General features: G+C 71.5%; 41 protein-coding genes, 1 tRNA gene and 1 other RNA gene (2 of these 43 cut by a window edge). 19 read left to right on the top strand and 24 right to left on the bottom strand.

Annotated features, from left to right (window positions below):
* Positions 1-557, bottom strand: the 5' portion of a protein-coding gene (locus KFLA_RS12930) for a DUF418 domain-containing protein (protein ID WP_237706790.1). Its footprint begins 628 nt before the window's first position; the window shows 557 of its 1,185 coding nt (coding positions 1-557); its start codon is at positions 555-557; the stop codon falls past the left edge of the window.
* A gap of 137 nt (positions 558-694) precedes the next feature.
* Here KFLA_RS12930 and KFLA_RS12925 point away from each other — a divergent pair, with 137 nt between their 5' ends.
* Entirely contained in the window at positions 695-2,467 is a 1,773-nt protein-coding gene (locus KFLA_RS12925; protein ID WP_012920238.1) for an NAD+ synthase, read from the top strand.
* Positions 2,468-2,622: 155 nt separating this feature from the next.
* Positions 2,623-5,010 carry a 3-methyl-2-oxobutanoate hydroxymethyltransferase gene (panB, locus tag KFLA_RS39650; RefSeq protein ID WP_012920237.1) on the top strand — a complete coding sequence of 796 codons (2,388 nt, stop codon included), beginning with the start codon at positions 2,623-2,625 and terminating at the stop codon, positions 5,008-5,010.
* 7 nt (positions 5,011-5,017) lie between these two features.
* Here panB and KFLA_RS12915 read toward each other — a convergent pair whose 3' ends face one another.
* The gene (locus KFLA_RS12915; RefSeq protein WP_012920236.1) at positions 5,018-5,926 is read right to left on the bottom strand and encodes an aldo/keto reductase; all 909 of its coding nucleotides are present in this window, start codon (positions 5,924-5,926) and stop codon (positions 5,018-5,020) included.
* A 118-nt stretch (positions 5,927-6,044) separates the two neighbouring features.
* On the opposite strand from KFLA_RS12915, the gene KFLA_RS12910 reads away from it, so the two are divergent.
* The gene (locus KFLA_RS12910; RefSeq protein WP_012920235.1) at positions 6,045-6,542 is read left to right on the top strand and encodes an NUDIX hydrolase; all 498 of its coding nucleotides are present in this window, start codon (positions 6,045-6,047) and stop codon (positions 6,540-6,542) included.
* Between the two features lie 39 nt (positions 6,543-6,581).
* Here KFLA_RS12910 and KFLA_RS37925 read toward each other — a convergent pair whose 3' ends face one another.
* A complete protein-coding gene (locus KFLA_RS37925; protein ID WP_158307277.1) occupies positions 6,582-6,758 on the bottom strand; it encodes a hypothetical protein in 177 nt (58 codons plus the stop codon).
* A gap of 63 nt (positions 6,759-6,821) precedes the next feature.
* On the bottom strand, positions 6,822-7,850 hold the full coding sequence (locus KFLA_RS12905) for a helical backbone metal receptor (RefSeq protein ID WP_337466627.1): 1,029 nt from the start codon (positions 7,848-7,850) through the stop codon (positions 6,822-6,824).
* A gap of 12 nt (positions 7,851-7,862) precedes the next feature.
* On the opposite strand from KFLA_RS12905, the gene KFLA_RS36620 reads away from it, so the two are divergent.
* Entirely contained in the window at positions 7,863-8,501 is a 639-nt protein-coding gene (locus KFLA_RS36620) for a hypothetical protein (protein WP_012920232.1), read from the top strand.
* Positions 8,502-8,591: 90 nt separating this feature from the next.
* Here KFLA_RS36620 and KFLA_RS12895 read toward each other — a convergent pair whose 3' ends face one another.
* Positions 8,592-8,780, bottom strand: a complete 189-nt coding sequence (locus tag KFLA_RS12895) for a hypothetical protein (protein ID WP_012920231.1) — start codon at positions 8,778-8,780, stop codon at positions 8,592-8,594.
* Positions 8,781-8,834: 54 nt separating this feature from the next.
* Between KFLA_RS12895 and map the strand changes: the two genes are divergently transcribed.
* Both map and KFLA_RS35530 read left to right on the top strand, forming a co-directional pair.
* Complete coding sequence (map, locus tag KFLA_RS12890; protein WP_012920230.1) at positions 8,835-9,683, top strand: type I methionyl aminopeptidase; 849 nt, start codon at positions 8,835-8,837, stop codon at positions 9,681-9,683.
* Between the two features lie 61 nt (positions 9,684-9,744).
* On the top strand, positions 9,745-10,128 hold the full coding sequence (locus KFLA_RS35530) for a GNAT family N-acetyltransferase (RefSeq protein WP_012920229.1): 384 nt from the start codon (positions 9,745-9,747) through the stop codon (positions 10,126-10,128).
* 178 nt (positions 10,129-10,306) lie between these two features.
* Here KFLA_RS35530 and KFLA_RS12880 read toward each other — a convergent pair whose 3' ends face one another.
* Positions 10,307-11,794 carry a S10 family peptidase gene (locus KFLA_RS12880; RefSeq protein WP_012920228.1) on the bottom strand — a complete coding sequence of 496 codons (1,488 nt, stop codon included), beginning with the start codon at positions 11,792-11,794 and terminating at the stop codon, positions 10,307-10,309.
* Between the two features lie 21 nt (positions 11,795-11,815).
* Positions 11,816-13,396, bottom strand: coding sequence for an alkaline phosphatase D family protein (locus KFLA_RS12875; RefSeq protein ID WP_012920227.1), 1,581 nt, complete (start codon positions 13,394-13,396; stop codon positions 11,816-11,818).
* A 106-nt stretch (positions 13,397-13,502) separates the two neighbouring features.
* Here KFLA_RS12875 and KFLA_RS12870 point away from each other — a divergent pair, with 106 nt between their 5' ends.
* Both KFLA_RS12870 and rnpB read left to right on the top strand, forming a co-directional pair.
* Entirely contained in the window at positions 13,503-13,871 is a 369-nt protein-coding gene (locus KFLA_RS12870; protein WP_012920226.1) for a DUF952 domain-containing protein, read from the top strand.
* Positions 13,872-13,880: 9 nt separating this feature from the next.
* Positions 13,881-14,278: RNase P RNA component class A (gene rnpB / locus KFLA_RS36145), an RNA gene on the top strand.
* 20 nt (positions 14,279-14,298) lie between these two features.
* Here the strand turns inward: rnpB and KFLA_RS12865 are convergent.
* Positions 14,299-15,084: a DUF899 domain-containing protein gene (locus KFLA_RS12865; RefSeq protein ID WP_012920225.1), complete on the bottom strand. Its 786-nt coding sequence runs from the start codon at positions 15,082-15,084 to the stop codon at positions 14,299-14,301.
* Positions 15,085-15,150: 66 nt separating this feature from the next.
* The gene (locus KFLA_RS12860; protein ID WP_012920224.1) at positions 15,151-16,272 is read right to left on the bottom strand and encodes an MFS transporter; all 1,122 of its coding nucleotides are present in this window, start codon (positions 16,270-16,272) and stop codon (positions 15,151-15,153) included.
* Between the two features lie 55 nt (positions 16,273-16,327).
* Here KFLA_RS12860 and KFLA_RS12855 point away from each other — a divergent pair, with 55 nt between their 5' ends.
* Positions 16,328-17,080, top strand: a complete 753-nt coding sequence (locus tag KFLA_RS12855; protein WP_012920223.1) for an AraC family transcriptional regulator — start codon at positions 16,328-16,330, stop codon at positions 17,078-17,080.
* Here the strand turns inward: KFLA_RS12855 and KFLA_RS12850 are convergent.
* Entirely contained in the window at positions 17,059-17,571 is a 513-nt protein-coding gene (locus KFLA_RS12850) for a GNAT family N-acetyltransferase (RefSeq protein WP_041289303.1), read from the bottom strand. The genes KFLA_RS12855 and KFLA_RS12850 overlap by 22 nt on opposite strands.
* Positions 17,572-17,623: 52 nt before the next feature.
* On the opposite strand from KFLA_RS12850, the gene KFLA_RS12845 reads away from it, so the two are divergent.
* Positions 17,624-18,187 carry a TetR/AcrR family transcriptional regulator gene (locus KFLA_RS12845; RefSeq protein WP_012920221.1) on the top strand — a complete coding sequence of 188 codons (564 nt, stop codon included), beginning with the start codon at positions 17,624-17,626 and terminating at the stop codon, positions 18,185-18,187.
* Between the two features lies 1 nt (position 18,188).
* On the opposite strand, the gene KFLA_RS12840 is transcribed toward KFLA_RS12845, so the two are convergent.
* The 5 genes from KFLA_RS12840 to KFLA_RS12820 all read right to left on the bottom strand — a co-directional run bounded on the left by KFLA_RS12840 (position 18,189) and on the right by KFLA_RS12820 (position 24,544).
* Complete coding sequence (locus KFLA_RS12840) at positions 18,189-19,625, bottom strand: RNB domain-containing ribonuclease (protein WP_012920220.1); 1,437 nt, start codon at positions 19,623-19,625, stop codon at positions 18,189-18,191.
* Positions 19,626-19,676: 51 nt separating this feature from the next.
* On the bottom strand, positions 19,677-20,801 hold the full coding sequence (locus KFLA_RS12835; protein ID WP_012920219.1) for a bifunctional RNase H/acid phosphatase: 1,125 nt from the start codon (positions 20,799-20,801) through the stop codon (positions 19,677-19,679).
* Positions 20,798-21,556: a zinc ribbon domain-containing protein gene (locus KFLA_RS12830; protein WP_012920218.1), complete on the bottom strand. Its 759-nt coding sequence runs from the start codon at positions 21,554-21,556 to the stop codon at positions 20,798-20,800. Before KFLA_RS12830 ends, KFLA_RS12835 begins: the two co-directional genes overlap by 4 nt.
* Positions 21,557-21,611: 55 nt before the next feature.
* Entirely contained in the window at positions 21,612-22,745 is a 1,134-nt protein-coding gene (locus KFLA_RS12825) for a Nif3-like dinuclear metal center hexameric protein (RefSeq protein WP_012920217.1), read from the bottom strand.
* 149 nt (positions 22,746-22,894) lie between these two features.
* On the bottom strand, positions 22,895-24,544 hold the full coding sequence (locus KFLA_RS12820) for a glycoside hydrolase family 13 protein (RefSeq protein ID WP_012920216.1): 1,650 nt from the start codon (positions 24,542-24,544) through the stop codon (positions 22,895-22,897).
* A 151-nt stretch (positions 24,545-24,695) separates the two neighbouring features.
* Between KFLA_RS12820 and KFLA_RS38810 the strand changes: the two genes are divergently transcribed.
* Positions 24,696-26,168, top strand: a complete 1,473-nt coding sequence (locus KFLA_RS38810) for an ROK family protein (RefSeq protein WP_012920215.1) — start codon at positions 24,696-24,698, stop codon at positions 26,166-26,168.
* 147 nt (positions 26,169-26,315) lie between these two features.
* Here KFLA_RS38810 and KFLA_RS12805 read toward each other — a convergent pair whose 3' ends face one another.
* Together KFLA_RS12805 and nagZ are read right to left on the bottom strand one after the other, a co-directional pair.
* Complete coding sequence (locus KFLA_RS12805) at positions 26,316-27,590, bottom strand: alpha-L-fucosidase (RefSeq protein WP_012920214.1); 1,275 nt, start codon at positions 27,588-27,590, stop codon at positions 26,316-26,318.
* A gap of 46 nt (positions 27,591-27,636) precedes the next feature.
* Entirely contained in the window at positions 27,637-29,094 is a 1,458-nt protein-coding gene (nagZ, locus tag KFLA_RS12800) for a beta-N-acetylhexosaminidase (RefSeq protein ID WP_041289302.1), read from the bottom strand.
* Positions 29,095-29,267: 173 nt separating this feature from the next.
* On the opposite strand from nagZ, the gene KFLA_RS12795 reads away from it, so the two are divergent.
* The 5 genes from KFLA_RS12795 to KFLA_RS12775 all read left to right on the top strand — a co-directional run bounded on the left by KFLA_RS12795 (position 29,268) and on the right by KFLA_RS12775 (position 37,854).
* Positions 29,268-30,839, top strand: a complete 1,572-nt coding sequence (locus tag KFLA_RS12795) for an alkaline phosphatase D family protein (RefSeq protein WP_012920212.1) — start codon at positions 29,268-29,270, stop codon at positions 30,837-30,839.
* Between the two features lie 272 nt (positions 30,840-31,111).
* Positions 31,112-35,377 (top strand): glycoside hydrolase family 38 N-terminal domain-containing protein, encoded by a 4,266-nt coding sequence (locus KFLA_RS12790; protein ID WP_012920211.1) that lies wholly within the window; start codon positions 31,112-31,114, stop codon positions 35,375-35,377.
* Positions 35,374-36,015 carry a DUF7158 domain-containing protein gene (locus KFLA_RS12785; RefSeq protein WP_049797324.1) on the top strand — a complete coding sequence of 214 codons (642 nt, stop codon included), beginning with the start codon at positions 35,374-35,376 and terminating at the stop codon, positions 36,013-36,015. Before KFLA_RS12790 ends, KFLA_RS12785 begins: the two co-directional genes overlap by 4 nt.
* A 10-nt stretch (positions 36,016-36,025) precedes the next feature.
* Positions 36,026-36,943 (top strand): ROK family protein, encoded by a 918-nt coding sequence (locus tag KFLA_RS12780; protein ID WP_012920209.1) that lies wholly within the window; start codon positions 36,026-36,028, stop codon positions 36,941-36,943.
* A 368-nt stretch (positions 36,944-37,311) separates the two neighbouring features.
* A complete protein-coding gene (locus KFLA_RS12775; protein ID WP_012920208.1) occupies positions 37,312-37,854 on the top strand; it encodes a hypothetical protein in 543 nt (180 codons plus the stop codon).
* Positions 37,855-38,066: 212 nt separating this feature from the next.
* On the opposite strand, the gene KFLA_RS35525 is transcribed toward KFLA_RS12775, so the two are convergent.
* Positions 38,067-44,276: a hybrid non-ribosomal peptide synthetase/type I polyketide synthase gene (locus KFLA_RS35525; protein ID WP_237706789.1), complete on the bottom strand. Its 6,210-nt coding sequence runs from the start codon at positions 44,274-44,276 to the stop codon at positions 38,067-38,069.
* A gap of 9 nt (positions 44,277-44,285) precedes the next feature.
* Here KFLA_RS35525 and KFLA_RS37920 point away from each other — a divergent pair, with 9 nt between their 5' ends.
* Positions 44,286-45,014 carry a hypothetical protein gene (locus KFLA_RS37920; RefSeq protein ID WP_158307275.1) on the top strand — a complete coding sequence of 243 codons (729 nt, stop codon included), beginning with the start codon at positions 44,286-44,288 and terminating at the stop codon, positions 45,012-45,014.
* Positions 45,015-46,278: 1,264 nt separating this feature from the next.
* Here KFLA_RS37920 and KFLA_RS12765 read toward each other — a convergent pair.
* From KFLA_RS12765 to KFLA_RS12750, 4 genes are all read right to left on the bottom strand, one after another.
* Positions 46,279-49,986: an AMP-binding protein gene (locus KFLA_RS12765; RefSeq protein WP_148256625.1), complete on the bottom strand. Its 3,708-nt coding sequence runs from the start codon at positions 49,984-49,986 to the stop codon at positions 46,279-46,281.
* A gap of 568 nt (positions 49,987-50,554) precedes the next feature.
* Positions 50,555-50,626 (bottom strand) — tRNA-Val (locus KFLA_RS12760).
* 14 nt (positions 50,627-50,640) lie between these two features.
* Complete coding sequence (locus tag KFLA_RS12755; RefSeq protein WP_012920203.1) at positions 50,641-51,120, bottom strand: peroxiredoxin; 480 nt, start codon at positions 51,118-51,120, stop codon at positions 50,641-50,643.
* The gene (locus KFLA_RS12750) at positions 51,117-51,563 is read right to left on the bottom strand and encodes a DUF3052 domain-containing protein (protein WP_012920202.1); all 447 of its coding nucleotides are present in this window, start codon (positions 51,561-51,563) and stop codon (positions 51,117-51,119) included. Before KFLA_RS12750 ends, KFLA_RS12755 begins: the two co-directional genes overlap by 4 nt.
* Before the next feature lie 296 nt (positions 51,564-51,859).
* On the opposite strand from KFLA_RS12750, the gene aceE reads away from it, so the two are divergent.
* A complete protein-coding gene (aceE, locus tag KFLA_RS12745) occupies positions 51,860-54,592 on the top strand; it encodes a pyruvate dehydrogenase (acetyl-transferring), homodimeric type (RefSeq protein ID WP_237706857.1) in 2,733 nt (910 codons plus the stop codon).
* A gap of 146 nt (positions 54,593-54,738) precedes the next feature.
* Entirely contained in the window at positions 54,739-56,235 is a 1,497-nt protein-coding gene (locus KFLA_RS12740) for a peptide MFS transporter (RefSeq protein WP_012920200.1), read from the top strand.
* On the opposite strand, the gene KFLA_RS12735 is transcribed toward KFLA_RS12740, so the two are convergent.
* Entirely contained in the window at positions 56,222-56,650 is a 429-nt protein-coding gene (locus KFLA_RS12735; protein WP_012920199.1) for a hypothetical protein, read from the bottom strand. The genes KFLA_RS12740 and KFLA_RS12735 overlap by 14 nt on opposite strands.
* A 68-nt stretch (positions 56,651-56,718) precedes the next feature.
* On the bottom strand, positions 56,719-57,671 hold the 3' portion of the coding sequence (locus KFLA_RS12730; RefSeq protein WP_012920198.1) for an alpha/beta hydrolase-fold protein. Its footprint extends 73 nt past the window's final position; only the last 953 of its 1,026 coding nucleotides appear in the window; its start codon lies off the right edge, out of view; its stop codon occupies positions 56,719-56,721.

The following is a 57,671-nucleotide window of genomic DNA, read 5'->3' as shown; positions in this document are numbered from 1 at the left end:
CGCTCGGCGAGCTGAGTCCCGAAGTCCGGCGGCAGCATCGACCGGTCCGGCGGATCCGCGCTGATCGACAGCGACGAGTCGCCCGGCAACGCCGTCAGCGCGAGCACGACCAGGGCGACAGCCAGCAACCACCGGTCCTTCCACCGGATCGCCCACACCCCGATGAACAGCAGTACGCCGTACGCGCCGAGGATGTCGCCCACGTACAGCAGCATCGCGTGCAGGAAACCGAGCACGACCAGCACCAGGCTGCGCCGCCACAGCAGGAATCTGATCGCCCAGGCGGTCCCGCTCTGCCGCCGGACGAGCTGCGCGACGCCGTACCCGAACAGGAGCCCGAACATCGGGAACGCCCGTCCGTCGACGAAGGTCGCGATCACCCAGGTGACGACCCGGTCGATGCCCGAGCCGTCCTGGGGGAAGCCGCCGAGCACCGACGGTCCGCGCAGGAAGTAGTGCGAGTTCGCCAGCGCGATGAACAGCAGCATCAAGCCGCGGGCCAGGTCCGGCCCGACCGCGCGCTCGGCCACCGCGGTCGGCCCTTGAGAAGTCGTCACCGGACCAGTCAAAAGCTGACCGGTGCGCAGCGCGTCCACGCAAAGTATTGCCGCCGGAAACCTTGGTCTTGTTAAGTCCCGGCCTGGATCGGCGGAGTCGCTGTGGGCGCCGCGGCATTACCAGTAGGGTGCTCCCCGTGCCTCAGCTTCGGCTTGCCCTCGCCCAGCTCAACGTGACGGTCGGCGACCTCGACGGGAATGCGGACAAGATCGTCTCCTGGACCCGGAACGCCGTCGAGCGCGGTGCGCACGTGATCGCCTTTCCCGAGCTGGCACTGACCGGCTACCCGGTCGAGGACCTGGCCCTGCGCGGCTCGTTCGTCGACGCCTCGCAGTCCAAGGTGCAGACGCTGGCGCGCCGGCTGGCCGACGAGGGTCTCGGCGACATCGTCGTGGTCTGCGGTTACCTCGACCGCGCGACCGGTACGGCGATGGGCGTCGACCGGCTCGGCCGCCCGAAGGGTTCGCCGACCAACTCGGCCGCGGTGATCCATCAGGGCAAGGTGGTCACCAGCGCGGTCAAGCACCACCTGCCGAACTACGGCGTCTTCGACGAGTTCCGGCACTTCGTTCCCGGCGACACCCTGCAGGTCGTCCGGATCCACGGCGTCGACGTGGCGCTGGTGATCTGCGAGGACCTCTGGCAGGACGGCGGTCCGGTCGCCGTCACCCGCGCGGCCGGCGCCGGGCTGCTGCTGGTGGTCAACAGTTCGCCGTACGAGGCGAACAAGGACGACGTGCGCGGCGAGCTGGTCAGCCGGCGCGCCCGCGAGGCCGGCTGCCCGCTGGCCTACGTGAACCTGGTCGGCGGCCAGGACGAGCTGGTCTTCGACGGCGACTCGCTGATCGCCGATGCCGAGGGCAAGGTGTTCGCCCGGGCGCCGCAGTTCGAGCACGGCAGCATGATCGTCGACCTGGACCTGCCGGCCGCGACCGGCATCCCGGTCGACGCCCACGAGGGCATCCGGATCGTGCACACGGTGCTGCACGAGGAACCGCTGCCGGCGTACGAGCCGATCGCGGTCGCGCAGGCGCCGCGGCTGTCCGACGAGGCCGAGCTGTACGCCGCGATCGTCACCGGGCTGCGCGACTACGTGCACAAGAACGGGTTCACGTCGGTGCTGCTGGGCCTGTCCGGCGGCATCGACTCGTCACTGGTGGCCGCGATCGCGTGCGACGCGATCGGCGCCGAGCACGTGGTCGGCGTTTCCAACCCGAGCGTGTACTCCAGCGACCACAGCAAGGACGACGCCGCCGAGCTCGCGGCCCGGACCGGGCTGAACTACCGGGTGGTGCCGATCCAGCCGATGGTGCAGCCGTTCCTGGACACCCTCGGCCTGACCGGGCTGGCCGAGGAGAACCTGCAGGCCCGGGTCCGCGCGGTGATCTGGATGGGCCTGTCGAACGCGGACGGCCACCTGGTCCTTGCCTGCGGCAACAAGTCGGAGCTGTCCGTGGGCTACTCGACCATCTACGGCGACGCGGTCGGCGGGTACGCCCCGCTCAAGGACCTGCCGAAGACCCTGGTCCGGCGGCTGGCGAAGTGGCGCAACGCCGACGCCGTCGCGAAGGGACTGCAGCCCCCGATCCCGGAGAACGCGATCGCCAAGCCGCCGTCGGCCGAGCTGCGGCCCGGCCAGGTCGACACCGACTCCTTGCCGCCGTACGACCTGCTCGACGACATGCTCGACGACTACGTCGAGCAGGACCGCGGCAGTGCCGAGCTGGTCGCCGCCGGGTTCGACCCGGAGCTGGTCAGCAAGGTGATCCAGCTGGTGGACAAGGCGGAGTACAAGCGCCGGCAGTTTCCGCCGGGCCCGAAGCTCAGCCACAAGGCGTTCGGGCGTGACCGGCGGCTGCCGATCACGAACGCGTGGCGTGAGGACGCCAGGAAGGCGGCCGAGCACTGACCGGATCCTGGCGGAACCGCCCGTCCTCCGACACCGGCTGGGACTCCTTGTTCGCCGAGGGTTCCGGTCGTTCCGGCCTGCCCGCCGATGCTGTGAGCGATCACTCACCCACGACCGGTGGCGCTCACCCTCCGCAACGGTGGGACGATGAGGCCATGGTTGACAACTTCTCGTCGGCCGGTACCAACGGCGACGCCGAGGACGAGCTGCCGGCGCCGTACGGGACCGGACCGAAGAACCGGACAACCGAGGAGCAGCACCGCTCGGAGTACGGCTACGCCGGGGACGACGCCGGCGACGGCTGGCGGGACCGCGCGACCTCGCTCGACGGGCTCGACCCGGCGCCGTCGCTGCCGAACGCGCCGCGCAGCTACGAACGCGGCCCGGTGCCGCAGCAGCCGTACGTGCCGAAGCCGCCGTTCCTGCCCGGGCCGCCGCCCGCCGAGGACCGCGGCTACCCCGGCCAGTACGCCGAACCGCAGCGCGCGCCGCAGTACGACGAGCCGACGCGGCCGAACCAGTACGACGAGTCCGCGCGGCCCGGCTACTACGACGCGGGCCGCGAGGCCGGTCGCGACGCTGGGCGCGAGGCCGCACGGGAGTCCGGGCGCGATGCCGGTCGCGACCGGTACGACGAGTCGCCGTTCGCGCCGTCGGCGTACCAGGAGCAGAGCCCGTTCCGGCCGCAACCCGGACAACCGCAAACGCCACCGCCCGCGCCGCAGCAGGGGCGGCCGAGTCCGTTCGCTGCCACCGGTCCCGGCGAGCCGCAGCGGCGAGGTCCGGAAGGCGGCAACGGCGTTCCGGCGCACCGCCCGGGACCACCGCAGCCGCAGAGTGGTCCGCCGCCCGCGCCTCGCCCGGCCGGCCCGCCGCCGGGTGGCAACGGCGCCAACGGCCTGACCCAGCACGGTTCCAACGGCACCAGCGGCAACGGCTGGAACAGCGCCGCCCCGACGCCGCCTCCCCCGCCGCCACCGCCGTCGAACGGCCTTCCGTCCAGCAACGGCCTCAGCTCCAGCAGCCCGAGCAGCAACGGGCTGAGCAGCAACGGCCTGGGCGGCAACGGCTTGGCAGGCAACGGCCTCGGCAGCGGCAGCGGCAGCGGGCTGAGTGGCAGCAACGGTCTGGCCAGTGGCAGCGGTCTGAGTGGCAGCAACGGCTTGAGCAGCTCCCGACCAGGGTCTCAGCCCCGTGGTTCGCAGCCCGGAGGTTCGCCCTCTGGTAGCTCGCCGACCGGCGGCACAGCAGCGGGCGGTTCGCCGGTCGCCGGCGGACCGAGCAGCGCCCAGCAGTCGACCGGCACCCAGCCGGCCGTCCCCGCCTCGTCCGCCCCGACGGCACCGCCCGGCCGGCAGCGCCCACCGGCCGACCGCCCGGCGCCGCCGCAGCCCCCGTCGAACCAGTCGAACGCGGCGGTCAACGGCTACCCCACCGACCCGAGCGCGGAGTACGAGAGCAACGTGCCCGAGAGCCGTCCGATCGGCGCCCGTCGCCGCGCCGACGTCCAGCAGGACGCGCCCAGCCAGGTCAGGGCCGAGGCTCCGATCGCCCATCGAGCCCGCCGGGCGCAACCCGGGGTGAGCGACGCCGGCACGCCGGCGACCGCCGCTCCTTCGGCGACGGAGCGGACTTCCGCGACAGAGCGGACCGCCACCGCCCCCACCAACTCGTTGCCCTCCGCACCAGGCTCGAGCACCTCCGGAGCGGCCGGCGCGAGCTCGGCGCCGGGCGATCCCGGCAAGCGGCCGCGCAAGTACCGGATTCACCACCTGCGGGACCTGAAGAACCGCGGCGAGAAGTGGGCCATGCTCACGGCGTACGACCAGTACACCGCCGAGATCTTCGACGAGGCGGGCATTCCCGTGCTGCTGGTCGGCGACTCCGCGGCGAACAACGTCTACGGCTACGAGAGCACGCTGCGGGTCACGGTCGACGAGCTGATCCCGCTCGCCCGCGCCGTCGCGACCGCCGCCCAGCGCGCGCTCGTCGTCGCGGACCTGCCGTTCGGTTCGTACCAGGCGTCGCCCGAGCAGGCCTTCCACACCGCCGTCCGGTTCATGAAGGAAGCGGGCGTGCAGGCGGTCAAGCTGGAGGGCGGCCGTACCGTCGTCCCGGCGGTGGAGAAGCTGACCCGGTCCGGCATCCCGGTGATGGCGCACATCGGCTTCACCCCGCAGAGCGAGCACAGCATCGGCGGGTACCGCGTGCAGGGCCGCGGCGACCAGGCAGCCGGCCTGATCGACGACGCGGTCGCGCTCGCCGAGGCCGGCGCCTTCTCGGTGGTCCTGGAGATGGTTCCCGGCGACGTCGCCGCGGAGATCAGCAAGCGGATCCCGGTCCCCACGATCGGCATCGGCGCCGGCCGCGACACCGACGCCCAGGTGCTGGTCTGGCAGGACATGGCCGGCCTGCGCTCCGGCCCGATGCCGCGCTTCGTCAAGCAGTACGCCGACCTGCGCGGCATCCTCACCCAGGCCGCCACCACCTACGCCGCCGAGGTCGCCACCGGCACCTTCCCCGCCGACGAACACACCTTCTGACCCCGGATCAGGTCCAGGGCAGGGCTGCGCGTTCGGTCCAGTACTCCGTGGGCGACCGGGCGAACTCCGTCGGAGCTTCGACGGCGGTGGCGGTGAGGTTGCTGGCGAGTTGTCCGGTGGTGGTGGCACCGGACAGGACGACGTCGACCCAGGGATGGGCGAGGGCGGCACCGATCGCCACGGCGTCGGGGGCGGCGTGGTGCTGGGCCGCGAAGGCGGCGAACGCGGTGTCGCCGGCTCGGGTGGTCAGGCGGCCGTTGGCCACGGCTTCCTTGACGGCGACGAACCAGCCGGCGTCGTGCGCCTCGGCCAGGGCCGGACCGACGGACGGTTCGAGCACGTTCCACGTCGACTGAACGGCGGTGAACGGGCCGCCGAGCCTCAGCGCCGCACGCAGGGTTTCGGCCTGGCGCGGCCCGCTGGTCGACAGACCGACACGGACGCCGGTGTCCGCGAGCTCGGCCAGACGGTCGAGCAGCTTCGTGTCACCCAGCGCAGGACTGTCGGACGTGAGGCTGTGCACGAGGTAGAAGTCCGGCGGTCCGCCGAGGGCCTCCAGCGTCTCCGGCCACTGCCGCTCGAAGGTCGCGGTCGAGTGGTCCTTCACCTCGTGCTGCTCGGCATCGGGCCGCCAGTCCGCGACATAGGTGTAGCCCCATTTGGAACCGATCGTGAGCTGCTCGCGCCGGCCTGGGTGCGCGGCCAGCCACTCCCCCAGGAAGGCCTCCGCCAAACCGTACGAACGGGCCGCGTCGACGTACCGGATCCCGGCCTGCCACGCCTGGTCGAGCAGCTCGTGCGTCCGGTGCCGCAGGGCGTCGACCGTGCGGCCCGGCGGCAGGTCCTCGTCGTGCCCGAGGTTGAGGTAGCCGGGACGGCCGAGGGCAGCCAGCCCGAGCCCGATGCGCGCAGTCATACCGCGATCGTCTCACCGCGCCCCAGCCGTTCGGCCGCCGCTGGGCCGGAACCGGCCGCGGCGAGACGCGCCGTACGAGCAGTCACGGACGGGGACACTCCGTCTACCGTTTTGACCTGTGACAGATTCGCGCCTGCCCCCATCCGGCACCGTCGTCCGCCGTACGACGGCTCGCGTCCTGCCCGTCCGTCCGGACGGCAAGGTGCTGCTGCTGCACGGGTGGGACCCACTGAAGCCGGAAACGCCGTACTGGTTCACGATCGGTGGCGGCGTCGAGGCGGGCGAGACGGTGATCCAGGCCGGTCTGCGGGAACTGCGTGAGGAAGTCGGCATCCTGTTGCCGCCGGAGGCGCTCGGGGAGCCGGTGGCAACCAACACGATCCAGTTCGAGTGGGGCGGCTGCCGGATCATCCAGCACCAGACGTTCTTCGCGGTCGGCGTGGACGCCGTCGAGGTGACCTTCGCCAACCAGGAGGCGCTCGAGCTGCAGACGATCAGCGCGCACGGCTGGTGGCACCCCGACGCACTGGAGGCGACCGGTCAGGCCGCGCACGTCACCATTCCGGGGCTGCTGCGGCTGGCCGTCGCCGCGATCAACCTCCGCGAGGCGTCCTGACCGGCAGCTGCCGGCGCGCAGCCGGGTTCCCCCGAACGCTCAGCGCTCGCGGGCTTTTTTGAGCACCTTCTTCTTGATCTTCTTGTCCACGTCGTAGTGCCGCAGGTCGATCCGCTCGGCGCAGCCGGCGTCGGCGAGCCGCTTGAGGACCACCGGGCACTTCTTGCACCTCGGCTTGTCCTTGCAGCACTTCTTCTTCGCGGTCATCGACGGCACGCTTGGAGGATAGGTGAGGCTGACCTAACCGTCCAGTGACGGGCGCACTCTTCGTGGTGCAGCTCACGCCAGCTGTCCGCTGAGCACCGCCCGGGCCTCGACCAGCGACGGTCCGTACCAGGTGAGGTGCCGGCCGGAAACGCACAGAGCCGGCGCCGCGAAGGCCTCCGGCCCGTCGTCGGCGGAAAACGCGTACGGCTCGTCCGGCAGCACCACCAGGTCGTACGGCGGTAAAGCGTCGAGCTCGATCCGCGGATAACGCTCGGCGGAATCCGCGAGCACATTGTCGATGCCGAGCCGGGCCAGCAGATCGCCGGCGAAGGTGTCCCGGCCCAGCGCCATCCACGGCCGCCGCCAGATCGGAATCACCGCCCGCCGGCGCGGACCGGCGTACGGCGTGCGCCAGGTCTCCCGCGCGGCGCCGAGCCAGGACGGGCTGGAACCGGTGATGGCCGACAGCATTCGGTCCAGCGAATCCAGTGCTTCGCCGACGGTAGCCGGTGCTGTCACCCACACCGCGATTCCGGCCGCGCGCAGTGCGTCGAGATCGACCGCGCGGTTCTCCTCGGCATTCGCGAGAACGACGTCCGGCGCGAGCCCGGCGATGCGTTCCAGATCGGGATTCTTCGGACCGCGCACCCGGGTGACCTCGAGGTCCGCGGGATGCGTGCACCAGTCCGTCGCACCGACCAGCAAACGCGCGTCGGTGGCCGCGACGGACTCGGTCAACGACGGCACGATGCTCACCACGCGGGTCGGCGTGGCCGGCAGCAGGACAGGGTTTTGCTGGTCGTCGAGCAGTGTGCGCACCGCGGTGGATCCGATCGTTCGCAGAGACGTTGCCATGGACAACGTGGCAGAAAACGCGCCGAAGTGGGCTGCTGGTGCGCGTGTCGCCAACATTTCTTCGGCGCCGTCGGGGATGCTCGGCGGGCACCGGAAACCCTTCTGCGCAAGGATTTTCGGCAATACCGCCCGAATTCGCCGCCCGGACGCCTTGACGTACTGGGTTAACAGGTGCTTTACGTGGCTCCCAAGTGTTGTCATCATCGGTGACGACGAGGAATCCACCGTGGTTTTCCTCAGCCGCACCAAGGAGGCAGAGTGCCAGCCAAGAAGGCAGCCGCAGGGAAGGCGACAGCCAAAAAGGCTTCTCCCGCCAAGAAGACTGTCGCGACGAAGGCCACGGCCGCGAAGACGACCGCCGCGCGCAAGGTCACCGCAGCGAAGAAGGCAGTGACGAAGAAGGTGAGTGCGGCCAAGAAGGCGGTCTCCAAGGCGCCCGCCAAAAAGGCGCCCGCCACGAAATCCACCGCGGTGAAGACGACGGCGGCCAAGAAGGCGCCGGCGAAGAAGACCACCGCCACGAAGACCGCGGCGACAAAGACGGCGACGACGAAGGCCGCCGCCAAGAAGGCGACGACGGCCAAGAAGGCCCCGGCCACCAGGACCACCACGAAGAAGACCACCGCGAAGAAGGTCCCGGCCACGAAGACGACCGCGAAGAAGGCCCCGGCGACGGTCGCGGCGAAGAAGGCGCCGGCCGCGAAGAAGGTCGCCACGAAGAAGGTCGCGGCCAAGAAGGCGCCGGCGACGAAGGCCGCCGCGAAGAAGGCCCCGGCCCGCAAGGTCGCGGCGAAGAAGGCCCCGGCCACCCGCGCGACGGTGGCCCGGACCACCACCGCACGCAAGACCACCGCCCGCAAAGCCCCCGCCCGCAAGGCGCCGGCCACGAAGGCCTGATCGGCTCGAGCACCGAGCGAGGGGCACCACCGGATCCCGGTGGTGCCCCTCGGCACGGTCGGCGCCGCCGTTCTCAGCGGCCGCGGGTGGTCAGTCGTCGTTCCAGTTCGGGTCGTTGTCCCAGGCCTCGTTGCGCTCCTGCACCTTGTCGAGCGCCCGGGCCGCCTCCTCCGGCGAGCTGTACGGCCCGAGCCGCTCGGAGGCCTTGTCACCTTCGTAGGGCTCGACCTTGTGGTGCTTGAGGCAGTAGTACCACTCGTTGCTGTGATCGTCGGCCATCTCGGCTGACCACCTCCCGGTGAAGTTGTCGCACCTATCTAGAATGAAACCACCATGTCGATTCTGAGTCCCGGCATCATCTCGCCGCGCCGCCCGGTTCCCGCCTCCATCGCCCGCCCGGAGTACGTGGACCGGCCCGCGCCGACGCCGTACGACGGTTCGTACGTCACGTCCCCCGAAGTGGTCGAGAAGATGCGCGTCGCGAGCCGGCTCGCCGCCCGGGCGTTGCAGGCCGTCGGCGCCGCCGCCAAGCCCGGGGTGACCACCGACGAGCTGGACGCGATCGGTCACGAGTACCTGGTCGAGCGCGGTGCGTACCCGTCGACGCTGGGCTATCGGGGCTATCCCAAGTCGCTGTGCACGTCGGTGAACGAGGTGATCTGCCACGGCATCCCCGACGACCGCCCGCTGGACAACGGCGACATCGTCAACGTCGACATCACCGCGTTTCTCGACGGGGTGCACGGCGACACCAACGCGACCTTCCTGGTCGGCGACGTCGACGAGGAGAGCCGGCTGCTGGTCGAGCGCACCGAGGAGGCGCTGAACCGGGCCATCAAGGCGGTCCGGCCGGGCCGGCAGGTCAGCATCATCGGCCGGGTGATCGAGTCCTACGCCAAGCGCTTCGGGTACGGCGTGGTCCGCGACTTCACCGGGCACGGCATCTCCACCGCGTTCCACTCCGGGCTGATCATTCCGCACTACGACGACGAGCGGTTCGACGACGTGATCGAGCCCGGCATGACGTTCACCATCGAGCCGATGCTGACGCTGGGCGGCTACGACTACGACCTGTGGGACGACGGCTGGACCGCGACCACCAAGGACAAGTCGCGCACCGCGCAGTTCGAGCACACCCTGCTCGTCACCGATACCGGCGCCGAAGTCCTCACGCTGCCGTGATCCTCGCCGGGCGAGGCAGCGAGCCGGGAGACCGGTCCCGCCGCGGGAGCGAGGCGCGACGATGAACGTCACGCGGTACGAGCGTTCGCACTTGCCCGGGGTGCAGGCGATCTGCGCCGCCGAGGACTGGCCGAGCCTGTCCGAGAACACCGAGCGGGCGCACGCCGTGCTCACCGCGCCCGGGGTGACGACCGTCGTCGCGGTCGAGCACGACGAGGTCGTCGGCTTCGCCTACCTGCAGAGCGACGGGCACATCCAGGCGCACCTGTCGATGCTGGCCGTTCGCGCCGACCACCGTCGCCGCGGCATCGGCCGCGCCCTGCTCGAGTACGCCGCCCCACTCACCGGCGCCCTGCGCATCGACCTCGTCACCGACACCGCTGGGGACTTCTACAAGTCCCTGCCGCACCGCACCTACCAGGGCTTTCGCATCTACCCCGGCTGAAACCCGCCACCTGCCCTGCTGATCGACCTGACCACCGCCGCAACTCTCAGCGGCCAACCCACCAAGTGCATGGTTGGCCTACGGAATTCTGGCGGGCCAACCCTGCTTGTGATGGGTCAACCCCTGAAAGTTCGCCGGGCCGCCCGCGCGATCCCACGGAGGCGCCCGGAGTACGGCGTCATCGGTTCGAGGCTGCCTGGACGAACGCGGCGAGGTCCTCGGACTGCTGGACGCGGGACGGTTCGTGCACGTACATCATGTGGCCGGCCGGGTAGTAGCGGACCTCGATGTTGGGGCGGAGGTCGTCGGGGAGCTGGAGGCGGGCCAGGGTGTGCTCGGTCGCGTAGTACGGGGTCGCGCAGTCGTAGTGGCCCGAGGCGACGTGCACCTTGAGGTACGGGTTGGCGCGCATCGCCTCGGCGAGCTTGTCCGCCACCGTCACGTGGTTGTTCTCGAACTCCTTGAACGACCAGTCCTTCGCCGCCTGGCTGTTGAGCACCTCGTACGGCAGGTCGTTGAGGTACTCCAGCTCCGCGCGCACGTAGTGGTTCAGCGCCGCCGTGTACGGGCCGGTGATCGCCCGGAACGACGGGTCGTCGACGGACTGCTCGCCGGCGGCGTCGGCGTCCCAGCCGGTGAACCGGCCGTCCAGCCGGCCGACGACCTGGCGGCGCGACCGCAGCAGCTCCGCGAAGAACCGGGTGTGCTCGATCCGCAGGTTCACCCGGTCGAGGTAGTCCGGCGACAACCCGGTCAGACCGGCCAGCCGGGTGATCGCCTCGGTCCGCTCGTCCGCCGGCAGCCGGTTGCCCTGGGCAAGGGCGTACGGGTACCGGCCGGCCGCGTACCGCTCGGCGTCGGCCAGCACGTCCGTCAGCTCCCGATCGCCGAGCAGCCCGTGGTAGTGCGCGACGGCGGCGTACGACGGCAGGAACAGCGCGAACGGCACGTCGTTGCCCGGCGTGAAGTCCAGCGTGCCGAACTCCAGTACCGCGGAGATCAGCATCACCCCGTTGAGGTACATCCCGTGCCGGTCCTGCAGGTGCGCCGCCAGCCCGGCCGCCCGGGTCGTGCCGTACGACTCCCCGGCCAGGAACTTCGGCGACATCCACCGCCCGTTGCGCGACGTCCACAGCCGGATCACCTCGCCGACCGACTCCAGGTCCCGGGTGAACCCGTGGTACTCCCCCGGCTTCTCGCCCTCGACCGCGCGCGAGTACCCGGTCGCGACCGGATCGATGAACACCAGGTCGCTGTGCTGCAGCAGGGTCTCCGCGTTGTCCACCAGCCCGTACGGCGGCGGCGCCAGCTCCCCCGCATCGCCGGACACCACCCGGCGCGGACCGAGCAGTCCGAGGTGCAACCAGATGCTCGACGACCCCGGCCCCCCGTTGAACGCGAACGTCACCGGCCGCCGGCCCGCGTCGGCCCCGTCCAGCGTGTACGCCGTCAGGAACACCTCCGCCCGCGGCAGGTGCCCGTCGAACTTGCCCTCGGTCAGCACCTCCTGCCGCAGCACGACCCGGCCGGCGGTCGCCGTGTACCGCAGCTTCCGCCGGCCGATGGTCAACACGTGCTGCGTGCTGACCAGATCGTCCACGGGCCCGCCGGGCGCCGGAACCGCTTCAGTGTCCGGAGTGTTCTTCGCAGGTGCTTGCTCAGCCATGCGCAGCACCCTAGGTGCTGATCAGACCTTGAGGGCTCCCGGTCGGCCGTCCTCGACGACGAAGGAGGCGTGGGTGTACTTCGGGGCGTCGGCGCGGCTGACGGTGGTGACCATCTGCAGGTCGGTGCGGAACTCGTCGCGGTCGACCGAGCAGCGGACGTAGCCGCGGCGGTCGCCGTCGAAGAACTTGATGTGCGGGTTGTACTTGATCATCGGCCCGTAGTACGGCCCGTAGACCTCGCCGTCGCCGTTGCTGGTGAGCGACGTGCCGACGAACTCGGTCGCCACCACGGGCGTGCCGTCGCGGTCGAAGTCGGCGTGGATGTCGTTGACGAACGAGGAGTGCCAGTCGCCGGTGACCACGACCGGGTTGCGGGTGTTCGCCCGGTCCCACGCCTCGATCAGTCGTTGCCGGGCGCCCGGGAATCCGTCCCAGGCGTCGTGCCAGAGCCGGTTGCCGGTCGGGCCGTCGTGGTCGAGCCGGCCGACCATGACGTTGCTGGCGAGCACGTCCCACTGGGCCCGCGAGCGCTTCAGGCCGTCGTACAGCCACTTCTCCTGGGTCTTGCCGAGCATCGTGACCGACGGGTCGTAGCCGCCTTCGCAGGCGTCGGCCTCGCCCCAGCCGCACGGCGGCACGCTGCGGTACTGCCGGCCGTCGACGACGTCGAACTGCGCGAGGTCGCCCCACTGGAGCCGCCGGTAGATGCGCGGCCCCTCGCCGGCCGGACGCGCCGGACGGCGTACGGGCTGGTGCTCGTACCAGGCCTGGTACGCCGCGGCGCGCAGCGCGGTGATGTCACCCTCGTACTGCGACTGCGTGTTGGCGTAGTCGTTCTGGACCTCGTGGTCGTCCCAGGTCACCATCCACGGGAACCGCGCGTGCGCCCGCTGCAGGTCCGGGTCGCTCTTGTAGAGCGCGTACTGCATGCGCCAGCGGTCGACGTCGCGCGGCGCCTGCTGCAGGACGGCGGGGACGGGCGTCTTGCGGTAGCCGCCGTTGGCCGGGATGCCGCCCTCGTACACGTAGTCGCCGAGGTGCAGGACCAGGTCGAGGTCCTCGTCGGCGAGGTGCCGCAGGGCCGAGTAGTAGCCGCTCGACCACTCCTGGCAGGAGGCGAAGGCGAAGTTCATCGACGCGTGCCGGCCGGTGCGGACGGGCGCCGTCCGGGTCCGGCCGACCGCGGAGACGTCGGAGCGGTACTTGAACCGGTAGAACCACTCGCGGTCCGGGCCCAGGCCCTCGACCTCGACGTGCACGGAGTGCGCCAGCTCGGGCAGCGCCCAGGTCGTTCCCTGCCGGACGACCCGGCGGAACCCCTGGTCGAGGGCGATCTGCCACTGCACCGGCACCTTCCGCGCCGGCATCCCGCCGCCGGGCACGAACCGGTCCGGCACCAGCCGGGTCCACAGCACCACGCCGGTGGCGGTCGGGTCCCCGCTGGCAACGCCGAGCGTGAAGGGGTAGTCACCTCCCGCCGGGCGCGGGGTCGCGTTGGCGGCGTCGACCGGCAGCTGCGCGAGCGCGGCCAGTCCGGCGACACCTCCGACGGCACCGAGGAAACGGCGGCGGTTCAGGGCATCAACTTCGGGCGGAGTCATCTGCCGGACGCTAGTGCCGGCAGGTGACTTCAGGTCGACCTGCGAGTGTCGCGCCGGGAACGCGTCGGTCCTCCGCACCGGGGTGACAGGCCGCTAGCCTCGGGGCATGGCGATGATCTACCACCTCGCGTCCGGGCCCGAGTGGGAGGCGGCCACGGCGGCCCGCGCGTACCGGATGTCGACCCGCGGCAAGTCCCTCGACGACGGCGCCACCTTCATCCACGCGGCCCGGCCGGAGCAGGTCGGCCTGGTCGCGAACTTCGTCTACGCCGACGTGACCGAACCGCTGTGCCTGCTGACGATCGACACCGAGCGCCTGGTCTCGGCCGTCTGCGACGAGGACCTGGACGGCAGCGGCATGGCCTTCCCGCACATCTACGGCCCGCTGAACCCGGACGCGGTGGTCGCGGTCACGCCGTACGAGCGTGGCGCGGACGGCCGCTGGCCGGACGTCGTACCGCAGGCCGTATCCTGAACCACGGAACGGGTCGGTCGGGCGATCGCGTCGTCCACTCCGGTGGGCGCCGAGGAAAGTCCGGACTCCGAAGGGCAGCGTGGTGGGTAACGCCCACCCGGGGCAACCCGCGGGACAGTGCCACAGAGAACAGACCGCCAGCGGCCTGAGCGAATTCCGGTTCGCCTCAGGTGCGGGTGAGGGTGAAACGGTGGTGTAAGAGACCACCAGCTCCGCAGGTGACTGCGGAGGCTCGGTAAACCCCACGTGGAGCAAGGCCAAGAAGGACGGCGGGCAACCACCGTCCGCGCGAGCGTTCGAGGGCTGCCCGCCCGAGCTCGCGGGTAGGCCGCTGGAGGCTGCCGGCAACGGCAGCCCTAGATAGATGATCGCCAGCACAGAATCCGGCTTACAGACCGGCCCGTTCCCTCACTCCTGTCGTTGGGTCTCAGTGGCAGTGGTGGGCTTCCGTGTCCGGTGCGGTTTCGCGGTGGGTGATTCTGGGGTCGCCGGCCATGGGGGCGGTTCCGGGGGTTCGGCCTTGGGGTTCTTCCCACGGTTCCTGGCGGCCGAGTGCGGTGAGGTCGATGGCGTTGACGGCGAAGCCCATCGCGTCCGTGCCTCGGCCGTAGGTGGAGTACGTGTGGTGGACGGCGTCGCCGGTGCGCAGGAAGCAGGACAGGCCGTGCAGGTCGAAGGGGTGCTCGCCCTGCAGGTGGGTGTTGTTCGGTAGGGCGTCCCACTCGGCCTGGCCGCGGTAGTTGTACTCGACCGGCACGACCGCCGGGTCCAGCGTGACGTGGTAGTCGTAGTTGAAGTCGGAGCCGTACGACGAGTACCACGGGAACGTCCAGCCCATCCGCTGCCGGTAGGCCGCGATCTTCTCGTACGGCGCGCGCGAGATCGCCACGAAGGTGGTCTCCCGGGTGGTCAGCCCGTCGAGCCGGCCGATCTCGTCGGCGAAGCCCGAGCAGTTCGGGCAGCCCGCGTCCCACTCCGGCTGGAACATGAAGTGGTACACCACCAGCTGCGCCCGCCCCTCGAACAGGTCGGCCAGCCCCACCTCGCCGTCCGGGCCGGCGAACCGGTAGTCCTTCTCGACCAGCACCATCGGCAACCGGCGGCGGTTCGCGTTGAGCGCGTCCCGCCGCCTGGTGAACTCCTTCTCCTCGGCCAGCAGCTGCTTGCGCGCCACCAGCCACTGCTCGCGCGACACGACGTCGGGCAGGTTCATGACCACTCCTCACTCACAGGCAATCCGTCACCCGTCACGTCGGAGCCGCCGTCCTGCCCTCGACATTCATGCCGGCTCGGCCAGGCGGTGGGCCAGCAGGCAGGCGGTCGCCGGCAGCAGGACCAGCGCGGCGAACACGACCTGCAGGGACGTCGCTTCGGCGAGCGCGCCGAGTGCCGGAGCGACGACCCCGCCGGCGCTGACGGCCAGGCCCAGCGTCACGCCGCTCGCCGTGCCGACCCGGTTCGGCAGGTAGTCCTGGCCGAGCGTGATGTGCAGCGAGAACGGCACCGACAGGGCGATCGCGGTCAGCACGACGAAGACGAGCAGCACCGGTCCCGGGACGAAGGCGATGCCGGCCAGGCCGACCGCGGCGCCGGCGTACGCGACCCGGATCACCGGGAGGCGGGTCCACCTGTTCGCGAGCCGGCCGCCGAGCATCGTGCCGATGACGCCGCCGCCGAAAAGCACGACCAGGACGGCGGAGCTGGCGGCCGCTGACAGGTCGAGCCGCCGGCCGATGTACAGGCCGACGAAGGTGGTCAGCCCGACGTACACGACCGAGCGGAGTACGACGATCGTGGTCAGCCGGGTGAAGGAGGCCCAGTCGTCGCGGCCGGTACGGCGTACTGCGGTGGCGCGGGCGGCACCGCGTCCGAGCAGCGGGATGGTGGTGAGGGCGCCCAGCAGAGCGGGAATCGCCAGCAGCGGCGTCAGGCCGAGCCCGCCGACCGCGAGCAGCGGCGCCGCGATCACCGGCGCGAGCGCGAAGCCGATGATGCCGCCGAGCGAGAACCAGCTCATCCCGACGTTGCCGCCGCCGGTCACCGCTCGCGCCGTACGGGCCGCCTGCGGGTGGTACGCCGCGACGCCGACTCCGGTCAGGGCGATCACCAGCAGGCTCAGCGGGTAGGACTCGACGAGGCCGATCAGTGCGGTGCCGGTTCCTGTGCCGAGCATGCTGACCGGGAGCAGCCAGGGCATCGACCACCGATCGGTGAGCAGCCCGAACACCGGCTGGACCACCGACGAGAGCAAGGTCGCGGCGAGCACGAACCCGGTGACCGCGACGTAGTCGTACCCGCGTTCCGCGACCAGGAACGGCACCAGCACCGGCACCATGCCCTGGTACAGATCCACGCTGCCGTGCCCCGTCGCGAGCAGCACCGTGGGAAGTCGCGTTCTCATACCGACCAGCCTCGACGAGCACGCGGCTGTCCGGCTTCCGATAATCTGTCAGAACATGTCGACAAGCCGCCATCAGCCGAGCGCACCGACCGTCCTGCGCCGCCTGGACGCCGGGGCCGGCATCGACGCGCACCGCCACGACGAGCACCAGATCGCGTACGCCGCCCGCGGCGTGCTGGCCGTCGCCACCGATCAGGGCCACTGGATCGCGCCCGCGGACCGCGCCCTCTGGGTCCCCGCCGGCACGGTGCACCAGCACCGCGCGTACGGCACCACCGACCTCCACCTGATCGGTCTCACCGAGAACCCGCTCAACCTGACCGCGCCGGCGGTCATTGCCGTGAGCCCCCTTCTGCGCGAGCTGATCATCGAGTTCACGAACGGCGTTGGCAGTCGCGCGCAACGCGACCGGTTGCGGGCCGTCCTGCTGGACCAACTGCGCGGTGCCGACCAGCAGCCGCTGAAGTTGCCCGTGGCATCAGATCCCCGCTTGTCGGCTGTCTGCGAAGTGCTCATGGCCGACCCGGCCGACAACCGCAGCCTGGCGGCACTGGGCGCCGCGACCGGAGCGAGCGAGCGCACCCTGTCCCGCTTGTTCCGCAGCGAGTTCGCGATGAGCTTTCCCCAGTGGCGCACCCAGCTACGGCTGCATCACGCGCTGATCCAGCTGGCCGAGGGCGACGCCGTGACGACGGTCGCCCTTCGCTGCGGCTGGGCCACCCCCAGCGCCTTCATCGACACCTTCCGCCGCACCTTCGGCCACACCCCCGGCACCCACCGAACCCGTCAGCTGAGATCGAGTTCGTAGAACTGGCTGATCAGGCCGTCGCCGAACATGTCGTGCGGCTCGGAGCCCGTCAGCGCGAACCCTCGGGTGAGGTAGATGCGCCGGGCGGCGACCAGCGGGTCGTTCGTCCACAGAACCATGCGCTTGTACCCGGCGTCCCGGGCGAAGTCGAGGCACGTGTCGACCAGTCGTCCGCCCAGGCCCTGACCGCGCCCAGCCGGCGTGACGAGCAGCAGGCGGAGCTTTGCCGTCGCCTCGTCGGGGCCGCGGACGCAGAAGATGCAGCCGGCGCGGTCGCCGTCGACCTCGGCGATCCAGGCCGCTTCGCGGGCGGGTCCGGGCTGGGCCCGGTCCGCCTCCTGCTGCTCGGCGTAGTCGGCGACGATCCGCGCGACCAGCGCCTCGAAGGACGACCCCCAGCCGTACTCCGCGGCGTACAGCTCGCCGTGCACCTGCAGGACCCACCCCAGATCACCGGGCCGGTCGGCCGGTCTGATCACCACTTCGGACATTTGCACCACCCGATCTACTGACACGACTGTTTCAGTAAGAGATACTAGCCCGGTGCCGACGACGAAGCCAGTGCCTTCCGCCCGCGAGCAGGAACTGCTGGAACGCGCCTACGCCTACTCGCTCACCCACGGGCTCGCCGATCTCTCGCTGCGACCGCTCGCGGCCGCGATCGGGTCGAGCCCGCGCGTGCTGCTGTTCCTGTTCGGCAGCAAGGACGGCCTGATCCGCGCCCTGCTGGCCCGCGCCCGCGGCGACGAGCTCGAACTGCTGAAGAGCCTGCGGTACGACGACCGGCCGGGCCTCGAGGTGGTCGCCAAGGAGCTGTGGACCTGGCTGGCCGCGCCGGAGCGGCGTCCGCTGATGAACCTGTGGGTCGAGGCGTACGGGCGGTCCCTGGTCGCACCCGACGGCCCGTGGGCCGACTACGCGCGCTCGACGGTCGAGGACTGGCTCGAGCTGCTCAAGGCGTCACAGCCCGACGGGGAGAGCAAGGACGCGCAGGCCCGGCGTACCGCAGTACTAGCGTTGCTCCGGGGCGCACTGCTGGACCTGCTGGCGACCGGCGACCTCGACCGCACCACGCGCGCGGTCGAGCAACAGCTGAAGACCAGGTAGGTCAGAGCAGCTCGAAGGCGATCGCCCGCTTGGTGAGGTCGGCCTCGACCAGCTTGACCCGGACGGACTGGCCCAGCGGCAGCGGCGCCGAGCCGGTGACCCGGCCCTCGATCGCGGGCGCCGCAACCGTGACGACCCCGCGCGTCGGGTCCCGGTCGTCCACGTCGACGATCACGCCGTCGAACGTCGAGCCGACCTGGTCGGCGACCAGCCCGGCCTCGACCATCGACACGATCGCGCGTTCGTAGGCGTTCGCCCGGCGCGCGCTCTCCTCCATGATCTTCGGGATCTCGTCCATCATCGACTCACGCACCCAGGCCGGCACCTCCACGCCGGCGCACAGCGCCACGCAGATCTCGCCGGTCCAGCGGTCCACCAACCGGCGCAGCGGCGCGGTGACGTGCGCGTACTCCGACTTCATCGCCGCGTGCTCCGGCCGCTGCGGCACCCCGCCGGAGAAGGCGGTGTAGCCGGCACCGCGGAACAGCACCGTGCAGGCCGCCAGCATCGCCGCGTGCGCGGGCACCTCGGGGTCGAGCCCGTGAATGAACGCGGCGTACGACGTCCCGGCCGGCCAGGGGATGCCGAGCGCCTTGGCGGTGTTCTCCAGCTTGCGGCGCAGGTCGTCGTGCGACTCGGGCAGCGTGCGCAGGATGCCGATCTGCCCGTACATCATCAGGTGGGCGGCGGCCATCCCGGTGAGCAGGGAGATCTGGGCGTTCCAGCCCTCGACCGGCAGCGGGGCGCGGAACTCGAGGCTCCACTCGCCGCCGCTGGTGACGACCTCCTGGTCGGGAATCGGCAGGTTGACGCCGCCCCGCTCCAGCTCGCGCTGCTCGCGCAGCTTGCCGACCTCGCGCAGCAGCTGCAGGGACTCGGAGGCGGTGCCGGCGTCCAGGTCCTTCTGCACGGCCGCGTAGTTCAGCTTGGCGCGCGACTTCACCAGCGCCCGCTCGCAGACCACCTCGGTGCCCTCGCCGGAGCTGTCGACCGTGATCGTCCACAGCAGCGCCGGCCGGACCGCGTCGGGCAGCAGCGACGCCGCGCCCTCGGACAGCTCCGGCGGGTGCAGCGGGATGCGCTTGTCCGGTGCGTACAGCGTCTCGCCGCGCTTGCGCGCCTCCAGGTCGATCGGATCACCGGGCTGCACGAAGGCAGCGACGTCCGCGATCGCGTAGTGCACGGTGTAGCCGTCGCCGGCGCGCTCGATGTGCAGCGCCTGGTCGAGATCCATCGAGTCCGGCGGGTCGATCGTGACGAAGTCGATGTCCGTGCGGTCGAGCTCCGGCAGCCGCGGGGTCTCCGCCGCCTTCAGCGCGGCCGCGACCACCTCCGGCGGGAACTCCGCCGGCACCTCGAGCTCGCGCCGGATCGCCTGCAGCGACGTCCGGAACACCTCCGGCACGTCCTCGGCGAAATGCACCTTCTGCAACGGCACGCGACCACTCCGTCCTGACTACTCCGGCACGTCGTCGTGCACGGCGAGCCCTCAGACTAGCGAGGGTTGCACGTTGAAGCTGCGCAGCGACGCCAGGCCGTCGGCGTACCAGTGGATCTCGGTGACCGTGGCCGGCTTCAGCTCCATCCGGAACATCGAGGCCATCGGCGCCTGCAGCACGCCGCGCACCATCAGCTTGATCGGCGTCACGTGAGTGACCACGACCACCGTCTTGCCCGGGTACGACGCCAGCACCGCGTCCCGCGCGGACCGGGCCCGCCGGGCGCACGCGTCGAACGACTCTCCCCCGGGCGGCGCGACCGTCGTCGAGCCGAGCCAGGCGTTCAGCGCGTCCGGCCACTTCTCCTGCACCTCGGCGAAGGTGTGCCCGTCCCAGTCGCCGAACGAGCACTCGACCCAGGCGTCCCGGACCTCGACCTCGAGGTCCAGCTGATCGGCGACCACCGCCGCGGTCTGCCGGGTCCGCAGCATCGGCGACGACACCACCGCGTCGACCGGGCCGAGCGTCGCGATGTACCGCGCGGCCGCGCCGGCCTGCCCGCGGCCGGTCTCGCTCAGCCCCGGGTCGTCCCCGCCGGCACCGGAGAACCGCTTCTCCGCCGTGTGCACGGTCTCGCCGTGCCGCAGGAAGATCAGCCGGGTCGGCGGCTCCGTCGCGCCACTGCCCCAGCCCTGCAACGCCTTGCCGAGCTCGGAGGCCTCCGTGACCACCGGCGCGGCCGGGCTCTCGGCCGGCTTCAGCGGCACCGGCTTGCCGTCGAGCGCCATGTTCGCCAGCGCGTCGGCCGCGGCGTTCTGCGCCCGCGGCACCCAGGTCCACTCGGTGCCGAACGGTGCCAGGCTCTGCGCCTTCATCGCCAGCGGCTTCATGTCCGGGTGCTTGACCTTCCACCGCCCGGCCATCTGCTCGACCACCAGCTTGGAGTCCATCCGGACCTCGATCGAGGCGTCCGGCGCGTACTCCGCGGCCAGCTCCAGCCCGGCGATCAGCCCGCTGTACTCCGCGACGTTGTTGGTCGCGATACCGATCGTCACCCCGGCCTGGGCGATCACCTCACCGGTCTGCGGGTCCCGCACCAGCGCGCCGTACGCCGCCGGGCCGGGGTTGCCGCGGGAACCGCCGTCGGCCTCGACGATGACGTGCCGATAGGTCATACCGCGCTCTCCGCCGTCCGCACCAGGATCCGCCCGCACTCCTCGCAGCGCAGCACGACGTCGGGCGCGGTGGCCTTGATCTGGTTCAGGTCGGACGGCGCCAGCTCCATCCGGCACCCCATGCAACGTTTGCCGACCAGCGGGGCCGCACCGATGCCGCCGTTGCGCTCACGCAGCCGCTGGTACTGGGTGAGCAGGTCCGCCGGCATCTCGGCGGCGACGGTGGCGCGCTGGTCGCCGAGGGTGGCGCGCTGCTCGTCCAGCTCCTTGAGGGCGGCGTCCCGGCTGGTCTCCAGCTCGCTCTGCCGGGCGACGAAGGCCTCGGACCGGCTGCGCAGTTCGGCCTGAACGGCCTCGGCCGCCTCCAGCTTCTCCATCACCTCCAGCTCGGCGTCCTCCAGGTCGCCGATCCGGCGGTCCAGCGAACCGATCTCGTGCTGCAGATTCTCCAGGTCCTTCGGCGAGGTGACCTGGCCGGAGTCCAGACGCTGCTGGTTGCGGGCCTTGCGCTGCCGGACCTGCTCGACGTCGCTGTCCGCCTTTTTCTGCTCGCGCTGCAGGTCGGAGACCTCGGTGTCGGCGCGGACCAGGTCCCGGTCCACCACCGACTTCTCCGCGGCGAGCTCGGCCAGGGCCTGGTGCTCGGGCAGCGACTTGCGCTTGTGCGCGACCTGATCCAGCTGCAGGTCGAGATCCTGCAGGTCCAGCAACCGGCGTTGGACAGCGGGCTCGGCGTTCAGGGTCGGCTCCTTCACTAGCGTTCAGTTGTTCGCTCTTCGGACCGGTCGCGGCCCCCGGCCAGGAGATGCGCTAGAGGCGCAGGGTCCAGGCGTCGGTGCGGAGCGTCGAGATGTGAGTGTCCACGGTACTGCCCTGCTCTGCCAAGCCCGCGGTCAGGAGTCGTTCGGCGTCGCGCAGCCACGGCCACTCGCTGGCCCAGTGCGCGACGTCGACCAGCGCCGGCCCGTCGGCGTACGCGCGGGCCTCGGTCGCCGGGTGGTGCCGCAGGTCGGCGGTCACGTAGGCGTCGACACCGGCGGCGCGAACCCGGTCCAGCTCCGAGTCGCCCGCTCCCCCGCAGACCGCGACCGTGCCGATCATCCGCTCCGGATCACCGGACACCCGTACGCCGTGCTCCGTACGTGGCAGGCCGCGATCGACCACCGCGGCGAAGTCGCGCAGCGCCAGCGGCTGCGGCAACGTCCCGATCCGGCCGCCGCCGAGCCGGCCCGGCAAGGACACCAACTCGAGGATGTCGAAGGCCGGCTCCTCGTAGGAGTGGGCGGCCCGCAGTGCCTCGACGACCGCGCGACGGCGGTGCCGGGGCAAGATCATCTCGACCCTCGACTCGGCCACCACCTCGATCGCGCCGACCTGGCCGATGGTGGGATCGGCGCCGGGCAACGGGCGGAACGTGCCTTCGCCGGTGGAGGACCAGGCCGCCCGTTCGTAGTCGCCCTGTCGACCCGCGCCGGCGGCGGCGAGCGCGTCGATCATCGCCTGGGTCTCGTCGACCGGGACGTAGACGACGACCTTGTCCAGCGGGTCCGCCGGCAGCGGCTTCAGGGGCCGGGTCTGCTCCAGGCCGAGCGCCGCGGCGAGGGCGTCGCTGACGCCGGGGTTGGCGTTGTCCGCGTTGGTGTGGCAGACGATCAGCGCGGTTTCGCTGCGGATCAGGTCGTGCACGACCCGGCCCTTCGGCGTCGTCGCGGCGACACTGTTCACTCCGCGGAGCAAGAGCGGGTGGTGACTGACGATCAGGTCGAAGTCCCCGGCGATCGCCTCGTCGACGACGGCCCGCATCGGATCCACGGCGAACAGCACCTTGCGGACCGGCTGGTCGGGATCGCCGGTCACCAGCCCGACGGCGTCCCAGCTCTCCGCCCAGGCCGGGTCGTAGAGGCGGTCGAGAACAGCTTTCACGGCACCGAGACTCGTTGTCACGGGCCCAATCCTGCCGCACCCGGTGCGGGCCCCCGGCCCAGCGCCGAACCTGCAGCACTCGGCAAGGACCGCGCCAGGCGCCGGTCGCCGCTCACCAGTCCCCGCGATGCCTCGCGCGGGGCGGGTTGGTGAGTGCTGCAGGTCCGCTCTCAGATGAGCCAGGCGGTGGTGTCGGTCGGCAGCTTGTCGCCTTCCAGCGGGCCGCTCGCCAGCACGACCGCGCCGTCGGGCAACTCGATCGGGGCGGCGCCGAAGTTCGTCACCGACTGCCAGCCGCCGGGCCGCTTGAAGTGCAGGACCAGGTCGTCGGCGTCGACCCACTCCAGGCCTTCGCCGGTCTGCAGCCCACGGCGTACGGCGAGGGCCTTGCGGTACAGGCTCAGTGTCGACTCGGGATCGCCTTCCTGCGCCTCGACCGAGTACGCGCCGAACCACTTCGGCTGCAGCAGGTGCGACCCGCCGGAGCCGAAGCCGAACGACAGCCCGCCGATCGTCCACGGCAACGGCACCCGGCACCCGTCGCGGCCCTTCTCGGCTCCCTTGGACCGGAAGTACGCCGGGTCCTGCAGGTTCGCCGCCGGCAGCTCGCCGACCTCCTGCAGCCCGAGCTCCTCGCCCTGGTACAGGTACGCCGAACCGGGCAGCGCGAGCATCAGCAGGACCGCGGCCCGGGCCCGGCGCAACCCCTGCTCGACGTCGACGGTCGGCTCGGTGCCGTTGCTCAGCAGCCACGCCTTGCCGTCCTGCCAGGTACCGTGCGGGTTCTTCGGCAGCCCGTAACGGGTGGCGTGCCGGACCACGTCGTGGTTGGAGAACACCCAGGTCGAGGACGAGCCGTTCTGCTCGGCGAGCGCGAGGTTCTCGGTGATCACCTGGCGGAACTTGTCGTGGTCCCAGTCGGCCTGCAGCAGGTCGAAGTTGAACGCCTGACCGAGACCCGCCGCACTCGCGTACCGCGCCCGGCGGGCGGCCGGCACGAACGCCTCCGCCACGGCCGAACGCGGCGGGTCGTACTCGTTCAGGACCTTGCGCCACTCGGTGTAGATTTCGTGCACCTCGTCGCGGTCCCACAACGGGTGCACGCCGTTGGACTCCGACTGCCGCGGCAGCGTGGTCTTGGACGGCAGCGGCTCGGTCAGGTCCTTGACCAGCGCGTGGGCGACGTCGACGCGGAAGCCGTCCACGCCACGGTCGGACCAGAACCGCAGGGTCGTCAGGAAGTCCTCGCGGACCTCCTGGTTGTCCCAGTTGAGGTCGGGCTGCTCGGCGGCGAACAGGTGCAGGTACCACTGGCCGTCATGGATCTGGGCCCAGGCGGAGCCGCCGAAGACCGAGTCCCAGTCCGACGGCGGCTCGTCGCCGACGCCCTCGCGGAAGATGTACCGGTCGCGCTCCGGCGAGCCCTTCGGCGCCGCCACCGCCTGCCGGAACCACTCGTGCCGGTCGGAGCTGTGGTTCGGCACGATGTCGACGATCAGCTTGATGCCGGCGTCGTGCAGGGCGCCGACCAGTTCGTCGAAGTCGGCGAGCGTGCCCAGCCGTGGGTCCACGTCGCGGTAGTCGTCGACGTCGTACCCGCCGTCGGCCAGCGCGGACGGGTAGAACGGGCTCAGCCAGACCGCGTCGATACCGAGCGAGACCAGGTACGGGACGCGGCTGATGATGCCCTGCAGGTCACCGATGCCATCGCCGTTGGAGTCGGCGAAACTGCGCGGGTAGACCTGGTAGACAACCGCCTGCCGCCACCAGTCGGGGTCGGTCGGGGCGGTGCGCGTCTCCTGGACGGGGGTACTGGTCAAGGGAAGCCTCACTCGGATCGGGCGGGTGATGTCGTTCGGCGTTCGGTTGCGGCGGGTAGAACGTCAGGCGGTGGTGGTTCAGATTTATATAGAGTCTAAATTTAGATTCTGCAGTATTGTGCGGCGCGTCCACGAGGAGGTCAAGCCTGTTATGCCGAAGACGTCGGCGGCCACGCCGCCCCTGTTGCGCCGGGTCAACGCCGGCAAGCTACTCGGCGTACTGTCCACCGCGGGGGCGATGACAGGAACCGGCCTGATCGAGGCCACCGGGCTGACCCGGGCGACCGTGCACGCGGTCTGCAACGACCTGATCGCGATGGGCTGGGTCGTCGAGCTCGAGCCCGAGCGCGACGACAGCACCGTCGGCCGGCCGTCGCGACGGTTCGAGTTCAACAGCCAGGCCGGGTACGTGCTGGGCATCGACGTCGGCGCGGGCAAGACCACCGTGCTGGTGGCGAACCTGCGCGGCGAGACGCTGGCCAAGGCCGGCCGGTCGTTCGCGGCGGTGAAGGAGCCGGCCGACCGGACCGAGCTGGTCGACGCGGCCGTGGTCGAGGCGATGACCGCGGCCGGGGTCAGCGACGAGGACGTGATCGCGGCCGGGGTCGGAGTGGCCGCGCCGGTCGACCGGGCCGGCAACATCCTGGCCGCGGACGAGTTCTGGCGCCGGTTCGACACCGGGCTGACGGCGCGGCTGTCGAAGGTGCACGGCTGGCCCGCGCTGCTGGAGAACGACGCGAACCTCGCGGTGCTCGGCGAGCACTGGCGCGGTGAGGGCCAGGGGGTGGACGACCTCGTCGTACTGCTCGCCAGTGAGCGGTTCGGTTCGGGGCTGATGGACTCCGGCCGGTTGCTGCACGGGAGTCGCGGCGGTGCCGGCGAGATGCTTTACCTGAAACTGGTCGAGGGCGTCGGCGACACCCACGGCATCGCCCGCATCGCCCGCGAACGCGGCACCGCCGCCGTCGCCGACCCGGCCGTCGCCACGTTGCTGCGAGAGCTCGCCCTCGAAGCCGCCGAAGACGCCGCACTCGCCGACGAGGCGGCAGGCCGGGCGGCCGGTCGGGCAGACACCGGCGGGATGAGCGGCGGGGCATGGGCCGGGGACGCGAGCGGCGGAGCAGAGGGCGGCGGCGCGAGCGGCGGAGCAGACGCCGGCGGCGCGAGCGGCTCGGGCGGTCTGGCGAGCGCGGGCGGCGAGGGCAGTGAGACCGGCAGGGCAACTGCGGGCGGCTCGGACGGCCGGGCGGGGACGGGAAATCAGAGCGGGACGGCCGGAGCGGGTGTGGTGACTGCGGAGATGGTGTTTCGGGCTGCTGCGGAAGGGGACGCGGTGGCGGCGGAGATTCTCGGCGACATCGCGGTCCGGACGGCTCGGGTGGTCGCGACGGTCGGGATTCTGTTCAACCCCGAACTGGTGGTGCTCGGCGGCGCGGTCGCCGAGGCGGCGAAGTCGCTGCTGCCGTCGATCGAGCAGCAGCTGTCCACCTTCACCACCACCCCACCGCAGGTCGCGGTCTCCTCCCTGGGCGACACCATCGTCTCGGTCGGAGCCGTCCGCCACGCCCTCAACTACGTCGAGCAGAACGCCCTCGACCTCACCCTCACCGCCCGCCGCTTCTAGGAACCTCGAACAGAACCGGAGACTGCGGACAGGGCATCTGCTATTCACGGTCCCGCGCTGCTGTTCACGGTCCCGCGCTGCTGTTCGAGCTCCCCGACAGCGCCGGCAGATCCAGTTGTCGAACCCGACGGACCCGACGCCAGCGTCCTAGTCGCGGGTGTGGTGTTCGCTGAGGTCGAGTTCGTTGTCGAGTTCGAGCTCGACAACGGTGCAGTGGTGGTCGAGGGCTGTGTCGGAGTCGACGTACAGGTAGGTCCAGCCGGCGGCGCCTTCGATGCCGCCGCCCTGGCGGTCGACCCGGAGCTCCACCCCCGACCCGACGATTGTTGCTTTGAGCACCTTGTTGCGGAGGCCCCGGACGACGAAGTACTCGTTCGGCCGGTCGAAGCCGAACAGGTACACCCGGCGGCGGTCGGCCGAGATCGTCGAGGCGCCGTAGAAGGCGCCGGCCGGCAGCCCGCGGGTGGTGCCGTGCACCGCGCGGTCGTGCCGGCGGATCCAGTCGCCGAGCGCGCGCAGCCGCTCGACCTGCTCCGCCGGGATGCTGCCGTCCTCGCGCGGCCCGACGTCCAGCAACAGGTTGCCCCCGCCACCGATCGTCTCCGCGAACAGCCGGATCAGCTGCCGTACCGACTTGTAGTGGTGGTCGTCGTGCTGGAACCCCCACGAGTCGTTGATCGTGACGCACAGCTCCCACGGCCCGGCCGGCGGCACGATCGGCACGCCCTGCTCCGGCGTCGCGTAGTCACCGAAGCCGCCGCGCATCCGCCCGTTGATCACCGCCTCGGGCAGCTTGGCCTCGATCAGCGCGCGGACTTCCTCCATCCGCCACTGCTCCGGGTCCCGCTCCCAGTCCCCGTCGAACCACAGCAGGTCCGGCGCGAACCGGTCGACGATCTCGGTCAGCTGTGCCCGGTGGAAGGCGAGGAACCGCTCCCACCGCTCCGGGTCCTCCTCCCCCGCCGCCGGTACGGCGTACGGGTTGCCGCGCTCGCCGGCGGGCATGCCGGCCGGGCGCACGGTCGCGTAGTCCGGGTGGGACCAGTCGAGGTGGCTGAAGTAGAGCCCGACCCGCAGGTCGCGCCGGCGCAGCGCGTCGACGTACTCGCGCACGATGTCGCGCCGCGCCGGGGTCGCCTTGACCGTGGACAGGTCGTTCGCCGCGGTGTCGTAGAGCGCGACGCCGTCGTGGTGCTTGCTCGTCAGTACGGCGTACCGGGCGCCGGCCGCCGCGAACAGCTCCGCCCACGCGTCGGCGTCGAACTTCGCCGCGGTGAACCCGTCGAGCTGCTCGAGATAGTCCTCGTGGCTGATCTCGCCGTTGAAGAACGACCAGGACTCGGCGATCCCGTTCACCGCGTAGATGCCGTAGTGCAGGAAGATGCCGAGCTTGGCCTGTTCGAACCACGGCTGGATCGCCATCGCGCACTCCTCAGATCGCCGACACGTCGACGATAGGATATAGGATCTACGGCACCCTGGTCAGGAGCTGCGCAACCGCCTGCAGCACGACCAGGTTGCGGCCGTACGTGACCGCCGTCGGCACGCTCGCCGGAACGAGCGCGCGGTCCTCGGGAATGCCGCTGCACAGCACGAAGACGTCGCCCTCGTGACTCTCGATCAGCTCCTGCAGCGCCTGCCGCATCCACGGCGTCCGGACCGCGTCCTGCACCGAGACCACCAGGGGCCGTCCGATCGCGGCCGCCTGCGCCTGGTTCAGCGCCTCGGCGTCCTGCCCGCGCAGCACCACTCCGGCCGAGTCCGGCGCGACCTTGGCGAACACCTCCGGCAACCCGCTGAAGTACGGGTTCCAGGCCGGGTGCAGCCCTTGCGTCAGATCCACCACGTACGGCGCACCGCCCAGCGCGGGCAGTTCCTGGCCGGTCACGGTGCGGGCGGCCACCTCGCGCACCGGCGCGCCGTCCAGGCCGGGCAGCCGCGGGCGGGACGCCAGCTTCCCCGCCAGTTCGCGGACCCGCCCGGCCGCCTCGGCCAGCCGGCCGGCGTCGAGCGTGCCGTTGCTGACGGCATCCACCAGGTGGGCGGTCAGCGCGCGCGGGTCGGCCTCGCCGATCGCGATCATCGCCAGGTCGGCGCCGGCCCGGATCGAGGCCACGGCGGCGTCCTCGATCGACCGGGTCGCGGTGATCGCCTGCATCTCCAGCGCGTCGGTGGTGATCACGCCGGTGAAGCCGAGCTCGTCGCGCAGCAGGCCTTGCAGGATCCGGTGCGACAGCGTCGCGGGCTGGTCGTCGTACGCGGAGAAGATGATGTGCGCGCTCATCACCAGGTCCGCGCCGGCCTCGATCGTCGCCTTGAACGGGGCCAGCTCGACCGCGGTGACCTGCTCGACCGACCGGTCCACCCGCGGCAGGGCCAGGTGCGAGTCGACCGCGACGTCGCCGTGCCCCGGGAAGTGCTTCGGGCAGGCCGCGATCCCGGCGTCGTGCACGCCCTGGACGAAGGCGACGCCGTGCCGGGATACCACGCCGGCGGTGGTACCGAACGAGCGGGTGGAGATGATCGGGTTCGCCGGGTTGCTGTTCACGTCCACCGAGGGCGCGAGCATCACGTCGATGCCGAGCGCGGCCAGCGTGGCGGCGGCGTCCCGCGCGGAGGCGCGGGTCAGGTCCGTGTCGTCGAGCTCACCCAGCGACCGGGGCGAGGACAGCGGCCACGGGTTGGCCGGCGCGAGGTGGCTGAACTCGCCGCCTTCGTGGTCGATCGCGATCAGCAGGTCGGGCCGCTCGGCGCGCAGCGCGGTGGTCAGCGCGGCCACCTGCTCGGCGTCGGTGACGTTGCGGGTGAACAGGATGACGGCCCCGAGGCCGGCCGCGACCGCGCGGCGCAGGTCGTCGGGGGCGGTGGTTCCGGTGAAGCCGACGATCAGGGCGCCGGCGGCGTCACGTTCCAGTTGGTCGCTCATCCGCACACCTTCTCCTGTCCGCCCGCGGCACGCCAGTGGAGACCGGGTCACCACGCCGGACGCTCGCCGGTTGGAAAGTTTCACCCGGCTCACGACTGACGGTCACCTCGGGTTCGCCCGCCGGCAGCAGGGTGGCCGGGACTCCATTCCCCGATCAGACACGGAGCTCCGCCATGCCCGTTGCACCGATCACCCGACGCAGTCTGCTCGCGGCGACCGCCGGCGCCACCGCGCTCGCCGCGGCCGGGTCGCTGCCCGCGACCGGCTCGCCGCTGCCGGCCGAGTCCACCGGTCCCCGTCAGCCGCTGGCCAACCCCTTCACCCTGGGCGTCGCCTCGGGCGACCCGGACCACCAGAGCGTCGTGCTGTGGACCCGGCTCGCGCTCGACCCGCTCGCCGCCGACGGGATGGGCGGCATGCCGAGCCGCCGGTACCAGGTGCAGTGGCAGGTCGCGCTGGACCCGCAGATGCGCCGCGTCGTCCGGGCCGGCGTGGTTTCGGCCGGGCCCGAGTCCGCGCACGCCGTCCACGTCGAGGTGCACGGACTGCTGCCGGGCCGCGAGTACTACTACCGCTTCCGTTGCGAGCGGCACGTGTCGCAGGTCGGCCGGACGCTGACCACGCCGCTGCCGGGGACGTACGGCAGCCCGCTGCACATGTCGTTCGTGTCGTGCTCGAACTACGCCGGCGGCTACTTCACGGCGTACCGGCGGATGGCCGAGGAGCAGCCGTCGCTGGTGCTGCACCTGGGTGACTACATCTACGAAGGGGCCGGAGGCACCGGTCCGCGGGCGCACTCGCCGGCCAAGGAGATCTGGACGCTGGCCGACTACCGGGTGCGGCACGCGCAGTACCGGACCGACCCGGACCTGCAGGCCGCGCACGCCGTCGCGCCGTGGGTCGTGGTGTGGGACGACCACGAGCTGGAGAACAACTACGCCGACGAGATCCCGTCGCCGGCCGGGCAGCCCGGCTTCCTGGAGCGGCGGGCGGCGGCGTACCGGGTGTACTACGAGAGCATGCCGCTGCGGCGCAGCTCGATCCCGCGCGGGATCGACATGCAGATCTACCGGCGCATCCAGTGGGGGCGGCTGGCGTCGTTCCACATGCTCGACACCCGGCAGTACCGCAGCGACCAGGCCTGCAACGACACCGCGTCGGACTGCCCGGCCGCGCTCGACCCGGCGCGCTCGATCACCGGACCGGAGCAGGAGAAGTGGCTGCTGGACGGGCTCGGACGGTCGTCGGCGACCTGGGACGTGATCGGCCAGCAGGTGTTCTTCGCCGCCCGCGACTTCACCGCCGGGCCGGCGGTCAGCTACAGCATGGACGCCTGGGACGGGTACGCCGCGTCGCGGCAGCGGATCCTCGACGGCTTCCAGCAGCGCGGGGTGACCAACCCGGTGGTGCTCACCGGCGACGTGCACAAGCACTACGCCAACGACCTCAAGGCCGACTTCCGTGACCCGGACTCGGCGACCCTCGGGGTCGAGCTGGTGACCAGCTCGATCACCTCCGGCGGCGACGGCCAGGACATGCCGACCGGCGGTCAGCTCCAGCTCACGGAGAACCCGCAGATGAAGCTGATCAACAACCAGCGCGGCTACGTCAGCACCCGGATCACCCGCGACAGCCTGCAGGCCGACTTCAAGGTGCTGCCCTACGTCTCCACCCCCGGCGCCCCCGTCACCACCCGCGCCACCTTCACCGTCGAAGCCGGCCGCCCCGGCCTGAACCTCACCTGACGCCCTGTCCACAGCTTGCCGAGCCCGGGCCTGATCTGCCCCCGGCCTTGGCCTTCCGCTCGCCGTCTCGCCCGCCGGGCGAGGCGGCGAGCGTCGTTTGGCTGCCTGAAAAGGCCATCGTTGTCAATCACTTTTCGTACGACTTCAGCCCTCAAAGGGCGCACTGAGTAGCGCAGTCATGCGTGATTAGCAGCAACAGCCTCTCGCTGTATCCCCCGGTTGCGGATAACGTTGTCTCTCGACCTGACCGCCACCGACCGGAGCCCGACACCGTGACAGTGCAGATCACCCGCGTCACCTCGCCCGAACTGTTCGTCGGCTCCGACGACGACCCGCGCCAGATCCTCCGCATCGAGCTCACCCGCTCGGCCGCCGACGGCCCGCTGGCCGTTCAGGTCACCGGCGACGGCGTGACCGGTACGACGGACCTGCCGGCGGGCGACGGCCCGGTCCGCGTCGAGGTGCCGCTCGAGCTGCCCGCCGACCAGCGCACGGCGTACGGCGCTGAGCTGCCCGCGACCGTCACGGTGCTCACCGGCGACGGCACCGAGCTGGCCCGTGACACCGGCTCGATCGTGGTCGCCGAGCCGGGCTGGACGATGGTGATGGTGTCGCACTTCCACTACGACCCGGTCTGGTGGAACACCCAGGCGGCGTACACCACCAGCTGGGACCTCCAGGGCCCCGACGGCACCACCCGCCCGGTCTACACGCACAACGCGTTCAGCCTCGTCGACGCGCACCTGAAGCTGGCGCTGCGCGACCCGGCGTACTGCTTCGTGCTGGCCGAGCTGGACTACCTCAAGCCGTACTTCGACACCTTCCCGGAGAACCGCGCGGTCCTGCGCCGGCTGATCGCCGAGGGCCGGGTCGAGATCATCGGCGGCACCTACAACGAGCCCAACACGAACCTGACCGGCGCCGAGACCACCATCCGCAACATCGTGTACGGCGTCGGCTACCAGCGCGACATCCTCGGCGGCGACCCGCGCAACGCCTGGCAGCTGGACGTGTTCGGCCACGACCCGCAGTTCCCCGGCTACCTGGCCAAGGCCGGGCTGACCGGCAGCGCCTGGGCCCGTGGCCCGTTCCACCAGTGGGGACCGCTGCGGCAGGCCTGGGGCGACCCGAAGTCCGGCACCGCCGCGGTGATGCAGTTCCACAGCGAGTTCGAGTGGATCAGCCCGAGCGGCGACGGCGTGCTCACCCACTACATGCCCGACCACTACGGCCCGGGCTGGGACCTGCAGCACGCGCCGAGCGTCGAGGCCGCGGGCGACACGGCGTACCAGCTGTTCGCGACGCTGAAGACGGTCGCGGCGACGAAGAACACGCTGCTGCCGGTCGGCGGCGACTACACCCCGCCGAACAACTGGATCACCGCGCTGCACCACGACTGGGCCGAGCGCTACGCGTGGCCGAAGTTCGTCTGCGGCACGACCAAGCACTTCATGGACCGGGTCCGTGCCGAGCTGGCGGCGCAGGGCCGTCGCCCGTCGCCGCAGTCGCGCGACATGAACCCGATCTATACCGGCAAGGACGTCTCCTACATCGACACCAAGCAGGCGCAGCGCGCCGCCGAGGTGGCCGCCGTCGACGCGGAGAAGCTCGGCACGTACGCCGACCTGCTCGGCCTCGGCCGGTTCGCGGAGGCCGCGCTGGACAAGGTGTGGCGGCAGCTCGCGTACGGCGCGCACCACGACGCGATCACCGGGTCGGAGTCGGACCAGGTCTACATCGACCTGGTCACCGGCTGGCGCGAGGCGTACGACCTGTCCGACGCGGCCCGGACCGCCGCGCTGGAGGCGTTCGCGGCCCGGATCGACACCAGCGCGTTCGGCGGTCAGGCGGTGGTCGTCACCAACACGCTGTCGTTCACCCGCACCGACCTGGTGACGGTCGAGCTGCCCGAGGCCGGTCCGGTCACCGTGCTCGGCCCGGACGGCGAGGCACTCCCGTCTGTTGTCGAGGGCAACAAGCTCAGCTTTCTCGCCGAGAACGTTCCGTCGCTGGGCTGGCGCACCTACCAGCTGGCCGACGGTACGCCGGGCGGGTGGGGCCCGGCCGATTCCGCCGACACGGTGGAGAACGAGTTCTTCCGGGTCACGGTCGACGCGTCCCGCGGCGGCGCGGTCAGCGGCATTCTCGACAAGCGGACCGGCCGGCAGGTGCTGAAGGGACTCGGCAACGAGCTGCGGGTCTACCAGGAGTACCCGGACCACCCGCGCTTCGGTGAGGGCCCGTGGCACCTGACGCCGTCCGGCCCGGTGGTCGGGTCGACCGAGGCGCCGGCGAAGGTCTTCGTGCAGTCCGGCCCGCTCGGCAGCCGGGTGGTCAGCCGCGGCGAGGTCGACGGAATCTCCTACGAGGCGGTCGTCACGGCGTACGCCGGGCTGGACCGGATCGAGTTCACCACCCGGATCCTCGACCACGCGCAGTCGGACCGGCTGGTGCGGGTGAAGTTCCCCGCCGACGTGCCGGGCGCGCTGCCGCTGAGCGAGGTCGCCGGGGCGGTGGTCGGGCGCGGATTCGGTCTGATCGACGTGGACAGCGAGCAGGCACCGTGGACGCTGGACAACCCGGCGAACACCTGGTTCGGCCTCGGCGCGACGGCGCGGATCGCGCTGGTCGACGGCGCTGGTGAGTCGGTCGGCACCCGCCCGCTCGCCGTCGCCGAGATCGTCGTACCGGACGACTCGGACCCGGCGGACGTCCGCGACCTCGTCGTCGCCCTCGCCCGGGTCGGCGTCACCGCGACCACGTCCCTGGCCGGCGGCTCCCGCTACGGTCATCTCAAGGTCGACTCCAACCTCCCCGACCTGCGCATCCTGGTCGGCGCCGCGGCCTCCCTGCTGGAAGATGTCGTTGATCGGCAGGGTGGACCTTCGTACTTCCCGCCGCGGACCGCGCTGGCGGAGGTCTGGCAACCGAACGCCGATGTCCGCGACGTGCGGGCGATTCCCGCGCTCGTGCTGCCCACCGCGGCTGCCGTGGCGGCGGCCGTCGCCGAGCTGGGCGAGGCGCGCATCACCGCGACCGTCGCAGGCGAAGGCGTGATCGAGGACTTCACGGACGCGACCGTCGCCCTGCTCACCTACGGTCTGCCCGGTTTCGCCGTCGACGCGACCGGCGCACTGCACGCCTCGCTGCTGCGGTCCTGCACCGGCTGGCCGTCGGGCATCTGGATCGACCCGCCGCGCCGCTCGACGCCGGACGGTTCGTCGTTCCAGCTCCAGCACTGGACCCACGAGTTCCGCTACGCGCTGACCGCCGGCGACGGCGACTGGCGCGCCCAGCAGCTTCCGGCCCGCGGCCAGGAGTTCTCCTCACCGTTGCTGGCGGCAACCACCACCGCTCACGACGGCCTGCTCCCGGCCACCCACTCGCTGCTTCAGGTCACCCCCGAGCGCGACGTGCTGGTCTCCACGCTGAAGCCGGCCGGCAACCCCGTCGCGCACGGCTCCGGCCGCCCCGCCGATCCCCGCGACGGCGTCACCCTGCGGCTGGTCGAAGCCACCGGCCTCGGCGCGACCGCCACCATCACCTCGGCGGTCCCGATCACCGGCGCCACCCACGCCGACCTGCTGGAGCACCGCGGCGCCCCGATCGAAGTTGCCGACGGCAAGCTCACCGTCGACCTGGCCGGCGCGGGCGTCGACACGTTCGTGCTCGACCTGGAAACCGCCGTACCGGCCGAACCGGCGGTGCTCGGCCAGGCCGGGGAGATCGCCCAGCCGTCGTACTCGCGCTACTGGCTGCACAACCGCGGGCCCGCGCAGATGGGCTTCCTGCCGGTCAGTCTCTCGGTCTCCCCCACCGTGGTGCGCACCGCCGGCCAGAAGTTCGAGGTGTCGATGGTCGTCGCGAACCAGTACGCCGACACGCCCGCCGTCGGCATCCTGTCGCTCGACCTGCCGGAGGGCTGGACCACGGACCAGCCGGAGCGGACCCTGCGGCTCGAGCCGGGCGGCTACGTCCGCCACCTCGCGTACGTGCACCCGGCGGAGAACTGCGAGCCCGGCCAGTACTTCGTCGCCGCCCGGATCGACACCGCCACCGACCACCTCGCCGGTGGCGCCGGGGTGCGGTCGGTCGAGGACGTGGTGACGGTGTTCGTCGGCGAGAGCCCGCAGCTGACCGCGAGCCTCGGGTTCGCGATGGCGCCGACGGAGCCGCCGGACCACGGGGCCGGCGCCGCCGAAGGTGAGCCGGGCCGCCCGACCGGGCTGACCGTCACGCCGTCGACCCTGGACCTGCGACTGGCTCCGGGGACCTCCGCGACGCTCGATCTGGTCTTCGCCAACGACACCTCGTCGCAGATCCGGGCCGAGCTGCAGCTGGCGTCGCCGTACGGCACCTGGTCGTGGCTGCCGGAACCGGTGCGCGCAGTGGTCGTCCCGGCGAAGTCGTCGGTGACCGTGCCGGTTCCGGTGCAGGCGCCGGCCGACGCGACGCCCGCGCACGCCTGGGTGCTGCCGAAGGTGATGTGGTTCGGCCGGGCGCAGTACGCGCCCACCGTGCGACTGGAGATCCAGTGACGACCGCTGTCACTGTCGACCGGCACGACGGGCACGGGCACGGGTCTGCGGAGGAGCGTCCCGGTGCCCCAGCGGCACCGGACGACGTGATGGCCTACCTCAACGGGCAACCGGTCCCCCGCACGCTGCTCGACGAGCGCCTCGCGGCCGTCCGCGCCGGCGACGCCGCCTGCGTGCTGCCGAAGCCCGACAGTCGCGAGGGCCGGCAGCTGACCCGCTGGGTGGCCCAGGTCGTCATCACCGAGCAGGTCTGCCTCGACGAGCTCCGCCGCCGCGCGGACGCCGGACCGCAGGCGCCGGCCCGGCCGCTGGACGTGTCCGCCGCGATCGCCGTCGGCTCCATCACCGCGGCCGCCCTGGCCGGTTCCGAGGCCGTACGCCGGGTCGCCACGCTGGTCAGCGCCGACGTACGGATCCCACCCGAGCAGCTCGCGTACGCCGCGGATCTGCTCGGCGTCCCTGCCCCCGCGGACCCGGACGTACCGGTGGACCACTGGCACGCCGAGCTGCTCGACAGTGCGCGGCTGGAGGCGTTCGCGCGCTGGCTCAACCGGGCCATGCACGAGCGGGTGCAGCTGGTGCACGGCCTGGAGCACCCCGGCGACAGCAATCAACCTGACAATCTGCACCGGCACTGACGGGGGGACCATGAGCGACGAGGCAACGACCGTTCTCGGCATCGACATCGGCGGCACGAAGATGGCCGCCGCGCTGGTGGCCGCTGACGGCCGGATCCTCACCGAGGACCGGATCCCCACGCCGCGCGGCGACGCCGACCAGGTGTTCGCCGCCCTGGCCGAGCTGATCGGCCGGGTTCGCGGCGAGGTCACCCCGGTGGCCGTCGGCATCGGCTCGGCGGGCCCGCTCGACCAGCGGCACGGCCTGGTCTCGCCGGTGAACATCGTCGGCTGGCGGAACTTCCCGCTCGTCGACCGGGTCCGGGAGCTGGTCGGCGGCGTACCGGTGGAGCTCGGGGTCGACGGCCACTGCTTCGCCCTGGGCGAGTCGTGGACCGGCGCCGGCCGCGGGGTCGGCACACTGCTGGGCATCGTGGTCTCGACCGGGGTCGGCGCCGGCATCGTGATGGACGGCAAGCCGCTGCTCGGCCAGTCCGGCAACGCCGCCCACCTCGGGCACATGGTCGTCGACCTGGACGGCGAGGTGTGCGCGTGCGGGTCGTACGGCTGCGTGGAGACGTACGCCAGCGGCCCGCGGATGGTGGCGCGGGCGCAGCGCCGAGGCTGGCGGTCCGGCGAGCTGGTCGACGCCGCGATGCTGTCGGCGGACGCCGCGGCCGGGGACGAGATCGCGCTCGCGGTGTTCGACGACGGCGCGCAAGCGCTGGCCGCCGGCATCGTCGCGACCGCGGTCACCGTGGACCTCACCACCGTCGTCATCGGCGGCGGCGTCGCGAAGGCCGGTCCGGTCCTGTTCGACCCGGTCGGCCGCTGGGTGAAGCGGCTGGCGCAGCTGCCGTTCGTTGCCGACCTCACCGTCGAGCCGGCGCAGCTGGCCAACGCCGGCCTGCTCGGCGCCGCGCGGCTGGCCTGGGCGACCACGGCCTGACCTCGGCCCGGATTGTCCGACACTCCGGCAAGAAGACAGTCGGACAGCCGGCAGTGACCAGCTCGGCACCACCGGCAACCCCATACACACGTCCGGCGTGCGAAAACGCCTCCGGCGAACATCTTTGGGCAATTCTTACCCCAATTCGCCGAAGTCTGTAACGGCGGCCCCGTTCCACCCGATGCAACGGATGGATGGGGTGGGGGGCACGCCGTCCAAGGCAATCAGGGGGCCTGCATGCCAGGGATTGACCGCTTGCGGGTACGGCGGAGAGGCGACTCTCCGCCGTACGCGCGGGATCCGCACCAGCTGTACGCACGTCCGCCAGCGTTGTCCGGGGCAACGCTCGACCAGAGAGACCGGTCCTGATGGACGCTGGCGTACTCATCGTCTTCGCACTCTTCTTCACCGCGCTGGTCGTGCTGACCACCAGCGCCACCGGCCGGATCCGCGCCTCCGTGCGCCGGCCCCGGCTCTTCCAGCTGGTCGTCGTCGGCGCCGCCGCCGCGACGGTGCCCGTGAACGTGTACGCCGTCGTGTACGGCAGCGTCAACGGAGTACCGGTCACGGACGTCGCTGACCGCCTGCTGCTGCTGAACGTCGCCGCCGCGTGCGGCGTCGCCGCCCTGCACGAGTCCCTGCGGGGACCCGCCGTCACCGCCACGCCGGCTTCGGACGACTCGTCCGAGGCCGAGCAGCCGGTACGGATGGGTGTGCTGGGCTGGATCGGTCCAGTGATCGCGCTCGCCGCGCTCACCGCCGTCGTCGGCCTCGGCTCCCGTGGGAACGGGCCCGAGCTGGGCAACGTCGGATCCGTCTGGGCCGCCTACTCACTGCTCATCTGCGTGATCAGCGCCTTCGCGCTGCTGCGCCGCCGGGCCGTGAGTGCGATCGATCCTCCGGAGGGATGAGGATCGACGCGGGTTCTGCACCGTGGACGGCTGCGCCGGCGGCCGCGGGAGGGCGGTCACCGGCAACACCACCACCGTCCACGGTGCAGAACCGACGTCACGGGCGCTGACCCGCTCCCCGGAGCGGGATCGGTCGCCGCTGCACGCAGGTGCTCCGGCTTCGCCGCCGCCGGTCGCCACCCGGTTGCGGTCGCCCTCGCCGCGGCGGGAGGTCAGTCCTCGAGCCACTCCGGCTCAGGCAGCCGCGAGCGGTCCAGCTTGCCGGCGGCATCCAGCGGCAGGTCCTCAACCGGGATCAGGTCGGCCGGCACGAGGTAGATCGGCAGCTCCTTGGTGAGCTGCAGCATCAGCCGCGCCAGCACGTCGGAGTCCTCGTCCTCGAGCACGACGTACCCGATCAGGCAGGTGTCACCGTCCGGGTTCGTGCACGCGACCACGACCGCGTCGATCACGCCGGGCAGGTCGGCCAGCACGTGCTCGGTCTCGCCGGGCTCGACCCGGTGCCCACGGATCTTCACCTGGTCGTCGGCCCGGCCGAGGTAGTCGAGGGTGCCGTCCGGCCGCCACCGGCCCAGGTCGCGGGTCCGGTACAACCGGGAACCCGGCGTCACCGGGTCGGCGACGAACGCGGTCATCGTCTCGTCCGGCCGGCCGATGTAGCCCTGAGCAACGGCGAGGCCACCCAGGTGGATCTCGCCGACCGCGCCGACCGGCACCGGCCGCAGCGCCTCGTCGAGCAGCCGGACCACGACACCGTCGATCGGGCGGCCGATCGAGGGCCGGTCCTCGGCCGGGTCGACCTGGTGGATGGTCGTCACCACCGACGCCTCGGTCGGGCCGTACTCGTTGTAGAGCACGCAGTCCGGGTGCGCGGCGAGAAAGTCCCGGATCCCGTGCGTCAGCACCATCGTCTCGCCGCCGGCCACGATCTCCCGCAGCGCCGGCAGCCGCGGCATCTCCTCCAGCGTCGCCAGCAGCGCGGTCAGCGGCGTGAACGTCATGAACAGCCGCTCGATCCGGTACTCCGTGAGCGCGGCGACCACCGCGTCCGGGTCGTACCGGTCGTCCTCGCCGATCAGCACCAGCGCGGCGCCGGACGCGAGCGCGGTGAACATCTCCTGGACGTGCACGTCGAACCCGAACGAGGTCCACTGCAGGGTCCGCAGCGACGCCCTGGTCCGCAGGTAGTGCTGAACCAAGTTGACCGGGCCGCGGTGCGGGACCGCGACGCCCTTCGGGTTGCCCGTCGAACCGGAGGTGTAGATGCAGTACGCGACGTCGTCCGCCGCGGCCTGGACCGGCGGGGCCTGCGACGCCCGCGCGTCCGCGCCGCCGGCCGCGACCGGTACGAGCCGCAGCCCGAGCCGGTCCGCCAGCGCCGCGTCGTCGCCGACCAGCGCGACCGCCCCGGCGTCCGCGGTCATGAACGCCCACCGCGACTCCGGTACGCCGGGGTCCAGCGGCAGGTAGGCGGCACCCGACTTCAGCACGGCCAGGACGCCGATCACGAGCTCCGCGCCGCGAGCGACCCGGACGGCGACGAGCTGGCCCGGCTTCACGCCGAGGTCCACCAACTGCCAGGCGATGGCGTTGGCGCGGCGGTCGAGCTCGGCGTACGTGATCTCGCGGTGGCCCTGGATCAGCGCGACGGCGTCCGGCGTCCGCGCGACCTGCTGCTCGAACAGGGTGTGCAGGCCGCTGAACTCACCGGCGACCACCGCGCTCCGGCGGACCCGGCCGATGGGTCCGGCTTCCGGCGCGGTGCCTTCCAGCTCGCGCAGGAGCTGACGGTCGGACTCGATCGGCAGCATCAGCTCCGGCAGCGGACTGCTCGGCTGGGCCACCGCGCGGCGTAGAACCGCTTCCAGGTAGTCGATCAGCCGCTTGATCGTCGCCTCGTCGAACAGGCCGGAGCGGTAGTCCGCCGTACAGGTGATGCCCTGCGGGTGGTGGGCAAGGGTGAGGCGCAGGTCCAGTTCGGCCGGGAGCGGCTCGGCAGCCGGCTCGAACACGACGAGCACCCGGTACAGCGGGTCCTGCTCGAGCACCGAGAGATCGGCGCCGGCGTGGTCGAAAGCGCCGGTGGTTGCCTCCCGCACCCGCTGTGCGAGTTCGCCCAGGTCCGGCTCGCCGGACAGGTCGATCCGCAGCGGCAGTGGCGTCGGCTCCTGGCTGCGCAACGCGGCCGCGCCGATGGTGATGTCGGACTGCGCGGCGAACCGGCCGAGCACCGTGCCGACGGCGGCGAGCATCGTCATCAACGGGCTGACCCGCCGCTCCCGGCTGAACGCGAACACCGCGTCCCCGAGACCCGCATCCAGCTCGTGCACCAGCGCCGCCGTACCGGCGTCGGCGGCCGGGCGGGCGCGATCACTGGGCAGGACCAGGGGCTCGGCGCCGTCGAGGAAGGTCCGCCAGTACTCCACCTCGGCCTTCCGCCGCGCCGCGACACTCGCCGCACGAGCGGCCGCTGCAGTGGCGTCCGCCTCGGCGGCTTCCCTGTCAGCCGCGGCGGTCGCCGGGTCGGTCTCGGCAGTTGCCGCGTCGGCCAGGTCGGTTGCGTCGCCAGGCTCCGCACTCGAGGTGTTGGCTCCGGCAGGTGCCGCGTCGGTTGCCGCGACCGCTGGCTCGCCCTCGGCGGTTGCCACGTCGTCTGCGGCCGGCGCGTCGGCATCCGCCGCCTTGCCGGGCTCGGCGCTCGCCTTGCCGGGCTCGACGCTCACCTTGCCGCCCGCGGCGCGTGCCTGATCGGCCGCAGCGCTCAGCGTGTTGGCCACGGTGTCCCTGGAGCCGGCTTCAGTCCTCGCCTCGGCTCCTGCTTCGGCTGCGACCTTCGCTGCGGATTCGGCACCGATGTCGGCGCCGGCTCCGGCGGGTGTCCCCGGCCCGGCAAAGCCGGGGTTCTGCGCGTGGGACGGCGCGTCGCCGAGCAAGGCGAGTTGTTCGTGCATCAGCTTGGTGACGCCGTCGACCAGCTGGCTGGCGACGCGGAGCTGCTGCGACATCAACGCCGCCATGCCGGAGCCCGGCAGCTCGGCTTCGCTCGTCGCCGCCGCCGCGGCATCAACCTTCGCCGCGAGATCGGCCAAGCCAGAGCCGAGCACCGCCAGCGCCGCACGAGAGTTGGGCTCCCGCCGCGTCCGGGAGCTCATCGGCGCCGCGCCCGTCGGCGTACCGGCGAACGCATGACCGGCCGCGGCATGAGCGTCGGCCGCGGACTCGGTCGCCTTCTTCTGGGCAACCTTCTGGGCAACCTTCTGGGCAACCTTCTGGGCGTCCTTCTGGGCGTCCTTCTTCCGCTGCGCGGCGATGAAGGCGGTCGGCGGTGTCTGCGCGGCGACCGCGGACGCCAGCTTGTGCGGCGTGATCAGATCCTCGAACAACGCCTCGGCCCGGAGCTTCACCTCGAACCTGCGGTTCACCTCGTCGACGACCCGCCGCAGCACCACCACGTCGGCTCCGAGCTCGGCGAACGTGTGGTCGACGGTCACGTCGTACGGGTCGAGTCCCAGCTGCTCACTGGTCAGGTCGAGCACGAAGTCCAGCGACTCCCGGTAGCGCGCAGCCACCACCTCAGGATCAGCCGGTACCTCGGACGCCGTACCGGCCTCGCCCTCACCGTCGCCGCCCGCAGCGCTCACGTCCCAGCGGCCGGTGTCTGCGTTCTCGGCGCTCAAAGCGGCGGGAATCGCGTCCGCGGGCGCCGCGACGACCCGGTCCTCGTCGGCCGGAATCGTGAACGGCGACTGCTCGACCGCCTCCTGCTCGGCAGCCGGTTCCGGCGCCTGGACGTGGTCCGGCGGGTCGAGCGGGATCCTCTTCAGCGCGCCGCTGGTCCGCTCGACCGGCCGCAGCTCCTCCGGCGCCGGCTCGACCCGCGCCACCCGAGCGGCCGCGGCCTCCGTCGACCGGGCGAACACGTCGACCGGGTAGTGCACCCGCCGGAACGGGTACGTCGGCAGCGGCACCCGTCCACCGTCGGCGTACACCTTGGCCCAGTTGATCTCCGTGCCCTGCAGGTACAGCTCCGCCAGCCCGTTCATCGTCGCCAGCACCGGGTCCTGCCCGAGCCGCTGGGCCGGGATCCACGTGCTGTTCGGCGCGATCCGCCGCCCGGCCGGCGACAGTACGGCGTCCGGGCCGAGCTCCAGGAACCGCCGGCACCCGGCCGCGGTCAACGCCTCGACGGCGTCACCGAACAGCACCGGCTGGCGCAACTGACCGACCAGGTAGTCGCCGTCGAGCTTCGTGCCGCTCTCCAGCAGGTCACCTGACCACGACGACACCATCGGCATCCGCAGCGGCTTCAGCTTGATCTTCGCGACCACGTCGGCGAAGTCGGACAGGATCGGGTCGACCAGCGAGCTGTGGAACGCCCGGTCCACGTCGAGTCGCTGCCACACCACGTCCAGCTGGTCCAGCTGCTCGGCCAGCTGCCCGACGATCACCTCGGACCCGGCCAGCACGAACGACTGCGGCCCATTGCCCGCGGCAACTTCGACGCCCGGGGTCTGCGCCAGCTCGCGTACCCGGTCCGCGTCGGCCCGGACGGACACCATTGCCCCCGGCACCGTTCCGCGCTGCATCAGCTCGCCGCGCTTCGCTGTCAGCCGGACGCCGTCCGCGACCGACAGCGCACCCGCCACGCACAGTGCGGCGTACTCGCCGACGCTGTGGCCGACCACCAGCGCGGGCCGGACGCCGAACGACTGCCACAACCGCGCCAGCGCGACCTCGAACGCGAACAACGCCGGCTGCGCCGTCTCCGTCGGCCAAACACCCTCCGCGCCGGTCGCGGGGGTGAGCAGGAGTTCGAGCAGGCTGCCGCCGAACTCCTCGGCGTACAGCTTGTCGCACTCGTCCAGCACCGACCGGAACACCGGGAAGCGGGCCGCGAGCCCGGCCGCCATCCCGCGCCGCGCCGCGCCCTGCCCGGTGAACGCGAACCCGAGCGGGCCGGGCCCGCCGCGCGGTACCTCGGACGGGATCGCGGAGCCGAGCGCCTCGGCCAGCTCGGTCTCGGACGAGCCCGCGACGGCGATCCGGTGCCGGTGCGCCGGACGCCCGAGCGCCGCCGTACCGGCGAGGTCGATCAGGCGGTGGCCGGTGCCCTCCTTCAGATCGGCGCGGAACAGGTCGGCCAGGTCGCTCAGGCCGTGCGGGTCGGGCGCGGACAGCGGCAGCACGACCGGCCCGTCGTCGCCGCGGCGGATCTGGCGCGGCGCCTCTTCCAGGATCACGTGCGCACTGGTGCCGCGGGCATCGAGTGCGCTCACGCCGGCGCGCAGCGGCGTACTGGCCTTCCAGTCGCGGACGTCGGTGCCGACCACGAACGGACTGCCCGGCAGCGGCAGGTTCGGGTTGGGCTCGCGGTAGTTGATCGTCGGCACCAGGGTCCGGTGCTGCAGCATCAGCACGGTCTTGATCAGGCCGGCCATGCCGGCGGCGCTGGCCAGGTGGCCGATGTTCGGCTTCACCGAGCCGATCGTGCAGAAGCCGACCTTGTCGGTGTGCTTGCGCAGCGCGGTGCTCAGCGCGCGGAACTCGGCCGCGTCGGCGTCCGCCGTCCCGGAGGCGCTGGCCTCGACGTAGCTGATCGTCTCGGCCGGGATGCCCGACTTCTCCAGCGCGCGCTCGACCAGCTCGACCTGGTCGCCCTCACTGACCGCCGAGCCGCGGATCACGGCGTACACGGTGTCGCCGTCCGCGATCGCCTGGTCCAGTCGCTTCAGCAGCACCGCGGCGACCCCGTTGCCGCCGACCGTGCCGTCGGCCTCGGCGTCGAACGCCCGGATGTGCCCAGTCGGCGACAGGATCGAGTCCGGGCTCGCGTGGTAACCCGTTGCCTGCGGCACGTGCACGGCGGCGGCGCCGGCCAGCGCGAGATCGGCGTCCCCGCTACGCAGCGCCTGACACGCCAGGTGCACCGCCACCAGCGACGACGACCAGGCAGCCTGTACGCCGATGGCCGGTCCGGTCAGCCCGAGCCGGTACGCGACGCGGGTGGCCAGGTTCTCCCCTGGCTGCGCGTGCTGGGTGTAGAGATTCATCCCCGACCCTGCGAACACGCCGATCCGACCGGTCGACCCCGCGTGCCCGCCGTGCTCCAACGCCTGCTGGCACACCTCGAGGAACAGTCGCTGCGCCGGGTCGGTCAGCTCCGCCTCCCGCGCACTGAGCCCGAAGAAGGCCGCGTCGAACGACTCCACGTCGTCCAGCGCCCCACTGACCGCCACCAACTCGTCGTCACCGAACGCTTCGGCGTCCCCCACCCGGCGCAGCTCCTCAGGCGTGAACCGGCGAAGACTCTCGACGCCACCCACCAGGTTGTCCCAGAACTCGTCGAGATTCGCGGCCCCTGGCAGCCGGGCAGCAAGACCGACAATCGCTACCGGCTCGACCACCTGCCCGTGCGCGGTCACCCGGCCGGCGTGAGCGGGCGTCTTGGTGGCAACGCGATCGGCTACGGACACGGCCGCGCTAGTTTTGTTGCTAGGCGCAACAATCTCCACAGGCGCCGACGTCACGTCCATCGCACCATCGTTGCGAGCAGCAACTTCCTGGACCGGCTCTGCTGCCTCCGAGGCAGCTACGCCTGTGCCGCCCACCTCGGCACCATCGCCGCTGGTTTCCGTGATCGCAGACCGGTCGCCCGCGTCGCCTTCAGCCTTCGCGGACTCATGCTCAGCAGCCCGTGCATCGCCAACGTCGGCACTTCCAGCATCCGCGGTGACGGGCTCCGCATCAGCAGCGGGTACCGCTTGAGCCGCCACATCCTGGTCGGCACGGCCCAGCTCAGGCGCAGCTTCCGCAACCGCCCGCGAAAGAACCTCATCCGCGACCGATCCACCCGCATCGGCCGCCCCCGCCTGGTCGGCAGCTGCCAGCACGGCGTCCGTCTCGCCGACAGTTGTCGGGACGTCGCCAGCTTCGTCAGCGGCGGCCCCTGCGGCATCCGCTTCGTCAGCGGCGGCCCCTGCGGCATCCGCTTCATCGGCACCCGCCGGTACGACGCCAGCCTCGTCGACCGCCGCCTCTGCAGCATCGGCTTCGTCAGCAGTCGCCGGTACCACGCCAGCGTCGTCAACCGCCGCCTCTGCGGTGTCCGGTTCATCAGCGGTCGTCAGTACGGCGTCCGCCTGGTCGACCATCGTCGGTAAGGCGTCAGCTTCGTCGACCATCAGCTCGGACTCGGCGATGACGGTCGGGTCGGTTGCTTCGTGCGCGCTTGCGTCGCCGGTTGCGTCCGAGTCGGCGGCGGCACCTTCGTCGGTTGTCGCAGTACTCGGGTCGATGTCGGCGGTCGCCTGGCCGGCAGCCTGCTCGACCTCGGGAACGACGTCCGAGTCCGCGACCTCGTCCCCGGCACCACCGACGCTCGCATCCAGATCGGCAGCAGCATTCGCCCCTGGTAGGACGTCCGTCGCTGCACGCGGGTCGACCTCGGCGGCCGTGGAGTCCCCAACCGCAGAATCAGCCTGCTCAGCTCCGGCAACGACACCCGATTCGACGACCCCGCCCTCACCAGTGCCGCCGGTCGCGTCCACATCGGTGGCGGAATCCGCTGCGCGTGCGGCCGCGGTCGCCGCACGCGGATCGTCGTCAGCGGCGGCGGCACCGGCCGAGACGGCATCGCCGGACGCGTCGCCAGCAGCCTGCTCGACTTTGGCGAAAGCGTCCGAGTCCGCGTCCTCAGAGCCGACGGCCGCGTCCACGCCGGCAACGGCATCCGCATCGGCTACGACGGCCGCCGCATCGGGATCGACGTCAGCGGTCGCGGCATCGACCGCGACGGCAGCGCTCGTCGCGTGGCCAGCGGCCCGCCCGGCCTCGGCGGCGTCCACGGCCTCATCGGTGCCGACGGCCGGGTCCTGGCCCGCGGCAGAATCCGCGTCGGGAACAACGGCCGCCGCCGTAGCCGAATCAACCTCAGCGGTGGCGGCATCGGGCGCGACGGCATCCCCAGCCGCGTGGTCACCAGCCTGGTCAGCCCCGGCAATGGCATCCGAATTCCCGTTCGCACCAGCGCGAACGGTCGAGTCCGTGCCGGCAACGGAATCCGCATCGGGCGCAGCGGTCAACGGCGTACCCGGCTCAACGTCAGCGGTGGCGGCAAGTGCCGTGACCGGCAGTACGGTCGTCGCAGCAGGCGGGTCGACCTCGTCGGTGGCAGAACCGGCGATCGCAGGGTCACGCTGATCGGCATCAACGACGGCGGCGGAATCGGCGGCCTCAGCCTCGTCAGTGCGGCTGATCGCGCTCAGGTCGCCGGCGTCCGTGTCAGGTACGACGGCTGTCGACGCACGCGAGGCGACGTCGGCCGTCGTGGAGACCCCGACCGCAGGGTTGGGCTCGGCTTCCGCGCTGGCGGCGGAGTCGGCGACCACGGCCTCGACCTCGTCAGTGCCGCGGGTTGCGTCCAGGTCAGCAGCGTCCGCGTCGGGTACCACGGTCGTCGCAGCAGGCGAGTTGACCTCGTCGGTGGCAGAGCCCGGCAACCGCAGGGACAGGCTGCTCGTCGTCAATGCCGGCGGCGGAATCGGTGGCCTTGGGCTCGACGGTGCTGCTCGCTGCGTCCAGGTCGGCGGAGTCCGTGCCGGGTACGGCGGGCGTCGACGCGCGCGGGTCGAGCTCGGCGGTGGGAATTTCGCCGGAGGGCTGGTCGGCAGTCTGCTTCGTCCCGGCGGAGACGTTCGAGTCGGCTGCCTCGACCTTGCCGATGTCGGCGGTTGCATCCGAGGTGCCGGTGTTCGCGGTCGTATCCGGATCGCCGACGGGTACGGCGGTGGCGTGCGGGTCGATCCCGGCGGTGATCTGCGGGTCGATCCCGGCGGTGGCGGGGTCCTCACCCGGCTGGTCAGTCTGCGCGGGTTCGGCGATGACCGCGGGGGCGGATGCGTCCTTGCCGGGGTCGACGGTTGCCGCACGGTCGGCGGCAGGGTCTGTGGGCGCGTCGACGTCCGCGGTCGAGTTGGCGGCGTCGTCGGTCGTCTGGGCAGTCGCCTTCTCTGCGGCGGCGGCATCGGCCGACTGGGGACCCGCGGTTCGGTGCGCGGTCGCTGCTTCTGGGCGGAGGTCGGCGAGCGAGGCGTCGGTGGTGTCGTCGACCGGGGTGGACGTAGCGGTCGCGTCGAGGGAGGCGGCAGCGTCCGGTGCCGGGGCGGGCTCGGTCGTCGTACCGGTGTCCGAGTCTGCGTCCGCGGTGGGCTCAGGGTCGGTGGTCGGGGGCGAGGTGGTGCTTTGGGCCGCAGCAGGCTTTTCGGTGTCGAGCGTTGTGCCGGTGTTGGTGGCTTCTGCGGCGGGTGCGGCCGTGACCTCGGCGGTGGCATCAGCGTGTGGCTCGTTGTCGGAGTCAGCGTGCGGCTGGTCGCTGACGGGTGCGGTGTTCGTGTCGAGGGTGGCAGCGGGCGCCACTGCCTCGTCGGGCATCGGGTCGGCGTGGGCGGCCGTACTGGCTTCCGAGTCGGTGACGGCGGACGCCTCCGTTGAGGTCGCCTCGGCGTGGGCGGTTGCCGGTCGGAGCGTGGCGTCGGCGGTCGACGTGTCGAGGTCGGACGCGGCCTCTTCGCTTGACGACGGCCGATTTGCCGGCGCGTCCGCGGCGAAGAGATCTCCCGGGGCACCTGCGTCGGTCGCCTGCAGCGTGGTCTGCTCGGCGGTGCGCCCCGAGGACTCCTTCGCAGCTGGCTCGTCGACGGGCCGCTCCTCGTCGGAGGCGCGGGTGCTGGTCGGCTCGGGGTCTGCGGCGACGTGATCCGCTGGCTCGAGTACGTCCAGGCCGTCGGGGGGAGTACGGCCGTCCTCGGTTGTCTCGACGGCCGCGTTCGGCGCGGGCTGCGTGGTGAGGTCGTCCGGGGAGGGGGCGGCGGGCGGCTGTACCGGGGTGACAGGCGCGTCGGCGGGTGGGCGGCCGGCGCCGAGGGTGGGGCGTTCGGGGGGTTTCGGGATGGAGTCCTTGATCTCGCGGCGCCAGGCGAGGCGGACCACCGGGAGTTCGGTGGTGCGCTCGTTGGGGTCCTCGTCGAAGGCGTCGGAGTGGTCGTCGGCGGGGGCCGCGGGCGTGGTGTCGAGGGCGCCGGCGGCGGCTTCCAGAGGATTGGCCGGGGCCTCGGAAGGGTCGCTGGAGATGTCGCCGGTGGGTGCCGACGGGATGGGCGGCAGGGAGGGAGCGTTGACGACCGGCTGACCGGGGGCGGGCTGGCCGAGGTAGGACTGGCCGCCGTACGGCTGGGGCGGCGAGGGCTGCCCAGTGGCCGGCTGAGGCGGCAAAGGCTGGCCGGTGATCGCCTGGGGCGGCAAAGGCCTGCCGGGGGCCGGCTGGGACGCGGGCGAGCCGGCCGGTGCCGGGCGCAGGAGCTTGGTCGGCTGATCGCCGGGGTCGAAGGTGCTCTCCAGCCAGCGTTGCTTCAGCAGCGGCCGAAGGATCTTGCCGCCGGGGGTGGTCGGGAACTGCTGCCGCGGCACGCCGACGACCTGCGCTGCAAGACCCAGACGATCCTGCACAGCCAGGCGGATGGACTCCGCCAAGCCGGGACGGAGCTCGGGAAGCTGGGCGTAGAAGACCGTCAGGCGGTCGGTGCCGGTGCTGGGGTCGGGGATGCCGCAGGCGGCGATCAGGCCTTCGGGGGCGCCGGGGACGGCGGCGGCGACGGCTTCGACGGCGTGGGCGTAGTGGGTCTCGCCGTTCAGCACGATGCGTTCGCTGTCCCGGCCGGTGATGACGACCTGGCCGCCGGTGATGAACGCCTGGTCGCCGGTCGCCAGCCACTTGCGGGCCGGCCAGTTGCCGGCCGGGAAGGCGGCGCGGTCGGCGTCGGGGTTGCCGAGGTAGCCCGGCGTCACCCGGGCGGAGGCGACCTGCAGCTGGCCGATCCGGCCCTCGGGCAGGACGGCGCCGTTCGGGCCGACGATGCGGACCGTCGTACCGGGTGCGGGGGCGCCGACCGAGACCAGGCTCAGGACGCCGGGAGCCTCGGCGCGCGGTTTGCCGGGGCGCGCGACCGCGACCTTGCCGGAGTTGGCGCGCTGGTCGACCCACTCGACGACGCCGGTCGAGGGAATCCGGACGCGGTGCACGTTCGGGGTGAGGCCGGGGCGGGCGAAGGTGATGCCGGTGACGGTCTCGGTCATGCCCCAGGCGGCGACAAACGTTTCCGGTACGACGCCGAAGCGGTTCGTCAGCCGGAGGAACTCGCTCATCACCGGCACGGTGATCTGCTCGCCGCCGCTGACCAGACTGCGCAGCGCGGACAGGTCCCAGTGCCGCTCGGGTTCGCCGGCGATCGCGGCGGTGACGAGCCGGTAGCCGAAGTTCGGGGCCCAGGAGTGGTTGACCCGGTACTGGTCCATCAGGTCGAGCCAGCGCAGCGGGTCGGCCTGGACCCAGTCGGTGCTGACGTGGATGTTCGTGCAGCCGGTGAAGACGGGCAGCAGGTGGTACAGCAGGAACGCGCCGCTCTGGTCGAGCGGGAGCCAGTTCAGCGTGATCTGGCCGGGGCGGACCGGCAGCATCGCGGGCGTGCCGGCGGCGAACTCGACCAGGCCGCGGTGGGTCAGCTGGATGATCTTCGGCGTACCGGTGCTGCTGCCCGAGGACATCATCAGCACGGCGACGTCGTCGGCCGCCGGGCGGTGGAAGTCCGACGTCGGCTCGTGACCGGCCAGGGCGTCCGGGTCGAGCACCGGCAGGCCGAGGTCGTCGGGTAGGTCGGTGGGCCGGCCGATCAGCACGGTCCAGCCGAGCAGGTCAGTGACCTTGCGGAGCCGCTCGCGGCCCTCCTCGGAGCGGTCGCCGGCCGGGGACGGGCCGATCAGCAGCGGGCGGATGCCGCCGAGCGTGCAGGCCCAGAACGCGGCGAAGAAGCCGACCGGCTCGGTGCAGTGCACGACCGCCGGGTCGCCGGCCCGGACACCGTTGGCGCGCAGGCCGGCCAGGATGCGGGCCGCGAGCTCGAGCAGGATCGGGAAGTCGAGGCGGGTCTCGCGGCCGTCGGGGCCGATCTCGACGACGCCGGCGGTGCCGAAGTCGCGGGCCGCCCGGAGCAGGGCGCTGGGCAGGTCGCGGGGGTAGCCGGCCGGGATCATCAGGGCCGGTCCGGTGCTGATCGCCGGCCGGTCCGCTCCGTTCCTCACCACTGCGTGCCCACCGGATCACTCTGTGCCGGAACCGCCGGCTTGAAACCAGCCCGTACGCCGGCCGTGGTTCGGCCGGCGGCCGCGTGCAGGTGAGGGAAAGCGAAGTTGTCAGAGGTCGCCGTCCACGGGCGAGCGAGCACGTCGGCGATGTCCGTGGAACCGCCGAGCTCCGGCGGGCAGGCGGGGAAGGGCTGGACAGGGTGGTCGGGGGTAGGCCGAGCACTCCGGTGGACCTCAGCGGCGCCAGCCAGTCGGCGACCCACGGACACGCGCCTCCCCAACTGGACGGAGCCGGGCTCAGGGCATACCCGTCTCGCTCTCACCGACAGAACAGGCCCCGTTGCGGCCGGGCGGAGCGACGGGGTGACCGGGCGGACCCGGTGCGTCATCGTGCCGACCGACAGCCGTGAACCCTACCAGCCACGGCGGTGCCTGGAGGAGTCCGTTACCGGCACCCGAAGGTTAAGAATCCGTCAGCGCCGGCACTGTGAACAACGAGCGTCCGGCCGCAACGATACGGCCGGCGGACCGACTGGCCAGAAGTCGCCGACCGGCGGGAAAAGGGTGGGTGCTGAGGGGATCGAACCCCCGACATCTTCCTTGTAAGGGAAGCGCTCTACCGCTGAGCTAAGCACCCGGGAGCGACGCAGTTTACCCGAGTCCGCACCCCAGTTCGGCCAGGGCCCGGGCGTAGTCGTCGGGGTCCCGCGCGTCGGCGTTCGGGTTGACCACCGACCACCGCACGACCCCGTCGGGATCGATCACGAAGGTGCCGCGCAGCGCGCAGCCGCGGTCGGCATCGAACACCCCGTACGACGAGGCGATCGCGCCGTGCGGCCAGAAGTCGCTGAGCAGCGCGAACTCCAGCCGCTCCGCCTCGGCGTACGCGCGCAGGGTGAACATCGGGTCGCAGGACACGGCCAGGAACTCGGCCGCGGCGAGCAGGTCGGGCCGGTCCCGCAGCGCACCCAGTTCACTGGTGCAGACCCGGCTGAAGGCGTACGGGTAGAACACCACGACGACCGGCCGCCGCCCCCGGAGGTCCGAGAGCCGCACCGGTTCACCGTGCTGGGTGCGTGCGGTGAAGTCCGGAGCCAGGCTGCCGACCACGGGGACGGCAGCGGGGCTCACTTCTTGACTCGTGGCGACTTCGGCATCACCAGTTTGGTCGCGGCCCAGTCGTCGGTGACAGTCAGGCTGCTGGTCGTCGACAGCCCGGCGGTCGGTGCCGCCTCGGCGATGTCGCTGGCGTCGACGTAGCCGTCCCGGCCCACCTTGGGCGTCATCAGCCACACGACGCCGCCGGCCTTGAGGTCGGTCAGGACGTCGAACAGCGCGTCCACGAGGTCGCCGTCGTCCTCCCGGAACCAGAGCAGGACGACGTCCACGACGTCATCGGTGTCGTCGCCGACGAACGGTTCGCCGGTCACTTCCTGGATGGCGTCGCGAAGGGCGTCGTCGCAGTCCTCGTCGTAGCCGAGCTCCTGCACGACCCAGCCGCTCTCCAAGCCGAGCCGGCTCGCCATGTTCGGCTCGCCGCTCTTGCCGTCCGCGTGGTCCGCGGTCGCGCTCACGTGTCCTCCTCCGTCGTCCCCGCAACCCGGGGGTAGGCGTCAGTAGCAGTAGTCCATCGTGGCCTACCGCGTCGCGCAAGTATGCACGAGGGTTCCGTGGCGTGTCCGGTATGCGCGTGCCGCAGACTGTTCGTGTCCGGTATGACCCAGCGGTCGGGACCGGAACCTGCGCCGGAAGGGACGCGAAGTAGAACGCATTCCGAACAGGTGACAGGATTACTTGGAGGACCTACTAGACAGAACGGCAGGACACCGTGGCTTCCGGACACGAACCACCAGCCATCATCACCGAGGGGATGCCGACCCAGCTCCCCGACATCGACCCCGACGAGACACGCGAGTGGGTCGAGTCGCTCGACGCCGTGCTGGACGAGCGCGGCAAGTCGCGCGCGCGTTACCTGATGCTCAAGCTGATCGAGCGGGCCCGGGAGCGGCAGGTCGGCGTCCCCGCGCTGCGGAGCACCGACTACATCAACTCGATCCCGCCCGAGCGCGAGCCGTGGTTCCCCGGTGACGAGCACATCGAACGGCGGATCCGGGCCTTCATCCGGTGGAACGCCGCGGTGATGGTGAGCAAGGCCAACCGCAAGGGCCTGGAGGTCGGCGGCCACATCGCCACCTACCAGTCCGCGGCGAGCCTGTACGAGGTCGGGTTCAACCACTTCTTCCGGGGCAAGGACCACCCGGGCGGCGGCGACCAGATCTTCATCCAGGGCCACGCCTCCCCCGGTATCTACGCGCGCGCCTTCCTCGAGGGCCGGCTGTCGGCCGACCAGCTGGACGGGTTCCGCCAGGAGGTCTCCCGCGGCCCGCAGCAGGGCCTGTCGTCGTACCCGCACCCGCGGCTGATGCCGGACTTCTGGGAGTACCCCACGGTCTCCATGGGACTGGCCGCGCTGGACTCGATCTACCAGGCCCGGTTCAACCGGTACCTGCACAACCGCGGCATCAAGGACACCTCCCAGCAGCACACCTGGGCCTTCCTCGGTGACGGCGAGATGGGTGAGCCGGAGTCGCTCGGCGCGATCGGCCTGGCCGCCCGCGAGGAGCTCGACAACCTCACGTTCGTGATCAACTGCAACCTGCAGCAGCTGGACGGCCCGGTCCGTGGCAACGGCAAGGTGATCCAGGAGCTGGAGGCGTTCTTCCGCGGCGCCGGCTGGAACGTGATCAAGGTGATCTGGGGCCGCGAGTGGGACGCGCTGCTGGCGCAGGACCACGACGGCGCGCTGGTGAACAAGATGAACACCACCCCGGACGGCCAGTTCCAGACCTACTCGGTGGAGTCCGGCGAGTACATCCGGAACAACTTCTTCGGTGGCGACCAGCGGCTGCAGGCGATGGTCCGCAACCTGTCCGACGAGGACCTGCGCAAGCTGCCCCGCGGCGGCCACGACTACCGCAAGGTGTACGCCGCGTTCAAGAGCGCCACCGAACACGTCGGCCAGCCGACGGTGATCCTGGCCCAGACCATCAAGGGCTGGACGATCGAGGCGCTGGAGGGCCGCAACGCGACCCACCAGATGAAGAAGCTGACCTCGGACGACCTGAAGCTGTTCCGCGACCGGCTCTACCTGCCGATCGAGGACAAGGACCTCGAGGACGCCTACAACCCGCCGTACTTCCACCCCGGCACCGACTCGCCGGAGTACCAGTACATGATGGAGCGGCGCCAGCAGCTCGGCGGTTTCCTGCCCGAGCGGCGGGTGGCGCCGAAGACGACGCTGAAGCTGCCTGGTGACGCCGTCTACAAGCCGCTCAGCAAGGGCAGCGAGAAGACACCGGTGGCCACCACGATGGCGCTGGTGCGGCTGTTCCGCGACCTGATGAAGGACCCGGAGATCGGGCACCGGATCGTGCCGATCGCGCCGGACGAGTACCGCACGTTCGGCATGGACTCGATGTTCCCGACGGCGAAGATCTACTCGCCGCACGGGCAGACCTACGAGTCGGTCGACCGCGAGCTGCTGCTGTCGTACAAGGAGTCCGAGAAGGGCCAGCTGCTGCACGAGGGCATCAGCGAGGCCGGTGCGATGGGCTCGATGATCGCCGCCGGTACGGCGTACGCGACGCACGGCGAGCCGATGATCCCGTTCTACATCTTCTACTCGATGTTCGGGTTCCAGCGCACCGGCGACCAGCTCTGGGCGCTGGGCGACCAGCTCGGCCGCGGCTTCCTGATCGGCGCGACCGCCGGCCGGACGACGCTGACCGGTGAGGGCCTGCAGCACGCCGACGGGCACTCGCCGCTGCTCGCCTCGACGAACCCGGCGGCCGTGCACTACGACCCGGGCTTCGCCTACGAGGTGGCGCACATCGTCAAGGACGGCCTGCGCCGGATGTACGGCTACGGGCTGGACGAGTCCGCGCCGTTCGGCGAGGACGTCTTCTACTACCTGACCGTCTACAACGAGCCGGTGCCACAGCCCGCGGAACCGGAGAACCTCGACGTCGCGGCGCTGCTCAAGGGCATGTACCTGTTCAGCGAGTACGAGACCGCCGAGGGCGACGACGTGCCGCGGGTGCAGCTGCTCGGGTCCGGCGTGGCGCTGCCGTGGGTCCGCAAGGCCCAGCAGATCCTTGCCGAGCAGTACTCGGTGGCCGCCGACATCTGGTCGGTCACCTCGTGGAACGAGCTGCGCCGCGACGCCATCGCCGCGGAGGAGTACAACCTGCTGCACCCGGACGAGGACGAGCGGGTTCCGTTCGTCACCGAGCAGCTGAAGGACACCAAGGGTCCGGTCGTCGCGGTCAGCGACTTCATGCGCGCGGTGCAGGACCAGATCTCGCGCTGGGTCCCGAACGACTACACCTCGCTCGGCACCGACGGCTGGGGCCTGGCCGACACCCGCGCCGCGGCGCGCCGGCACTTCCACGTCGACGCCGAGTCGATCGTGGTCGCCACCCTGGAGATCCTGGCCAAGCGCGGGGACGTCAAGCGCGAGGTGGCCGCCGAGGCCGCCCGCAAGTACCGCATCGACGACCCGACCGCGGTCGCCGGCGTGAAGCAGGAGGGCGCCGGCGCCTGACGCGCTGCCGCCGCACGAACGGGCCGTCCCTCTGCGGGGCGGCCCGTTCGCCGTTCCGGCCGCTGACGACCCCCGGGAAATGGTTGCTGAACCCAACCGATATCGTCGGGTGTTCTTTTATCCAGAGTCACGGGGAGTAGTCGAACGTGTCGGCACCACGACCGGACGTGGACCAGGAGCGCACCTTCTTCGGGCACCCACGCGGACTGAAAACGCTGTTCACCACCGAGTTGTGGGAGCGGTTCAGCTACTACGGGATGCGCGCGATCCTGCTGCTGTACCTGACCGACCAGGCGCACGGCCTGGGGCTGGGGCAGTCGCTCGGCGAGGCGGTGGTGTCGATCTACGGCGCCTCGGTCTACCTGTTGTCGGTGCTCGGCGGCTTGCTCGCCGACCGGGTCGTCGGCGCCCGCAAGACCGTGCTGTACGGCGGGGCGGTGATCGTCGCCGGGCACCTGTGCCTGGCACTGCCGGCCAACGGTACGGCGTACCTCGGCATCGCACTGGTTGCCGTGGGCACCGGTCTGCTCAAGCCGAACGTGTCGGCGATGGTCGGCACCCTCTACGAGGCCGGCGACGAGCGGCGCGACTCGGCGTTCTCGATCTTCTACCTGGGCATCAACCTGGGCTCGTTCAGCGCGCCGTTCGTGGTCGGCTTCCTGCGCCGCGAGTTCGGCTTCCACGTCGCCTTCGCGGCGGCCGCGGTCGGGATGACGCTGGCGCTGGTCGCGTACGTGCTCGGCCGGCGGACCCTGCACGGCCGCGGCGACACCCCGCCGAACCCGCTCACCGCCGAGGACCGCCCCACGATGCTGAAGGTCACCGGCGCGGTGGCCGCGCTGCTGCTGGCCGTCTTCGCCTGGTCGGCGTGGCGCTCCGGCGGGCTCGGCCCGAAGCCGGTGGTCGACGCGATCTCGTACCTGTGCTTCCTGGCGCCGATCGCCTACTTCACCATGCTGCTGCGCAGCCCGCTGGTGACGCCGCGGGAGCGCCGGCAGGTCCGGGCGTACATCCCGCTGTTCGTCGCGGCGATGCTGTTCTTCATGGTCTTCGAGCAGGCCGCGACCACGCTGACCACGTTCGCCGCCGACCGGACGGCGCTCGAGCTGTTCGGGCTCTCGATCTCGCCGGAGTTCTTCCAGTCGGTCAACCCGTTCACGATCATCGTGCTGGCACCGGTGTTCGCGGTGGTCTGGATCAGGCTCGGGGACCGCGGCCCGGGCATCGGCCAGAAGTTCGCGACCGGGCTGCTGCTGGCCGGCATCTCGTTCGCCGTGATGAGCGTCGCGTCGGCGGTCACCGGCGACGGCCTGGCCTCGCCGCTGTGGCTGGTCCTGGTCTACGTGATCCAGACCCTCGGTGAGCTGTTCCTGTCGCCGGTGGGCCTGGCGGCGACCACCGTGCTGGCTCCGAAGGCGTTCCTCAGCCAGATGATGGCGCTGTGGTTCCTCGCCCCGGCCGCCGGGCAGGCGATCACGGCGCAGCTGGTGCAAGCGACCGAGAACACCTCCGACACGGCGTACTTCGGTGGGCTGGCGGCGGTGACGACGGTGTTCGCGCTGGCGCTCTACTTCCTGTCGCCCTGGATCCGCCGGCACACCGATCCGCGCACCTCGAGCAGCACCGAGGTCAGCGCCAGGTGATCGCGCCCAGGCCGTAGTACTGGTTGAACCGCGGCGGCGGATCGTCGAAGAGCCGGGGCTCCACACCGTACGGCGGTTCGTCGTACGCGATCGTGCGGACCGGCCGGGCCGCGGACGACACCTCGAACTCGCACACCACCCAGGTCGCGCCCTTGTGGTCGAAGTCGTCCGGCGCGGCGACGTTCTCCCGGCAGCCGGGGATGTCGCCGCCGATCAGGGCGACGTCGGGCTGACCTCCGGTGCGCCGCAGACCGCGCAGCGAGGGCGCGACGACGCCCGACAGGTCGTTGCCGCTCTCGTTGGTGATGACGATTTGGATTCCGGTCTCCGGCGACCCGTCGGCGGGGTCGTCGCCGGTGCAACCGGACAGGCCCAGCGCGAGCAGTACGACCATCACCCCGGCCCGTCGAACCATGGCCGCGACGCTAGTGGCCGATCGCGCCCCGGGGGGCCGTGACAGCATCCTGCCGCGACGATGCTGTGCTAAGCAGACAGTTGATGCGCCAGCCAAGCGAGCGCCAGCGGCTGACGGTACTCGACGGCGCGATGCCCGCCGTCGAACAGTTCGAAATGCATGCGTTCGTCGCTGACGCCGGCCACTCGCAGGCTCCGGTGGAGCGCTTCGGCACCGAGGTCGAGAAACCACTCGTCGCTGGTGCCGGCATCGATCCAGATCGCTCGGAGCGAGCGAAGCGTCGAAGCATGAGCCGGTGCCATCCGGACCGGGTCCCAGCGCAGCCACCGCTCCCAGACGTCCGCACGCAACTGCCCCGTGTGGGGGTCGAAGGGAAGTTCCGGAGTTCCGTCAGGTCCGGGTGAGAAGCACGCCGACACCCCGAGCAGCTCGAGCAGGCGCTCGTCCTCGGGCTTGGTGAAAGCCACCCTGGTACTGAAGTCGTGCCACCAGCGGAAGATGTCGCCGTCGTAGGCTCGCAGGTGCCGCACCGCGTGCAGGAAGTGCGGGATGTACTGCGCCTCGGACAACGCATCGCCGGAGTGGGTGGCCAGCGCACCGAACAGATCCGGTCGGAGCATCGGCGTGATCATCGCGCCCAGCCCGCCACTGGACTTCCCGGCGATCGCCCGGTGCCGCCGGTCGGCGATCGTCCGGTAGCGGGTGTCGACCCAGTTCACCACCTCGTCGCACAGGTACGAGTGGTACCGCCCGGTGCCGGCCGAGTCGACGTACTGGCTGCCTCCGTACTTCGTCATCGCGTCGACGAACACCAGGATCATCGGTGGTGCCTCGCCCCGCGCGAAGATCCGGTCGATCAGTTCGGGCACCGGGCGCCGGAACGGCATCCGGTTGCGCCACAGCGGCAAGGTGCCACCGAAGCCCAGCAGCACGTACGTGACCGGGTAGCGCTGCTCCGACCCGTCGTAGCCCGGCGGCAGGTAGACCCACACCGGGCGGCGGTGCGGATCACCGAGCGGGT

Source organism: Kribbella flavida DSM 17836, assembly GCF_000024345.1.
GTDB lineage: Bacteria > Actinomycetota > Actinomycetes > Propionibacteriales > Kribbellaceae > Kribbella > Kribbella flavida.
Note: the sequence above shows the minus strand (reverse complement) of the source record. Positions and strands in the feature narration are given on the sequence as shown.

What these genes read in the sequence shown, in the direction of transcription:
- panB (WP_012920237.1), top strand. Translation starts at nt 2,623, where the DNA reads ATGGTTGACAACTTCTCGTCGGCCGGTACCAACGGCGACGCCGAGGAC.
- KFLA_RS12915 (WP_012920236.1), bottom strand. Translation starts at nt 5,926, where the DNA reads ATGACTGCGCGCATCGGGCTCGGGCTGGCTGCCCTCGGCCGTCCCGGC.
- KFLA_RS12895 (WP_012920231.1), bottom strand. Translation starts at nt 8,780, where the DNA reads ATGGCCGACGATCACAGCAACGAGTGGTACTACTGCCTCAAGCACCAC.
- map (WP_012920230.1), top strand. Translation starts at nt 8,835, where the DNA reads ATGTCGATTCTGAGTCCCGGCATCATCTCGCCGCGCCGCCCGGTTCCC.
- KFLA_RS35530 (WP_012920229.1), top strand. Translation starts at nt 9,745, where the DNA reads ATGAACGTCACGCGGTACGAGCGTTCGCACTTGCCCGGGGTGCAGGCG.
- KFLA_RS12880 (WP_012920228.1), bottom strand. Translation starts at nt 11,794, where the DNA reads ATGGCTGAGCAAGCACCTGCGAAGAACACTCCGGACACTGAAGCGGTT.
- KFLA_RS12875 (WP_012920227.1), bottom strand. Translation starts at nt 13,396, where the DNA reads ATGACTCCGCCCGAAGTTGATGCCCTGAACCGCCGCCGTTTCCTCGGT.
- KFLA_RS12870 (WP_012920226.1), top strand. Translation starts at nt 13,503, where the DNA reads ATGGCGATGATCTACCACCTCGCGTCCGGGCCCGAGTGGGAGGCGGCC.
- KFLA_RS12865 (WP_012920225.1), bottom strand. Translation starts at nt 15,084, where the DNA reads ATGAACCTGCCCGACGTCGTGTCGCGCGAGCAGTGGCTGGTGGCGCGC.
- KFLA_RS12860 (WP_012920224.1), bottom strand. Translation starts at nt 16,272, where the DNA reads ATGAGAACGCGACTTCCCACGGTGCTGCTCGCGACGGGGCACGGCAGC.
- KFLA_RS12855 (WP_012920223.1), top strand. Translation starts at nt 16,328, where the DNA reads ATGTCGACAAGCCGCCATCAGCCGAGCGCACCGACCGTCCTGCGCCGC.
- KFLA_RS12850 (WP_041289303.1), bottom strand. Translation starts at nt 17,571, where the DNA reads ATGTCCGAAGTGGTGATCAGACCGGCCGACCGGCCCGGTGATCTGGGG.
- KFLA_RS12835 (WP_012920219.1), bottom strand. Translation starts at nt 20,801, where the DNA reads ATGACCTATCGGCACGTCATCGTCGAGGCCGACGGCGGTTCCCGCGGC.
- KFLA_RS38810 (WP_012920215.1), top strand. Translation starts at nt 24,696, where the DNA reads ATGCCGAAGACGTCGGCGGCCACGCCGCCCCTGTTGCGCCGGGTCAAC.
- KFLA_RS12805 (WP_012920214.1), bottom strand. Translation starts at nt 27,590, where the DNA reads ATGGCGATCCAGCCGTGGTTCGAACAGGCCAAGCTCGGCATCTTCCTG.
- nagZ (WP_041289302.1), bottom strand. Translation starts at nt 29,094, where the DNA reads ATGAGCGACCAACTGGAACGTGACGCCGCCGGCGCCCTGATCGTCGGC.
- KFLA_RS12795 (WP_012920212.1), top strand. Translation starts at nt 29,268, where the DNA reads ATGCCCGTTGCACCGATCACCCGACGCAGTCTGCTCGCGGCGACCGCC.
- KFLA_RS12780 (WP_012920209.1), top strand. Translation starts at nt 36,026, where the DNA reads ATGAGCGACGAGGCAACGACCGTTCTCGGCATCGACATCGGCGGCACG.
- KFLA_RS12775 (WP_012920208.1), top strand. Translation starts at nt 37,312, where the DNA reads ATGGACGCTGGCGTACTCATCGTCTTCGCACTCTTCTTCACCGCGCTG.
- aceE (WP_237706857.1), top strand. Translation starts at nt 51,860, where the DNA reads ATGCCGACCCAGCTCCCCGACATCGACCCCGACGAGACACGCGAGTGG.
- KFLA_RS12735 (WP_012920199.1), bottom strand. Translation starts at nt 56,650, where the DNA reads ATGGTTCGACGGGCCGGGGTGATGGTCGTACTGCTCGCGCTGGGCCTG.